This is a genomic window from Gimesia sp. (assembly GCF_040219335.1).
GTDB lineage: Bacteria > Planctomycetota > Planctomycetia > Planctomycetales > Planctomycetaceae > Gimesia.
Window position 1 is genome coordinate 1 of sequence record NZ_JAVJSQ010000019.1, and the last position, 57,671, is coordinate 57,671.

Annotated in this window: 46 protein-coding genes and 1 tRNA gene (1 of these 47 running past the window's edge); 26 read left to right on the top strand and 21 right to left on the bottom strand. The window is 53.3% G+C overall.

Annotated features, from left to right (window positions below; translation table 11 throughout):
• Positions 1-262: 262 nt before the first annotated feature.
• Positions 263-865 carry a hypothetical protein gene (locus RID21_RS15100; RefSeq protein ID WP_145040511.1) on the top strand — a complete coding sequence of 201 codons (603 nt, stop codon included), beginning with the start codon at positions 263-265 and terminating at the stop codon, positions 863-865.
• 599 nt (positions 866-1,464) lie between these two features.
• Here the strand turns inward: RID21_RS15100 and RID21_RS15105 are convergent.
• Positions 1,465-2,697, bottom strand: a complete 1,233-nt coding sequence (locus RID21_RS15105) for a M16 family metallopeptidase (RefSeq protein WP_145184444.1) — start codon at positions 2,695-2,697, stop codon at positions 1,465-1,467.
• Positions 2,684-3,934: a M16 family metallopeptidase gene (locus tag RID21_RS15110; protein WP_350190202.1), complete on the bottom strand. Its 1,251-nt coding sequence runs from the start codon at positions 3,932-3,934 to the stop codon at positions 2,684-2,686. Before RID21_RS15110 ends, RID21_RS15105 begins: the two co-directional genes overlap by 14 nt.
• A gap of 720 nt (positions 3,935-4,654) precedes the next feature.
• Here RID21_RS15110 and RID21_RS15115 point away from each other — a divergent pair.
• Positions 4,655-5,977, top strand: a complete 1,323-nt coding sequence (locus RID21_RS15115; RefSeq protein WP_350190204.1) for a mandelate racemase/muconate lactonizing enzyme family protein — start codon at positions 4,655-4,657, stop codon at positions 5,975-5,977.
• A 61-nt stretch (positions 5,978-6,038) separates the two neighbouring features.
• On the opposite strand, the gene RID21_RS15120 is transcribed toward RID21_RS15115, so the two are convergent.
• Positions 6,039-6,614: a GNAT family N-acetyltransferase gene (locus tag RID21_RS15120; RefSeq protein WP_350190206.1), complete on the bottom strand. Its 576-nt coding sequence runs from the start codon at positions 6,612-6,614 to the stop codon at positions 6,039-6,041.
• A 428-nt stretch (positions 6,615-7,042) separates the two neighbouring features.
• On the opposite strand from RID21_RS15120, the gene RID21_RS15125 reads away from it, so the two are divergent.
• On the top strand, positions 7,043-8,146 hold the full coding sequence (locus RID21_RS15125) for a hypothetical protein (RefSeq protein ID WP_350190208.1): 1,104 nt from the start codon (positions 7,043-7,045) through the stop codon (positions 8,144-8,146).
• 151 nt (positions 8,147-8,297) lie between these two features.
• The gene (locus RID21_RS15130) at positions 8,298-9,734 is read left to right on the top strand and encodes an aldehyde dehydrogenase family protein (protein ID WP_350190210.1); all 1,437 of its coding nucleotides are present in this window, start codon (positions 8,298-8,300) and stop codon (positions 9,732-9,734) included.
• Positions 9,735-9,785: 51 nt separating this feature from the next.
• Here RID21_RS15130 and RID21_RS15135 read toward each other — a convergent pair whose 3' ends face one another.
• The 3 genes from RID21_RS15135 to RID21_RS15145 form a co-directional block, all read right to left on the bottom strand.
• On the bottom strand, positions 9,786-10,841 hold the full coding sequence (locus RID21_RS15135) for a YheT family hydrolase (RefSeq protein WP_350190212.1): 1,056 nt from the start codon (positions 10,839-10,841) through the stop codon (positions 9,786-9,788).
• Positions 10,842-10,880: 39 nt separating this feature from the next.
• The gene (locus tag RID21_RS15140; RefSeq protein WP_145440247.1) at positions 10,881-11,609 is read right to left on the bottom strand and encodes an SDR family oxidoreductase; all 729 of its coding nucleotides are present in this window, start codon (positions 11,607-11,609) and stop codon (positions 10,881-10,883) included.
• A 130-nt stretch (positions 11,610-11,739) separates the two neighbouring features.
• Positions 11,740-12,174 (bottom strand): DUF2784 domain-containing protein, encoded by a 435-nt coding sequence (locus tag RID21_RS15145; RefSeq protein WP_350190214.1) that lies wholly within the window; start codon positions 12,172-12,174, stop codon positions 11,740-11,742.
• Positions 12,175-12,450: 276 nt separating this feature from the next.
• Here RID21_RS15145 and RID21_RS15150 point away from each other — a divergent pair, with 276 nt between their 5' ends.
• From RID21_RS15150 to RID21_RS15160, 3 genes are all read left to right on the top strand, one after another.
• A complete protein-coding gene (locus tag RID21_RS15150) occupies positions 12,451-13,527 on the top strand; it encodes a sensor histidine kinase (protein ID WP_350190216.1) in 1,077 nt (358 codons plus the stop codon).
• Positions 13,524-14,258: a response regulator transcription factor gene (locus RID21_RS15155; RefSeq protein ID WP_350190218.1), complete on the top strand. Its 735-nt coding sequence runs from the start codon at positions 13,524-13,526 to the stop codon at positions 14,256-14,258. Before RID21_RS15150 ends, RID21_RS15155 begins: the two co-directional genes overlap by 4 nt.
• A gap of 217 nt (positions 14,259-14,475) precedes the next feature.
• On the top strand, positions 14,476-15,483 hold the full coding sequence (locus RID21_RS15160) for an acyl-CoA desaturase (protein WP_350190220.1): 1,008 nt from the start codon (positions 14,476-14,478) through the stop codon (positions 15,481-15,483).
• 89 nt (positions 15,484-15,572) lie between these two features.
• On the opposite strand, the gene RID21_RS15165 is transcribed toward RID21_RS15160, so the two are convergent.
• Complete coding sequence (locus tag RID21_RS15165; protein ID WP_350190222.1) at positions 15,573-16,904, bottom strand: amidase; 1,332 nt, start codon at positions 16,902-16,904, stop codon at positions 15,573-15,575.
• Positions 16,905-17,325: 421 nt separating this feature from the next.
• On the opposite strand from RID21_RS15165, the gene dnaX reads away from it, so the two are divergent.
• The 4 genes from dnaX (at position 17,326) to rpoN (ending at position 21,726) form a co-directional block, all read left to right on the top strand.
• The gene (gene dnaX, locus RID21_RS15170) at positions 17,326-19,113 is read left to right on the top strand and encodes a DNA polymerase III subunit gamma/tau (protein WP_350190224.1); all 1,788 of its coding nucleotides are present in this window, start codon (positions 17,326-17,328) and stop codon (positions 19,111-19,113) included.
• Between the two features lie 2 nt (positions 19,114-19,115).
• A complete protein-coding gene (locus RID21_RS15175; protein ID WP_350190226.1) occupies positions 19,116-19,469 on the top strand; it encodes a YbaB/EbfC family nucleoid-associated protein in 354 nt (117 codons plus the stop codon).
• Positions 19,470-19,551: 82 nt separating this feature from the next.
• Positions 19,552-20,178: a recombination mediator RecR gene (recR, locus tag RID21_RS15180; protein ID WP_350190228.1), complete on the top strand. Its 627-nt coding sequence runs from the start codon at positions 19,552-19,554 to the stop codon at positions 20,176-20,178.
• A 57-nt stretch (positions 20,179-20,235) separates the two neighbouring features.
• A complete protein-coding gene (gene rpoN / locus RID21_RS15185) occupies positions 20,236-21,726 on the top strand; it encodes an RNA polymerase factor sigma-54 (RefSeq protein ID WP_350190230.1) in 1,491 nt (496 codons plus the stop codon).
• Positions 21,727-21,738: 12 nt separating this feature from the next.
• On the opposite strand, the gene thiL is transcribed toward rpoN, so the two are convergent.
• The 3 genes from thiL to RID21_RS15200 form a co-directional block, all read right to left on the bottom strand.
• Complete coding sequence (gene thiL, locus RID21_RS15190; RefSeq protein WP_350190232.1) at positions 21,739-22,665, bottom strand: thiamine-phosphate kinase; 927 nt, start codon at positions 22,663-22,665, stop codon at positions 21,739-21,741.
• Between the two features lie 239 nt (positions 22,666-22,904).
• Complete coding sequence (locus RID21_RS15195) at positions 22,905-24,164, bottom strand: trypsin-like peptidase domain-containing protein (RefSeq protein ID WP_350190234.1); 1,260 nt, start codon at positions 24,162-24,164, stop codon at positions 22,905-22,907.
• Positions 24,165-24,621: 457 nt separating this feature from the next.
• Positions 24,622-25,746 (bottom strand): tetratricopeptide repeat protein, encoded by a 1,125-nt coding sequence (locus RID21_RS15200; RefSeq protein WP_350190236.1) that lies wholly within the window; start codon positions 25,744-25,746, stop codon positions 24,622-24,624.
• Positions 25,747-25,966: 220 nt separating this feature from the next.
• Here RID21_RS15200 and RID21_RS15205 point away from each other — a divergent pair, with 220 nt between their 5' ends.
• Positions 25,967-27,274, top strand: a complete 1,308-nt coding sequence (locus RID21_RS15205) for a hypothetical protein (RefSeq protein WP_350190238.1) — start codon at positions 25,967-25,969, stop codon at positions 27,272-27,274.
• Between the two features lie 130 nt (positions 27,275-27,404).
• Positions 27,405-28,505, top strand: a complete 1,101-nt coding sequence (locus RID21_RS15210) for an acyl-CoA dehydrogenase family protein (protein WP_350190240.1) — start codon at positions 27,405-27,407, stop codon at positions 28,503-28,505.
• A gap of 6 nt (positions 28,506-28,511) precedes the next feature.
• Here RID21_RS15210 and RID21_RS15215 read toward each other — a convergent pair whose 3' ends face one another.
• Positions 28,512-30,167 (bottom strand): Na/Pi cotransporter family protein, encoded by a 1,656-nt coding sequence (locus RID21_RS15215; protein ID WP_145443649.1) that lies wholly within the window; start codon positions 30,165-30,167, stop codon positions 28,512-28,514.
• Positions 30,168-30,479: 312 nt separating this feature from the next.
• Here RID21_RS15215 and RID21_RS15220 point away from each other — a divergent pair.
• Positions 30,480-30,553, top strand: a tRNA-Arg gene (locus RID21_RS15220).
• A 116-nt stretch (positions 30,554-30,669) separates the two neighbouring features.
• Here RID21_RS15220 and RID21_RS15225 read toward each other — a convergent pair.
• The 6 genes from RID21_RS15225 to RID21_RS15250 form a co-directional block, all read right to left on the bottom strand.
• Positions 30,670-31,068 carry a hypothetical protein gene (locus tag RID21_RS15225; protein ID WP_350190242.1) on the bottom strand — a complete coding sequence of 133 codons (399 nt, stop codon included), beginning with the start codon at positions 31,066-31,068 and terminating at the stop codon, positions 30,670-30,672.
• Positions 31,069-31,109: 41 nt separating this feature from the next.
• Entirely contained in the window at positions 31,110-31,910 is an 801-nt protein-coding gene (locus RID21_RS15230; RefSeq protein ID WP_350190244.1) for a DODA-type extradiol aromatic ring-opening family dioxygenase, read from the bottom strand.
• A gap of 58 nt (positions 31,911-31,968) precedes the next feature.
• A complete protein-coding gene (locus RID21_RS15235; protein ID WP_145040567.1) occupies positions 31,969-32,214 on the bottom strand; it encodes a LexA family protein in 246 nt (81 codons plus the stop codon).
• A 140-nt stretch (positions 32,215-32,354) separates the two neighbouring features.
• Positions 32,355-33,755 carry a DUF1501 domain-containing protein gene (locus RID21_RS15240; protein ID WP_350190246.1) on the bottom strand — a complete coding sequence of 467 codons (1,401 nt, stop codon included), beginning with the start codon at positions 33,753-33,755 and terminating at the stop codon, positions 32,355-32,357.
• Positions 33,756-34,116: 361 nt separating this feature from the next.
• The gene (gene csrA, locus RID21_RS15245) at positions 34,117-34,350 is read right to left on the bottom strand and encodes a carbon storage regulator CsrA (protein ID WP_350190248.1); all 234 of its coding nucleotides are present in this window, start codon (positions 34,348-34,350) and stop codon (positions 34,117-34,119) included.
• Between the two features lie 364 nt (positions 34,351-34,714).
• On the bottom strand, positions 34,715-36,157 hold the full coding sequence (locus RID21_RS15250) for a sulfatase family protein (protein WP_350190250.1): 1,443 nt from the start codon (positions 36,155-36,157) through the stop codon (positions 34,715-34,717).
• A 204-nt stretch (positions 36,158-36,361) separates the two neighbouring features.
• Between RID21_RS15250 and RID21_RS15255 the strand changes: the two genes are divergently transcribed.
• The 5 genes from RID21_RS15255 (at position 36,362) to RID21_RS15275 (ending at position 45,654) form a co-directional block, all read left to right on the top strand.
• A complete protein-coding gene (locus RID21_RS15255) occupies positions 36,362-38,662 on the top strand; it encodes a transglutaminase family protein (RefSeq protein ID WP_350190252.1) in 2,301 nt (766 codons plus the stop codon).
• Between the two features lie 31 nt (positions 38,663-38,693).
• Positions 38,694-39,674, top strand: a complete 981-nt coding sequence (locus RID21_RS15260) for a hypothetical protein (RefSeq protein ID WP_350190254.1) — start codon at positions 38,694-38,696, stop codon at positions 39,672-39,674.
• 121 nt (positions 39,675-39,795) lie between these two features.
• Positions 39,796-40,737 (top strand): rhomboid family intramembrane serine protease, encoded by a 942-nt coding sequence (locus RID21_RS15265; protein WP_350190256.1) that lies wholly within the window; start codon positions 39,796-39,798, stop codon positions 40,735-40,737.
• Positions 40,738-40,910: 173 nt separating this feature from the next.
• On the top strand, positions 40,911-43,601 hold the full coding sequence (locus RID21_RS15270; RefSeq protein ID WP_350190258.1) for a M16 family metallopeptidase: 2,691 nt from the start codon (positions 40,911-40,913) through the stop codon (positions 43,599-43,601).
• 319 nt (positions 43,602-43,920) lie between these two features.
• Positions 43,921-45,654, top strand: a complete 1,734-nt coding sequence (locus RID21_RS15275) for a divalent metal cation transporter (RefSeq protein ID WP_350190260.1) — start codon at positions 43,921-43,923, stop codon at positions 45,652-45,654.
• A gap of 44 nt (positions 45,655-45,698) precedes the next feature.
• On the opposite strand, the gene RID21_RS15280 is transcribed toward RID21_RS15275, so the two are convergent.
• A complete protein-coding gene (locus RID21_RS15280; RefSeq protein ID WP_502892619.1) occupies positions 45,699-46,691 on the bottom strand; it encodes a glycosyltransferase family 2 protein in 993 nt (330 codons plus the stop codon).
• Positions 46,692-46,983: 292 nt separating this feature from the next.
• Here RID21_RS15280 and RID21_RS15285 point away from each other — a divergent pair, with 292 nt between their 5' ends.
• The 6 genes from RID21_RS15285 (at position 46,984) to RID21_RS15310 (ending at position 54,901) form a co-directional block, all read left to right on the top strand.
• The gene (locus RID21_RS15285) at positions 46,984-48,429 is read left to right on the top strand and encodes a hypothetical protein (RefSeq protein ID WP_350190262.1); all 1,446 of its coding nucleotides are present in this window, start codon (positions 46,984-46,986) and stop codon (positions 48,427-48,429) included.
• Positions 48,430-48,965: 536 nt separating this feature from the next.
• Entirely contained in the window at positions 48,966-49,139 is a 174-nt protein-coding gene (locus RID21_RS15290; protein WP_144985973.1) for a Flp family type IVb pilin, read from the top strand.
• A gap of 636 nt (positions 49,140-49,775) precedes the next feature.
• A complete protein-coding gene (locus RID21_RS15295; protein ID WP_145440228.1) occupies positions 49,776-50,327 on the top strand; it encodes an A24 family peptidase in 552 nt (183 codons plus the stop codon).
• A gap of 291 nt (positions 50,328-50,618) precedes the next feature.
• Positions 50,619-51,665 carry a Flp pilus assembly protein CpaB gene (cpaB, locus tag RID21_RS15300; protein ID WP_350190264.1) on the top strand — a complete coding sequence of 349 codons (1,047 nt, stop codon included), beginning with the start codon at positions 50,619-50,621 and terminating at the stop codon, positions 51,663-51,665.
• Between the two features lie 151 nt (positions 51,666-51,816).
• Positions 51,817-53,601 carry a type II and III secretion system protein family protein gene (locus tag RID21_RS15305; RefSeq protein WP_350190266.1) on the top strand — a complete coding sequence of 595 codons (1,785 nt, stop codon included), beginning with the start codon at positions 51,817-51,819 and terminating at the stop codon, positions 53,599-53,601.
• 85 nt (positions 53,602-53,686) lie between these two features.
• Positions 53,687-54,901, top strand: coding sequence for a CpaE/TadZ family protein (locus RID21_RS15310; RefSeq protein ID WP_350190268.1), 1,215 nt, complete (start codon positions 53,687-53,689; stop codon positions 54,899-54,901).
• A gap of 14 nt (positions 54,902-54,915) precedes the next feature.
• On the opposite strand, the gene RID21_RS15315 is transcribed toward RID21_RS15310, so the two are convergent.
• A complete protein-coding gene (locus RID21_RS15315) occupies positions 54,916-55,248 on the bottom strand; it encodes a hypothetical protein (protein ID WP_350190270.1) in 333 nt (110 codons plus the stop codon).
• 161 nt (positions 55,249-55,409) lie between these two features.
• Positions 55,410-55,898, bottom strand: a complete 489-nt coding sequence (locus RID21_RS15320; RefSeq protein WP_350190272.1) for a DinB family protein — start codon at positions 55,896-55,898, stop codon at positions 55,410-55,412.
• Positions 55,899-56,098: 200 nt separating this feature from the next.
• On the opposite strand from RID21_RS15320, the gene RID21_RS15325 reads away from it, so the two are divergent.
• Complete coding sequence (locus tag RID21_RS15325; RefSeq protein ID WP_350190274.1) at positions 56,099-57,517, top strand: bifunctional folylpolyglutamate synthase/dihydrofolate synthase; 1,419 nt, start codon at positions 56,099-56,101, stop codon at positions 57,515-57,517.
• Positions 57,518-57,620: 103 nt separating this feature from the next.
• On the opposite strand, the gene RID21_RS15330 is transcribed toward RID21_RS15325, so the two are convergent.
• Positions 57,621-57,671, bottom strand: the 3' portion of a protein-coding gene (locus RID21_RS15330; protein ID WP_350190277.1) for a hypothetical protein. It continues 2,157 nt past the right edge of the window; 51 of the gene's 2,208 nt are visible here — the last part of the coding sequence; its start codon lies off the right edge, out of view; its stop codon occupies positions 57,621-57,623.

Below are 57,671 nucleotides of genomic sequence, written 5' to 3' on the forward strand. Positions count from 1 at the left end.
CCACCGCACACAGAAACAACAGCAGATCGAACGCCCCCGCACCTGGAGAGAACTCAGGAAAACCAGGAAGCAATGGCAACAATTTGCTCTGGTGGGAAACTATTTGTAATCGGAGTTACTAGCGCCTTGCCGCTCAGGAGGTTTGCGGGGGCTTTGGTTTGAGTTTCCTGTTGTTAATCGGAGAGAGGGCTTGTGTAATAGACGAGTGTTTTTTGAAGTGAATTCTCAAATAGAGTGCTCGGTAATTTCAGGATAGAGACTTATGTCAGAACCAGCGGAGATCATTGAAGATTTGAACCTGGGCGAGTTGGAAGCGCAGTTCCGGCCCAGTCGTTTGCATCAAGCGGCGGGCTATATCATGGTGGTGCTGATCTTCGGGTGTGGAAGCTATTTTCTGATTTATTGTGCGACAAAATTAATCAGGCAGCACGATCGTCTTCCCGGTATCGGTGGGAAAGGAGAGACACTGTTTTCGTTAGGCTTTGGTTGCGTTTTTGGAATCGGAATGATGGTTGCCAGTATTTTCTTATTGCGCTGGCTACGGTCGGTTGCTTCCTTGAGCGTATTCCTGGGGGAAAACGGTTTTTGTGTCATTCGTGATCAGCGAGTTGAAGTTTATACCTGGGATCAGATTCGCTGGGTGCTGGAAACTGTAAGTATTGAAAGCCCCCCTCTGCTGGTCCCGCCGCTGAATCGTATTCTGCCCAAGACTACGAGTCGCAGTTTTATTATTTATCGGTATGACGGTACTGAATTTGGATTCGATAGAAGTTATCTCAAGGATCACTATGTCTTCGCGGATCTGGTGAAACAGAAAACAGATCAGCTTGGGATTTTCTGGAAGATCGTTGAAGTTCGCGATTAGTGATGCGATCTCCTGGTACTGATGGACGAGCTATTTAGACCGGACACATGGCACCCGGTGCGTCGGAAGGGATTGGGGAGATGGATGTGGATTGTTTGGTTGGTCTGAGACCTCTTGTTGCCTGCGGCAATCCCGGATTTTATCCGGGACCACCCGGTGGTTGTGAGGGGAATGGGTTCTGTTGCTGGTTGGTGGGTTGGTTGTTTGATCGATTACCGGCGGCTAGCGCCTAGCCGCTCAGGAGGTTTGGTAGATGTGGGGTTTGTTGGTGTGGGGATGTGCGATCCCCTGGCACTGTTGGACGTACCAACAGATGGCAGTCGGTGGGGGTTCATCTGGTGCTGTTGGGGAGTGTTATGTGGTTGTTTGTTGCGCGGCGGGCGGACACGTGGGTCCGCACCCTACGGTTGGGGTTGGGGAGATGAGTGTGGATTGTGTGGTTGAGCTGGGACCTCTTGTTGCCTGCGGCAATCCCGGATTTCATCCGGGACCACCCAGGGGTTGTGAGGGGAATGGGTTTTGTTGCTGGTTGGTGGATTGGTTGTTTGATCGATTACCGGCGGCTAGCGCCTTGCCGCTCAGGGGCTTGGGTTTCCTGGTTAATCGACTACGGTTGTCATGGGGCCTACGGCGGCGGTGGTGCTGTGGCCGAGGGGGTATTTTTTCAGGAGTTCCTGGATGTCGTCCAGTGAGATGTTGTTTAAGAGTTCGAGATCGTCGGCGACGGAGTAGTACTTCTGGCGGTAGACCCAGTTGCCTCCCAGGGAGGAGAGGCGGCCCATGGGGCGTTCGCTGCGGAGGACCAGTCGCGAGGCGAGTTTGTTTTTGGCGCGGTCCAGTTCTTCCTGGGTGATGCCATTCTGGTTCACGTCGTCGAAGATCTGCTGGATCAACTGGAGGTTACTTTCAATCAGATCAGGTTCGGAACAGAGATAGGTCAGCCAGGTGCCGCTGCCGTCGTATTCGTTGAAGCCGATCTCGGCGGATTCGGCCAGGCCGGGGTCGACCAGCTTCCAGTACAGGCGGCTGTTGGAGTCGTCGCCGATGACGACCGCGAGGATTTCTGCGGGGAGTCGCAGGATGTCGCGGGCGGAAGGAGCCGGAGCGAGCTGCATGATGTGCTGCTGCTGGGTCTTCTTCTCGGTGATGATCTGCGTGCCGGTTTTGGGCTGGGCTTCGTCGGTGGGACGGTCTGTCTGTCCGCCGGGCCAGTGGTCGCAGAATTTGTGTGCGAGCTCGAGGACCTTGTGCCAGTCGGCGTTGCCGGCGACCGCGAGGGTGAGGTTACCGGCGAGGTAATGTTTCGCGTGGTAATCGCGCATCTGCTCTGCGGTGAGGTCGGTGATGGACTGTACGGAACCGAGGATGCTCTGTCCCAGCGGGTGGCCCTGGAAGTGGGCCTGCATCACTTTTTCGTAGGCGGTGAAGCTGTGCAGGTCGTCGTACATGCCGATCTCTTCGAGGATGACCTTCTTCTCCATGTCGAAGTCGTCCTGGCGGAGACTGGGGTGGATCAGCGTGGAGAGCAGCTCCATCGCGGTGTCGATGTACTCGGGGAGAAACGAACCGTAATAGAGGGTGATCTCTTCGCTGGTCGAGGCGTTATAGTTCGCACCGATCTCGTCGAAGATGCGGTTGACATCGTCGGCCGTGTATTTTTCGTTCCCCTTGAAGGCCATGTGCTCGAGGAAGTGACTGACGCCGGAGACGTCGGCGGTTTCATCGCGCGAGCCGGTGCGGACGAAGTAGCCGATGGCGAGGCTGTGTGCGTTGGGATTGAGTTCGGCGATGATCTGCAGGCCGTTGTCCAGTTTGGTTTCATGAAAGATCACGGGGCACCTCCAGCGGTTTGGGGCCGATCGTTAAGACGGTGAAATTGGCGGCGGGATGAGCGTGGACATAACCAAGAATTCGGTCGGTCGTGAGCTGCTGAATTTCGTCGTGAATCTGATCGAGGGTCGTAATATGTTTGAGATAGAACCAGTCGCGGGCGATCGAAGCAGCGCGGGAAGATGTCGATTCCTGCGACATGATCAGCGAGCTTTTGGCGCGGGCCTTACAGCGTTCGAGTTCGGAGATGTCGATGCCTTCGCCGAGTCGCTGGAGTTCGTGGAGCGTGACGTCGAGTGTTTCCTGGGCCCGTTCGGAGGTGGTGCCTGCGTAACAGAGGACACGCCCGATGCCCGGCATGCCGACGAGCGAGGCGGAGACGGTGTAGCAGAGCCCCCGCTTTTCGCGGACTTCGGTAAACAGGCGGGCGCTCATGCCGCCACTGAGGATGCCGACGGCGGCCCAGGCGGTGTAATAGTCGGGATGGCCGTAGGGGACGGCGTCATAAGCGACGCCGAGGTGTGTCTGGGTGGTTTCCTGTTCGGTGAAGAAGGTTTTCTCGGTCGGGAAATCCAGAGCGGGTTCTTCGCGGCCGGCACTGGGTTCCCAGTCGCCGAAGAGGCTTTCGATGAGATCGCGGACTTCGTCGAAGTCGATGTTGCCGGCGATTCCGATGATAGTGTCGTCGGGATGGAAGCCTGCATTGTAATGGGTGCGGACATCATCGATGGTGATGCCTGCCAGGTGCGCGAGTTCGCCGTCACTGGGAAGTCCCCAGGGAGCGGGAAAGGCGCGGCGTTTGAGTTCGACGAGTGCTTTCTGCCGGGCATCGTCTTCGACCGACAAGAGGGCCTGAGCGACGCCGGCGCGGGAGGCATCGAACTGGTCCTCGGGCAGATGTGGCTCACGAATGATATGGGCATAGATTTTGAGGGTTTCGCCGATCTTGTCCGCGAGGGTTGCCCCGGTGAAGGTGATGTGGGCGTTGGAGACGCCTTCGTGTCGCTGAACGCCGAGGTTGTCGAGGGCACTGGAGAGCTGCTGGCTGTCGTACTCCCCTGCTCCGCGGGAGATCAGATCGGCGAGGATGCTGGCGGTGCCGTGTTTGTCGGGGGGATCGTAAATGCTGCCGCCGGGGACCATGATCGTGAATGCGGCCGACTGGACGTCGGGCATCGACTCGGTCACCAGTGTCAGCCCGTTTGGAAAACGATGCGTTTGAATCAGTTGTTTGCCCATACGGGTTGCAACCTTCCTGACTGGAGAGACGGTATAAACTGTGAGCAGAACGGGCGTCGCGGTGGGTCTCGGCTGAAGGGAGACAGCGTTTGTCGTTCTGCAGTTGGATGTTATCGGAAATACTGGGGCGATCTTAGCGACTCGGCTGGTGAATTGGTAGTGTCATTTCGGGCTGGGATGGGAGTGTTGCTGCAAATGGTTGAGATGAATTGGGGGAGGCTGAGATCGGGTTTTATCGATTGGGGAGGTTTCTGTTTTTTCACTGTTGGACAAGCCAACAGATGGCGCCCTACGGAAGGGGTTGGGGAGTTGAATATGGATTGTATCGTTGAGCTGGGACCTCCTGTTGCCTGCGGCAATCTCGGATTGCATCCGAGACCACCCGGTGTGGAGGTGCTGAGGGAAGCTTTCGCAATGTTTTACTGTCAGTTTCCTGCTCGCTGTGCTCGCCCCGAATTACATTCGGGGCTATCCATGTGGGGTTCAGTGGTGTTGATAAAAGTGAGAAAAAATTGTCAGGCGCTGGACATATTGGGGGTTGTTGATGTTAAGATGGGATGAGAGATGATTCCGGCAGCGTTCCCGTTTCAACTTGAGTCCCTCCCGAAGAATCCCCCCAGACAAAGGAATCCCCTGGTGCGAGCACATAACAAGTCGACAGCAATGAACCGAATTTCCAGAAGACGATTCCTGCGCCGGAGTCTGGCTGGAGTGGCAGGTATGGGAATAATGAAGATGATCTCCGACTCAATTCAGGCTGCAGAGAAAAAGGCATCACCCCAGCATTTACGCGTCGAAAAGATCGAGCGAACGACGGTGAAAGTTCCCTATCGTGAAGTGCCTGCCCGGAACATGGCACGCGAATTACCGCATTGGCAGTATACCGAAATTGTGGAAGTGCATTTGAAATCGGGGCACGTTGGCTTCGGTGAGACGCTGCTCTATTACACCTGGAACGCCACTTCAGATGAAGCCGTAGAGCGGGCGCAGGGTAAGAATGCGGCCGAGCTGATGTGGGATGACGATCTGGGAGCTGGGTTGCAGATGGCGCTGTTTGATGCGGTCGCGAAAGCAGCAGAAGTTCCCGTGCATGCGTTGCTGGGGAGGAAGGTTCACGACAAGACTCCCCTTTCATGGTGGAATATTGATACTTCGGTTGAGGATATGGCGCTGGAATGTGCCGAGGCTTACAAGCAGGGTTACATGTCCTACAAGACGAAAGGACGTCCGTGGTACGACGTGTGGGCCCAGGTTGAAGAGGCCAGCAAAGTGGTGCCGAAGGAGTTCAAGATCGACATGGACTTCAACGACACGCTGCTGGACGCAGAGCGTGCCCTGCCGATCCTGGCAGATCTGGCGCAGTATCCGCAGGTCGATATTTTTGAATCTCCGATTTTCCAGGATGACGTGGCGGGAAACAAAATTCTGATGGCGGCGACCGATGTAAATATCGCCATGCATTATGGAACGCCCGACCCGCTGATTGCGATTCGCGAAAACATCTGCGATGGCTTCGTGATCGGGCATGGTGCGCGCGAGCTGATGGCATCGGGAGCCGTGGCTGCGATGGCGGATAAACCGTTCTGGTTACAGCTGGTGGGTACGGGGATTACGGCTGCTTTCTCGCTGCATTTCGGTGCGGTGCTGAGTCATGCCACCTGGCCTGCTGTGAATTGTCACCAGTTGTACAAGTACAATCTGTTGACGGAGCCGATTGTGGTCAAAGAAGGGTTTGCTCAAGTCCCTGACAAGCCGGGCCTGGGATATGAACTGAATCGGGACATGCTTGAGAAGTTACGCGTCGAAAAACCGGAGTCTCGTCCTGAACCGCCGCGTTTGATTGAAACGACGTGGAAAGACGGACGGAAGATGTACTTCGGCAACACGGGTGAAGTCAACTTTGTCCTGAACCCGGCCCGCGATGGTAATGTGCCTTACTTTGAGCGGGGCGTCGACACGCGACTGGTTCCGAACGATGGTTCAAAGGAATGGAAAGAACTGTATCAGAAGTCGAACACCAAGCCGTTATTAATCAAAGGATAGGCGACGGCAGCCAGCAGCATGTTCGAAGAGAACTGATTAAGAACCGGAGCGTGAACCCTGCTTAGAGCGAGGGAGCTTCGACGTAGTGGCTGGGTTTGTAGAGGGTCCGTGTGAGGCGGAAGCCGATCGACCGGTAGAGGTTGATGGCGGGTTCATTCTCGGCGGTGACTTCGAGGTAAGCCCGTTTGACACCGGCTTCGCGGAAACCGATAAGGCATTTGGTGACCAGTGCCCTGCCGAGTCCGAGTCCGCGGTGTTTGGGGGTGATGCCGACGTTCTGAATCGCCCCCATGATGCGGCTGGGGACGATGGCCTGAATCGTGCCACAGTCGACGGGTTCTTCATTGCCCATGCCGTCCCAGGTAATGAGCCAGGTACCGCCGGGCAGGAAGTTGCGTTGTGTCGAGATATCACGCATCAGTTTGCGACAGCCGTCGATGTCTCCCAGGCAGGGAAAGACGCGGGCGTCGAGTTCGGAGCGGAAGCTGTGGTACTTGGTGATGGCGTGACGGTCGAGCGTGGTCAGTTCCCAGGGACACCAGCGGTAGCCTTCGGGCAGTGGGTCGTCTACCAGGCGCGCGTTGAGCAGGTCGATTTCCATGCGGAATCTACGAAAGTATGTTTCGGTGAAGTCCATGAGAAGCTCGCTGCTGCACGAGGAGTCGGATCGAAAACGGACCGGATAATTAGAATACTTAATTTTACCATTCTCTATACTAGTGTCAATCTGGGGAGTTCGATTCGGCAGGAAAGCGCTGATTTTCCTGTAGCGGGTGCCTGTCGTGGCTGATGTACCCGATGGTAGCAGTTCGCGTGATTTACTTAAAATGCGGGCTGGAACTGTCCAATGAAGAAAAACAGGAGATGCGAATTCAAATTTCGAGGTTTTCACTCAAGTTCCGGGAGTGGTGCTGCGGGATTGTCGGATCTGAAATTGTGGCTGTTTCCCTTAGTTGAAAAAACGGGTGAAACTTCTAGAATGAACTAACCGTTAGAGTTCATGTTTCCTGGTGAACATGATGACTCCCCGCCTCTGTTCCTACCCTGTTTGGAGTGATTCTCACAGTGACCGACAACAGTAACCTTGACGAATTGGTAAAACAGCATCAGGACATACTCGATGCTCACACGCGCGAGCACGTGCAGTGGCACTTCAATCCGGAAACGGGATCTCCCTACTGGCTGGAAAAAGCGAAGTCGTTCGACTTCGATCCGCTGACCGATGTGAACTGCTTCGAGGACTTGAACAAGTTTCCGCTGTTCGAAGATGATGAACTGCGGGGCGGGCCGGTTGATCGCTGGATTCCCAAGGCACTGCAGGGGAAGCCGACCTACGTCTTCGAGACTGGCGGTACGACAGGGATTCCCAAGTCACGCGTGGTAATCGACGACTTCCGTATCGACTATGAAAACTTCAGCGATACCCTGCCCGATGAGTATTTCCCCAAAGGCGCCAACTGGCTGATGCTGGGCCCGTCGGGGCCGCGTCGTCTGCGTCTGGCTGTTGAGCACATGGCTCAGCATCGGGGCGGGATCTCCTTCTGCGTCGACCTCGACCCCCGCTGGGTGGTCAAGCTGATCAAGAAAGGCAAGATCGACGAAGTTAAAGAATACAGTAATCACGTGATCGATCAGGCAATGACGATCCTGAGTGCGGGGCATGACATCAAGTGTATGTTTACCACTCCCAAACTGCTGGAAGCCCTGGCCATGCGTCTGATGGACGAAGGTTCGAGCATCGAAGAAGCCGGCATTAAAGGGATCTTCTGTGGTGGAACCGAATTCACACAACAGTGGTACCGTTTTGCCCGAGAAGAGCTGCTGGGTGAGAACGTCTTCATCACCCCGACCTACGGCAACACGCTGATGGGGCTGGCCTGCGGTAAGCCATTCGATCCGGCTGACAACTACAAAATCACTTATTATGCACCGCAGCCCCGTGCTGCGATTCGCGTGGTTGATTTCGACGATCACACCAAGGTGGTGGGTTACGGTGAAACCGGCCGCGTGAAGCTGTTTACCATGACTAAAGAACTGTTCATTCCCGGTTTCCTGGAACGCGATGAAGGGGAACGCGAAGAGCCACACGTCAAGTATCCCTGGGATGGCGTGAGTGGTGTGCGTCCCTTCCACAAAATTGCTTCGTCGACCACGGTGGGCGTTTACTAAGACGCAAGTGCTCGAGCAGTCAGAGATCGGCGACCGTCATTCAGGCGGTCGCTGTTGTTCCGACTGTCTGTACCGGATTGAACTTCTGAACTATTTTGCCTGGATGCAAATTGCTGCCTGATTTGCATTGAATTCACAAAGGATAGCCGCCGTGCTGGAAATACCTGTACTTCGCTGGGGTACCCCTTACGAAAGTTTCGACCAACAGGAAGTCGTTCATTTTGAAACAGGCGAGCCTCTCGCCAAAGTGCATCAGGCCAACGCCGGTCTGGTGAAAATGGACATGCGGAAAGCACAGCGGGCACGCGACCTGCTGCGAGAGATTCCGATTCCCAAGCTGCTGGAAATCTGCAAGAAAGCAGCCGAACTCTACATGACGGCGGAACTTCCGCTGGGCAACGGAACACAGACTCCCGAAGAGTTCTGCCGGATTCAGTCTGCCAGTACCGGGATGCCCGAGTGGATGTGTGCCAGCAACATGAAGAAGGTTTCCTTCGTGCTGGAACACATGGACGAGATTCTCGACGCCCTGACCCGCGGTCTGCCACTGGATATTCTGACAAAGGGGTATGGTAAAGAAGAGCGTGGCGTGATGCTGAGCTATCAGGCCAATTCGCCGGTACTGGGACTCGTGCTACCTTCTAACTCACCAGGCGTGCACACACTCTGGATGCCGATCCTGCCGATGCAGATCGGCCTGGTACTGAAGCCGGGATCATCTGAGCCCTGGACCCCTTATCGGATGACCGAAGCCTTCTGCCAGGCGGGGATTCCGCGGGAATGTATCTCCGTCTATCCGGGACCTCACGATGTGGGTTCCACGGTGACCGAGCTCTGTAAGCGGGTGATGGTCTTCGGCGGTCAGCAGACCATCGATAAGTACAAGGCGAACCCGAACGTGCAGGCGCACGGTCCCGGATTTAGTAAGATTCTGATTGGCGACGATGTTGTGGACCAGTGGGAAGATTACCTCGACCTGATCGTGGACAGTATCTACCTGAACGGTGGTCGCAGTTGCGTCAACGCATCCGGCGTCTGGGCATCGCGGCATACTGAAGAGATTGCAGACGCGATCGCCAAACGGCTGGGACCGGTTGGACCAACCTCGATGACCGATCCCGAAGCTCCATTGGCTGCGTTCACCATGACCGGTGCCGCCAAGGCGATGAATGGTCAGATTGAAGAAGGACTCAAAGAGTCCGGCGTGACCGAAGTGACTGAAAAGTATCGCGACGGTGATCGATTGATCGAGATGGAACGCTGCGATTATCTGCGTCCGACCATCGTGCACTGTGACAATCCCGACGCGACGCTGGCGAACACCGAGTACATGTTCCCCATGGCATCGGTCGTGAAATGCGAACAGAAAGACATGCTGAAAAAGATCGGCATGACGCTGGTCTGCTCTGTATTTACTGAAGATCAGGACTGGACGCAGCAGCTGCTGGATGCAACACAGATCGACCGGTTGAATATCGGTCCGGTGAAGACGAATGCTCTGAACTGGTTGCAGCCGCACGAAGGGAATATTGTCGAATTCCTGTTCCGGGCGCGTGCCTTCCAGAACGAACCTCCGGCCGCTCACTGAGCCGGCCAGGTTACATGTTTCGAATTCTCACTGCAGACCGTCTGGTGAAAATCAGGCGGTCTGAATCAGTGAGGAGTGAGTCTGCTCCCGGATCTGGCTGGCCAGTGCTTCAGGAGAATCTGACATCAACCATTGCACGATTCGCCAGTCGGACCACCGCGGATCGGGATCGCTGGAAGGACCTGCGATGAAGCCGAGGTGTCCCCCCTGCTCTGTGAGATACAGGGTGACCTTGTCGTGGTTCGCGAGTTTTTCAATCGCGGGCTGGTAGGATTCAAACGGGATCAGCGGGTCGTCCTTGGCGGAGATAATCAGCGTCGGAACCGAGATTTCCGGCAGGACATCACAGGGGCTGCAGCGGTTGTAATAATCTTCGGCAGACTCAAAACCGGCCAGCGGTGCAGTGAACTGATCGTCGAATTCAAGTAGCGTGCGTGGATAGTTCGCTCCGGTGATTTTGTGAGTGTGTTCCTGGTACTGATGCGACTTGCGGATCTGTTTGATGAGGTTCGTTACAAAGTGCCGCTGGTAGCGACCGAATAGAGGTTTGCCAAATACATGGACACTTTCTGCGAGGCGGAGCGGCGGATTGAGGACCAGCGCCCGATCGACGAGTTCCGAACCCGGTTTGTGACGGGCAAGGTAATTCAGTGTGATTGTGCCGCCGAGGGAAAAACCCACGACGCCGATCGGCGAACGCGGGCACATGAACTCGATCTGTTCGAGGGCGACCTGCAGGTCGTGAAAGCTGCCGGCGTGGTACGGAGATTTAGCAAGTCCCGTCCCTGCCCCACAGCCGCGGAGATCCATGCGAAACACACGAACTCCCCGCGCATTCAGCTTATGTGCCAGGCGGATCATGTAAGAACTCTGGTGACATCCCGACAAGCCGTGCAGCAGGATTACTACGCGGTCCCCCGGTTTCCAGGGGCCCGGGCAGTCATCGTGCAGAATCAACAGGTCGCTGTCAGGCAGGCGGCACGAATGCTGCTCTGCCTGATAGGGCGTTTTCACACGCGAGTGAAACTGCCCTACGATCGTCTGCAGATGAGGGTTTTTATAGAGACGATGCGGCACAAACGGTGGAAATACCAGATCACTCTTCATTCAGCTTGATTCCTGCGGAACACACTTGAAATTAGCGAATCAGACGAAGGCCGCGGTGGTCGGCTTGATGGTCAGATCCTGAACGTGAGCACGAGGCGGTAACTGGCTGATCATCAAAACGGCAGCAGCAACGTCCTCGGGCTGCAGAATTTTGGCGCGATGTTCTTTGCTGACGGGCACAGGCCGTTCGTCCAGAATCGGAGTTTCAACTTCACCCGGGTATATGGTGGAAACTCGAATCCCACGGTCTTTTTCCTCCTGGGCGACGGTGGTTCCCAGCGCAGTCATCGCAAACTTGGATGCATTATAGGCGACGCCGCCGAGCAGAGCAGCCCGCAAACCGGAAATCGAACAGATATTAATGATCAGTCCGTCCTGGCGTTCCCGCATCTGGGGCAAAACCGCCTGCATGCAGTTGAAAGCTCCGGTCGCGTTAACAGTCATCAGGCGATCCCAGTCCTCCGGGGAGACAACTTCCATGGAGCGGTCTCGGCAGTTGATGCCGGCACAATGGACGAGGATGTCAATCTGGCCCAGTTTCTCGTTGGCTGCTTTGAAGAAAGCCGCAACGCTGTCACGATCGGCGACATCGATCACATGGTAGTCAACTTTGCCTTCGGCCTTGGCAGCAACTTTCTCCAGTGGTTCCTGACGACGGCCACCCACGACGACATCCGCACCGGCCTGGGCTAATATGAGGGCACAGGCCTCTCCGATTCCAGTCCCTCCCCCGGTAACAACAACTTTCTTATTTTCTAATCCTGGCATGTTTCTGTTTCTCAATCTGGTGATATAGACAGGTGGGTCAATTCAAGGCGGGTCCTCAGTTGGAACCTGTCCCAATCTTACGAAAAATCAGATTGAAAAGAAATGATGTGCAGAGGGAAACCGGGATAATTCAGGCTTCCGCAGGCGTCTGTACAGAGGGTTTTCGACGCGGGGGCGCGAAGAGAAATGTGAGCAGAACCAGCAGCCCGAACAGCGTATAGCAGACCGTAAAGACCCAGGGAGCCGCATCGAAAAAGAGCGCATCATGGACCCAACTGGCAATAAAATCACCCTCATAAGAGGTTTCTCCCGCCTGGTCACGCAACCATTTTTCCAGCGTGGTCAGCGGACAGACGATACCCAGCAGGGATTCGGCTACGACGAACAGAATCGAACCCAGGTGGATCAGCCGGAATTTGAAATTGCGAATCCAGTTCCATCCGGCCAGGGCGCCGAGCATGATCAGCAACTGTCCGATCAGAACGAACAGCACAAAGGTGAAGTGAATCACCACAATGGTATCCGCGGCCAGCTTGCTCAGAAATTGGGTATCGTGAAAATTCATCTCCACTTCTTCACTTCTTCCAGCGAGACAGGAAACTGTAGACGGGAATAACTTTTAATCCAGAGGCTCTCTCTTAGGAGACGCCGGGTTGATTGAATATTCCTGAAAATGAGAGAGAATTCTCAAATTGTACCGAACTGGACTCTGAGTGGCGATTTGTGAAAATGAAGTTATGATGATTGGCAGCACGACTTATATTCAGTTCAAGGAGACTTCGCTATAATGGCGTTGAGTTCCGAATGACCGTCGATATCATGCTCAATCGATGAGTCAGCCATGAAGATGGATATAGGTGTGTTGATGACGGGACGTCGAATTTTGGGAACACGCATCGGAAAAGAAACTGTGAAGTCATCCGCAGAACAGCAACAGAATGAGGGACGCTCTGCCTCGGCGAAGTCTTCAGTCGCAGCAGACGCGCGTTCTACTAATCGCGGGACGGAAACGCTGATGAGAAAAGTGCGGCGGGGACGATTACGGTTACCGATCACCTTAAGTGTCGTACTGATGATCCTGAACGTCGCACTCATGGTGTTCTGGATCATTCTGGCGGCGCAAATCTACTGGTGGACGGCCCTGGCGATCGGTACGGTCGTCTTCGTGTTGATTCTGGTGGGACTCTCGCTGTATCTCGTGCTGACCATCAAGGAAGTTCGCCTGAATCAACGTCAGTCTGATTTTATCGACAGTGTGACGCACGAACTGAAAACACCACTCGCTTCGCTGAGACTTTACCTGGAAACACTACAGCTTCGTCAGCTTTCTGATGAGCAGCGAGGCGAATTTTATGTCACGATGAAGACTGAGCTGGAACGACTGGATCATCTGATTTCGCAGCTCCTGGAGGTGAAACGTCTGGATGCGCTGGGGATGCAGTCCGATCCGGAAGACATTCTGCTGGAACCTTTGATTCGCCACTGTGCCAAGCTGGAATGTAATCGTCGTCAACTGGATATCGACCAGGTATGCGAGTTCGATTTTGAGGCCGCCACGGTACATACACGCAGAATTCTACTGGAAATGATCTTTCGCAACGTGATCGACAATGCCATCAAGTATGGCGGTGATGTGCCGAAGGTTCAGATTCAAGTTCGCGTGAGCAGTGGTGGCCGGGTGATTTCCCGAGTGATGGATAATGGCGAAGGGGTCGATCCGGAAATCCGCAAAGAGATCTTTAAAATCTTCTATCGAGGCGAAAGTGAGCTGGAGCGGCGCAAAACAGGAACGGGACTGGGCCTGTATATTGTACGGACACTGGTACATCTGCTGGGCGGCAAAGTCACCGTACATGATCGACTGGACCAGGCCGGGAGCGTATTTGCCATCGATTTGCCAGGGAAAGCGGAAGCATGAAGTTACTTGTTGTTGAAGACGAAAAAGCACTCGCACAGGGTTTAAAGTTCAACTTCGAACAGGAAGGTTATACGGTACTGACTGCCGAGGACGGTCCCACTGCGATCCGTCATTTCGAAGAATGCTATGAGTCGGACGGGGAGAGTATTGACCTGGTCGTACTGGACCTGATGCTGCCGGGAATGAGCGGATATGAAATTGCCAAGGAGATCCGCCGGATCGACGAAGTCGTGCCAATCCTGGTCCTCAGTGCCCGCGAGCTGAGTGAAGACAAGGCCTACGCCTTCGATTGCGGGACCGATCAGTATATGACGAAGCCGTTCGCCCTGCCCGAACTGTTGAGCCGCGTCAAGAACCTGCTCAAGCGGAAAAGCCTGGTCCAGAAAGCACCAGTCACGACGCGGAAGATGCCCAATGAATACCAGTTCGGTAATGTGACGGTGGACTTTGAAGCATTTGAAATCGAAGTCGATGGCGAGAGGAAAAGCCTGACCAACCTGGAGTTGCGGCTGCTCCAGTATTTCATCGAGCATGAGGGAATGGTGCTGACGCGAGCCCAGATTCTGGACGACGTCTGGGGCGAGCAATCTGCCTTTGTGACCACCCGTACCATCGATAATTTCGTGCTGCGGCTGCGAAAACTGGTCGAGAGCAATCCTGCCGAACCAGTGCACATTGTTTCCGTACGTGGGGCCGGATATCGCTTCATGCCGGAAGAAATGTCGGAGTGATCGAGTGGACAAGTGTGCGATTTCTTGAGGGTTTTCGGCTCTAAGCCCTGAAATTGCAGACTTTTTTTAACTTTGACATAACTTTGACAATTATATGACCCTTCCCAGACACCTCGTGACGAACTCATTGTTAGAATTCCGCCCAAGTGAGAGATCAGCGGAAGTCTGGTTTCTGCAAATAAACCATCAAGACATCTAACGAAACGATGAGGATATTATGGCGAGTGTCATCTTAGAGCAACCTCCTGAGAATCAATCCACGGTTACAGCTCAGCCGAAGAAATCCAAAAAACGCGAAGAGCGCGAGCAGATCATTTCCAGGTTCCACAAAGAGAACCTGAAATGGAGTAATGTGGACTGGGTCATTCTGTTGTGGATGGCAGGCATTCACATCGGTGCTGTCGCGGCGTTTTTCTTCATCTCCTGGCAGGCCGTCGTGACCTGTCTGGTACTGCACTGGGCCACCGCCAGTATTGGCATCTGCCTGGGCTACCACCGTTACCTCTCACATAAATCCATGAAGCTGCGTGCTCCTGCTGAGTTCTTCGTGTTGCTCTGTGGCGTGCTGTCGGGCGAAGGTTCACCGCTGACCTGGGCCGCGACTCATCGCCTGCATCACCAGAAATCTGACAAGCACGGTGATCCGCACTCTCCGTTTGAGGGAACCTTCTGGTCTCACCTGCTCTGGCTGTTCGTTTATCGCAGCAAGGAAGTCAACCAGAAGTTCTTCGAGCACTATGTGCCCGACATGAAAGATCGTAAGATGCTGCAGTTCTTCGAAAAGACCTACGGACTCTGGGTGGTTGGTTCCGGCTTCGTCCTGTTCGGCATTGGATACGCAATGGGCGGAATGTACATGGCCTGGTCAATGCTGCTCTGGGGCCTGTGTGCCCGGATGGCATTTGTTTACAACTCAACCTGGTTTGTGAACTCCGCGACACACCTGTGGGGTTACCGCAACTATGAAACGACCGATCAGTCCAAGAACCTGTGGTGGGTCGCAATCGTCGCTTACGGCGAAGGCTGGCATAACAATCACCACGCCCATCCTTCCGTGGCACCCGCCGGTCACCGCAAATGGGAATTCGACATTACCTGGTGGTCCATCAAAGCACTGCGGGCTATCGGGCAGGCATACGATGTTAACGATCGGATTCCTCAGAAGAATGCCGAGCCGGAAATTGATCCGGAGCCTGGTAAGAACGGTATCGTAGTCGCGAAGTAAACACGTTCATTGAATAAATATTGAAAAAGCCCTGACTGGCGAAAACCGGTCAGGGCTTTTTTTATGCATGAATGAGATTAAAGAGGATGTCAGCCTTGTTTAATCTGTTCCAGATACCCCGGTCTTAAGACGTTTTCGCACCACTGAGCGGCTTTGAGCAGATCGTCAAATTTATCGGGATGTCCAGTGATCTGGATTCCCAGCGGCAGGCCGGTCTCACTGACAGCGACCGGAATGGTGATCGTCGGGAAACCGGTCAGGCTCCAGGGGGCATTCATACCAGGATTCCCGGTCGTTGTCGTGTCGGGAGCTGCTCCAAAGGTGGCGGGAGAGATCAGGATTTCGGAACGGGCGAAACAGCGTCGCATGATCTGGCTGATTGTATTCTGGTAGTCCAGGCAGGCCTGATAGCGTTCCTGGGAAACTCCCCTGCCCGCTTCGAGGACGTCGCTGATCGCAGGACCATAATGTTCCCGGTTCTGTTCGTAATCCTCGCCTAACTGGTGCAACATTTCGTACTGCATCAGGCTCAAGTGCTCTTCCAGGATCGAATCAAATTCGGATGGCAGTGGACATTCTCGAATCGGAGCACCAGCGGCGTTCAGTTCATCGGAAGCCATTGTGAGCGCCTGTTGCATTTCGGGTTCCGCACGCGCTGAGAAAAAACCGGAAAGCCAGCCGATCCGCGGTGGTTCGATCACCGGCTCCACGAGTAATGGCAGATATGTCGCCTGGTCGGTCATACAGTCCAGCATGATAACCAGGTCAACCACGGTTTGGGCAATCGGTCCGACATGATCCAGATGATCCGAGAGCAGGATGACGCCATTTCGGTCAACCATTCCAAATGTGGGCTTCAGCCCGGCAACTCCGCAATACGCAGCCGGGCGAATGATGGAGCCTCCGGTCTGGGTGCCCACTGCAGCCAGGCACATGCCTGCAGCGACAGCGGCGGCAGAACCACTTGACGAACCACCAGGCGTGTGTGCCTTGTTCCAGGGGTTACGCGTAGGGGGCGGATCAAAACTGGCAAGTTGCGTCGTCACTGTTTTGCCGGGAAAGACAGCACCTTCCAGCCGCAAATTAGCGACCAGTCTCGCGTCCTGGGAGGCAGGGGTCTCGTCGCGCGATTCCAGCCCGGCCCGGGTGGGCATACCTTTGACATCGATGATGTCCTTGATGCCGACGGGGATGCCATGCAGCGGACCCCGCCAGACGCCTCGTTGAATTTCCGCGTCCAGTTCATCAGCCTGTTGGAAGGCGGACTCGCGATCAAGGTAAGCCCAGGCGTGGATGACATCTTCTTCCGCATCGATTTTTCGGAAGCACTGTTCCAGAAGTTCGCGGCACGAGAGCGTGCCTGCCTTGAGGGCCTGTTGTGTGTCTGCGATGGTTTGAGGTGGTGTCTGGAACAGATTCATAATCGGTTTCTGATATATGGGTGCGGATTATCACAGGTTTTTTTGATTTTCAATGATTCCGGGTCGGAAATCAAATGGCAGTGGGTTGACGATTGGAAAATTAGCTCCATAATGCATGGTTCACGCGTTGATACGCTATCAATTCAGGGGCGGAATGCTGTCCCCGAGTATGGTGGGGTAGTCGTTGACCGGGTCAGATCTTAACCGAAGCAGCCCACAGCGGTTTATTCCAGGTGTACGAGGGGGCAGTATTTCGCCCCTGTTTTTATTTCCCGTGTCGATTCGCGATGCAGATCTCAATCAGGGCTACTCTCTCACTGGATAAACAGCCCGGAGTCTCCTATTGTAGATGTTTGAGCAGTCAGACGATTGCCGTTTGCCAAACAATGCCTCTATTTGATTTCGATCTCTGAAGTTACGCATGTCCAAACAATCACTACAGTACACCGTGCTGGCCCGTCGTTTTCGCCCGCAAAACTTCTCGGAAGTGGTGGGACAGGAAATGGTCGCCCGGGCGCTGCAGAACGCCATCCGGGGAGACCGGGTTGCCCACGCCTACCTGTTTACCGGTGCCCGCGGAGTCGGTAAAACGTCGATGGCCCGAATTTTAGCCAAGGCGCTGAACTGTCCCAACACGCAGGATGGAATTCCCTGCGGCGAGTGCGAAATCTGTCAGAACATCGCGACAGGCAGCGATGTCGACGTACTGGAAATCGATGGTGCCTCGAACCGCGGGATTGATGATATCCGATCTCTGCGGGCCAATGTCAATGTGCGTTCGATGCGATCGAAATACAAGATCTACATCATCGACGAAGTGCACATGCTGACGAAAGAGGCCTTCAACGCGCTGCTGAAAACGCTGGAAGAGCCGCCTCCGAACGTTAAATTCATCTTCTGTACAACCGAGCCGAACAAGTTACCCGATACGATTCTGTCCCGTTGTCAGCGGTTCGATTTCGGATATATCGAAGAGACAAGTATCTGTGAGCGACTCAGGCAGATTGCGGAAGCAGAAGGGGTCACGGTTGCCGATGATGCCATCCAACTGGTTGCCCGGCGGGCCGGCGGTTCAATGCGTGACAGCCAGTCCATTTTTGACCAGCTGCTTTCGTTTGGTGAAGATAAACTGACTGCAGAAGGCGTGCACCGTATTCTGGGGACTGCCAGTGATGAGCGTTTGATTGAACTGCTGGATGCGTTGATGCAGCAAAAGCGGGATGTGGCGCTCTCACTGTTTGATGCGGCCCTGACCTCAGGCGTGCAGCTCAATGAGCTGGTTGATCAGCTCCTGAATTACCTGCGCGATCTGTCGGTCGTGGCGAGTGGCGCCAATGATGTTACGCTGCTGGCCATCTCGGAAAATAATCGGGAGAGCCTGCAACGACAGGCAGAGGTCTGGGGGATTCATACCTGTCTGGCCGCGTTTCAGGTATTGAATGAATCGCGGAATAAAATGTTCCGCGCCAGCCATGGTCGTGCCCTGGTCGAGCTGGCGTTGATCCGGATGTCTCTGCTGGAAGACCTCGACCAGTTGTGTGCGTTTGTGAAATCAGGAGGGGCTGTGCCAGCGATGGCAGCCGCTCCCCCTCCCGCGGTCTCCGCAGCCCCGGTTTCGGCTCCCGCTCCCCCTCCCCGGGAAGCCCCTTCCCGTCCGGAACCAGCTCCTCAACCGGCTGTCGATCAAAAAAAAATTGAAAAAAAAAATGAAAATCAATCGGTTGTAGCGTCAAATTCAATTGAAAGCACTCCTCCTGCCCGGGATTTGATTCCACTACGGGCTGGGATGGAAAGTTTACTGTTGTCGCAACTTATTGAAAATACAGGGGATCTGTTGAAAGACTCCCTGAAGGGAGTGGCGTCAATAGCAATTTCTGGGCCGAAACAGCTGGATTTACAATTCTCCAAGAGCTATAATTTCGCAAAACAATACTGCGAACGACCTGAGATGTTGGTCAAACTCGAAGCAGCATTGGAAAAACTGACAGGAGAGCGGGCCAAGATCCGCCTGATTGTTCAGGAGCCAGCAGAGGCTGAAGAGGCCGCAGATGAAAATAACACACTGGCACAAAAAAAACGGGTAGAAAAACGAGATCTGGCACCTGCTGGAGATGAATTTCTGCAAGAGGCTCTGACTGTGTTTAATGCCCAGAGCGTGCGAGTGGATGTCTTAAAAGTCAAAACGGAAGAGAAAAAAGAGGAATCATAGCCATGTTTAAAGGACTGGGAAATCTGGCCGGCATGATGAAGCAGTTTTCGGAAATGCAGGGACGGATGCAGGAAATGCAGGACAAACTGGCCAAGCTGAAGTTCGAAGGCGCCGCAGGTGGTGGCATGGTGACTGTAGAAGCAAACGGCCAGCAGAAAATTCTGGGTGTCACCATTGATCAGACACTGATGGAGAGCGGTGATAAGGAAATGCTGGAAGATCTGGTTACCGCAGCAACCAATGCCGCTCTCGATAAAGCCCGCGAAGGCGCAGCGGAAGAAATGGCTCAAATCACAGGAGGTCTGAATATCCCCGGTCTCGATGAGGCATTGTCCAAGTTCAATCCCAATTCATAGGCTGAGGGGCTCCTCCCCCTGATTTCCAGCCAGGCTCGCTGGTTCTCGTTCATCGATTTCTCATTTTAAAGAGTTCACTTTTATGTCGTTTCGTGGAAGAGAGAATCAGTCTCATCCTTACGGTTCCAGCGTGGGGCAATTGATTGACCAGTTTGCTACGCTGCCCGGAATCGGTCGCAAGTCGGCGGAACGTCTGGCACACTATGTCCTCTCGATTCCTGAGGCCGAGGCGCGTCAACTGGCAGATGCCATCATTGCCGTAAAACAGGCGATTCATCCCTGCAAGATCTGCTTCAACCTGACCGAACACGAAGTCTGCAGTATCTGTGCGGATCCGCGACGGGATAAAAAACTGGTCTGCGTTGTCGAGCAGCCCCGGGATGTGGTTTCTCTGGAAGCCACCAGTTCATTTCAAGGTGTGTATCATGTGCTGCAGGGGCGAATTTCTCCCCTGGAAGGAGTCGGTCCCGATGATTTGACGATCAATGCCCTGGTGCGACGTGTGAAGCAGGATGGTGTTCAGGAAATTATTATGGCTACCAATCCGACCCTGGAAGGGGACGGGACTGCGCTCTACATTTCGAATCTGCTCGAACACGAAAATGTGGAAATTACCAGGCTGGCGCGCGGAATTGCTTCCGGGAGCGTCCTGGAATTTGCGAATAAAGAGATGTTGGCGGATGCCTTGCAGGGACGACAAAGGTTCTAGGTTTTCATTTTCATTTGTTTCTTTAACAACCATGATGAGTTTGAATTCGGATAATATATGCATCTGAATATTTCACAACAAATGAAACTGGGCCAGCAGATGAAGCTGGCTCCCCGGATGATCCAGTCCATGGAAATTCTGCAGCTCCCGTTACAGGCGCTGGAGGAACGCATTGACCAGGAGCTGGCAGAGAACGTCTGCCTGGAACGCGTCAGCGATACTGAAGGGACAACCGATACCGAAACGGAACTGATGCGGAGTCAGGCTGACGACGATGCCAACAGTTACAAGCTCGACGAAAAAGAGATGGTCGCCGGCAACGAAACCAACAACGAGTCCGATTTCGAACGGCTGCTCGAGATGGCAGAACAGTGGCCGGAAGACAATGTGACTTCCGCGACCAAGCCTTCGTCGAACCGGATCAGCGAAGACATCGAACGCAACAACGATGCGGTCGCCAATATTTCAGAACGCCAGCAGACCATTAATGAATACCTGTTGGAACAGTTTCATTACTTTTCCTGCTCTCACGAGATCAAGGACTTCGGCGAATATCTGATTCAGAACCTCGACCATAATGGTCGGCTGCAAAGTTCCCTGCCCGAGATCGTGCAGGTCTATGGAAAATCAATCTCGCAGGAAGAGGCCGAGACCGCCCTGCACCTCATTCAGAAATGCGATCCTCCTGGCGTGGGGGCGCGGGATCTGAAAGAGTGTCTGCTCCTGCAACTCAAACCGGATGCACCCTATCGCGACGTGCTGGTCACCCTGATCACGTCACACCTGGAAGATCTGGGGCAGAACCGGTTACCCGTCATCCAGCGTAAGACCGGCTATTCGATCGATACCATCAAAAATGCGATGTCCTATCTGCGTTACCTGGATCCATTCCCGGGACGTGGATTTGAATCGGAGCCGGTGTTGAAAGTGACGCCGGATGTCTTTGTCAAAAAAGACGAAAACGGCAAGTATGTGGTCGAACTTGAGAATGAGTACACGCCACCACTGCGGATCAGCCGACATTACGCGCAACTGCTCCGCAATAAAAATGACGATCAGACCAAAGACTACATCAAGAAAAAGATCGATGCCGCCAAATGGTTGATTGAAGCCATCGAACAGCGGCACAGCACTTTGAAACGCGTGGCGCAGGCGATTGTCGATTTCCAGACCGACTTCCTTGATAACGGTCCGGAATACATCGTCCCCCTTAAAATGCAGCAGATTGCAGATGTGGTGGGCGTACACGTCACGACGGTCTCGCGTGCCGTCGATGATAAATGGATCCAGACGCCGCGTGGCTTGTATCCTCTCAAGCGTTTCTTTGGCGGCGGTACCAAGACCTCCGACGGGGAAGACGTGGCCTGGGGCATTATCCGTCTCAAGATGAAAGAGATCATCGATGGAGAAGACAAAAGCAAACCGCTCAGTGATGATGCTTTAGTCGATGCCCTGGCGAAGGAAGGTTACAACCTCGCGCGACGAACTGTGACCAAATATCGCAAAGCGATGAATATCCCCTCATCTCGACAGCGGCGTGAGTATTAAGCGGTCACCACTTCAGAGTTGATGCTGCCAGCCACTTCGTTCCAGCGAAACGCGGGAACCGTCGGGCTGTTGCAGAAACGCTCCCTGCCCTGAGTTGATTTCACCCAGGTGCGTTAGTGGGATTGAGAGCGGGTTTTGTTCGAGCAGCTGTTGTCCGTCTTCAGGTGAGACGGTAAAGAGCAATTCGAAGTCTTCACCGTCGGAAAGTGCCTTCTGCAGACGCTCTGCTTCAGTCAGTACGCCAGAAAGACAGGCGTTGATGGGAATCTGCTCTGAGTGGATAATGGCTCCCACGCCTGATTCAGTCGTAATATGCTGCAGATCGGAAGCCAGACCATCGCTGACGTCGATCATCGCGTGCAGGGACACCGTTTCCCTGAGGAGCAAAGCTTCCCTGATGCGTGGCGTAAAGGTCAGGTGATGTGACGCCAGGCTGCCTCCCAGAGCGCCGGTAACGAAGATCCAGTCCCCGTCACGGGCGTTGGAACGTGTTATCGACTGCTGAGTCGGAGCCATTCCCATGACCGCGACGTTGATCACCAGTGGACCGTCCCAGGTGTTCGTGTCGCCGCCGATGACCACAACGTGAAATTCTCTGGCCAGATCAATCAGTCCCTGCATGACAGACTTGGCAAATTCAGCACCCCGCGAACGGGGTAACGCCAGACTGACGAGAGCGGAATGCGGTTCTCCCGCCATCGCGGCGATGTCACTGAGATTCACTGCCAGCGATTTGCGGCCGGCCAGTTCAGGAGTCGCAGGAGGAAACGTGAAATGCGTCCCTTCCATTAACATGTCGGTTGCCAGCAGCAGTTCCCAGCCCGCCTGCGGTTGCACAATGGCTGTATCATCGCCGATGCTCTGCAGATCATGCGGAGGAGTCGGACAACGTGTCTGGATCCATTTGATCAGATCAAATTCGTGGAAAGCGGCAGCCATAGGTGATTCTAAAAGCGGGGCTGGTTGGACTGTAAATCGAGTCTATGTGAGTTCGACAACGAAGCTCATCATATCAGACAAGAGCCCTGCCTGGCGAGTCGGTGAGGTACAGATTCTGTTTGCAGCCTGTTGCTCGAAGTCTGCGACTGTAAAACAAAGAACCCGGCACGCTTATACAAAAAGCGTGTCGGGCTGATGGATCCAGTTGATGAACTGAATGATGGATCTGTTAACTGAGCTTAAGGATTTCCAGCCAGATTCAGTGGCAGGTGTCCGTAGAGCGTTTCGTTCTGTCGCAGGATGTAGAACTTCAGCGGATTGAAGCTGGAAAGTTTGGAATTGCTCAGAACGTAGGACACGTTGCTGAGGTTCACGGTTTCCCAGATGTGCAGCCCGACGAGGATGTCACCCCGACGCATACCGTTCATGGCGGCAGGGCTGTGAGGACGTACGTCTTCGATCAGCATGCCTCCCTCATAACGAGGGCTCAGCAGGTGCTTCTGAGAGTCAGGGATCTTTGCCAGTTTAATTCCCAGGACTTCCCAGGTCTTCTCGGCAGTCGGGTCCATGGCAATTTCGTTGTTCTGGGCACGTACTACGGGAGCACTGACTGGAGTCGTCCGGGCAACTGTGCCGGCATCAGCCAGTGTGATCTGCACCGTCTGGGTTTTATCCTGACGACGAATCAGCAGGTCAATTGTATCGCCCGGTTTGTGTCCCATGAAAGCACGCTCAAGGTCAGCCCGGTCGACGATGTTGACCGAACCGGCTTTCATGATGATGTCGTCCTTCAGAAGTCCTGATTTTTCAGCGGGGCTATCTTTTGCTGGTACTTTCAGAACCAGCATCTGTTTGTCACCCTGCTTGATGTCTTTCGCATGGATTCCATGGTAGGTGTGATCGATCAACTCGCTGCTGATCAGGTCGGCGATGATCTGACGGGCATCGTCGATGGGAATCGCAAACCCGATACGCTGAGCACCAGCACGAATGGCGACGTTAATGCCGACAACTTCTCCGTCCAGGTTGAGCAGTGGCCCGCCGCTGTTTCCCGGATTGATGCTGGCATCGGTCTGGATCAGGTTCTTGTAAGACTGTTTTTCGTTAACTTCCACGTCCCGTGAGAGGGAGCTGATAATACCGGAAGTCACAGTATGTTCGTATCCGAAGGCATTACCGACGGCAATCACGGTTTCACCCAGCATCAGGTCCGAGGACGTACCGGGAGGCATGACGGTCAGTTTTTTGTTCGGGTTGATTTTGATAATCGCCAGGTCTTCGCTCTGGTTGGAAGAGACGATCCGGGCATTGTAGGTGCTGCCGTCAATCATGGTCACACGCAGCGCGTCGACGCCGTCGATGACATGATGATTGGTGACAATGTATCCACGGGGATCGACAACAATGCCGGTCCCCATACCGTTTACTTTGCGGCTCTTGCCGGAACCAAACAGTGAATCGTCGGTACGTGCTGTCTTTTCGCTGTGGATGTTGACCACAGACGTCTTAGCACGCTCAATGGCGCGGACAAGAGGCGTTTTCCGTACATCGGAAGCTATACTCTGCTCACATAGGGCACCCGCTCCTGTTGCAAGAATCAGAGTGCACAGTGTGAGTCTATAAAAGCACTTAATCATTCGGTGGCTCAGTTCATCGAGGTGGCGGTGCGATTACTCGCGTGTCCTAGTTCCATCTACCGACCGGAGGCGATCCATCAATGCTCCGTAGAACTGGGTATCGGAATGAATTCTTTGGTGTCTTAATTATGAACAGTCTCTCTGGAATAGTTTACCTAGTTGACAGGGCGTAAATTTAGGTAAGGCGTGCGGATTGTCGCGTTGTCGCTTTTCGGTTTCTATTTGGGGATTCCGAAAAAGGCTCATGCCGGCCAGATTGGATAGCTGCGGAGACCACCTTCAGACACTAAAATTAGACTGTGAACGGTGTTCAGGTTGCTTAATCCTGTTGATCTTGAGCGAGATCCTGCATTTTTCTGTAATTTGACAGCTTCTCCTGCATTTCAGATTTACCTTCGGGAGCAGCTTTCTGGATGGCGGATTCCAGTGTGTTTATGGCCAGATCGAGCTGGTCATTGGCCTGATAGGCAGTCGCTAATGTGTCAAGCAGATTGGCATCCTCTGACTCTGTCAGTTCACAGGCCTGTTTCGCATGCAGCACCGCTGCTTTGGGGTTTCGGAATTCCGGGGCCTGGCAGGTTGCGTAAAGCCAGGCCAGATCATTGTGTATGATCGGTGAGAGTGGATTGAGTTCAATCGCCCGCTGATAATCTTTTATCGCCGCTGCATATTGTTGTTTCTCTTCCCAGACGCCGGCTCGATTTCCAAATACTTGCGATACGAAGTTGTTGAGCTTGATTGCTTCGTCGAAGTCTTTCAGTGCCAGATCGGGTTTCCCCTGTTCCAGATAGGCGATGCCGCGGGCATTGAGTGAGTCCACTGTTTTGGGATTCCGTTTTAAAGCCCGATTGAAATCATCGATCGCGAATTTTGGCTGATGGTCTTCCAGGTAAAGCATGCCCCGCAGCTGATAGGCGTGTGCGCTGTGCGGGGCCAGTTTGATCGCGTGATTCAGATCGTCCAGGGCCGCCCGACTCTGCTGTTGTAAACGTCGAATACCGGCCCGGTTAATATACAGATGAGCGTTGTCTGGTTTAAGTTTGATTGCTGCTTCAATGTCAGCTATTGCCGACTCGTATTGTTTCAGCTCCTGGCGGGCAATAGCTCGGAGCTGGTATCGCTCCACGGTTGGCTTCTCTTGAATTGCCTTGTCCAGATATGAAATAAGATCGCCCGGGATTCTGACATCACTCTCCCGCACCCAGCCTCCCAACAGAGGCACCCAGAGCCACTCCTGGTTCTTTTCCGTGATGAGAACCACTTCTCCGGGGTTGAGTTTCTGTTTGATGCCTTCAGCGGTTTTCAGATCGGCTTCCCGGGATGTCACAATCCGAGTGTGCGGAGCGAGTTTCTGATTTTCCGCACTGGCAGCAGGCAGGCAGCATAAAAGCAGGTATCCCAGCAGGAGGCCTGGTCGGGGGCTAAACTTTAAAGAGGTGGACATATGGTTGCTCGTGGGGTGGGCTGGTCGTAAGTTCTTTGTGATTGTTAGTTTTTCGTTATAATTGATATTTTCTGTAGAATTCCTATGTTAACATGGTATGCTAGATGCGCGTATAACCGTTTTCAAATTTCAGGGAAATCCAACCCAGTGCGATCTGATTTTACGGGTACGTTGTCTTCCGGAACTATGATGTTAGAACAATGATCGAAAGGGGAGAATCGTGAAATCGATACTCAAATTAGTGAGTGTGGCTGCAGCCATCATGATGATGACCACTGCAGTTCAGGCAGGTAAGTGTCGATCGCAGTTGTGTTGTGTGAGCTCTGCACCTTGTGTTAGCGGATGTGATCCCTGTGCGACGATCACCTGCAAACCCGCCTGCAAGACAGTCGAACAGACTGTGATGGTGCCCGAGATGGTAACTGAAACCCGCAAGGTTCACTGTACCGCTTACCGGACAGAGACGCGGCAGCGGGATGTCACCGTCTACGATAATGTGCCTGAGGTGAAAGAGATCACTCAGACTTACACGGCGTATGTTCCGGAAGTCCGCATACGGACTGAGAAGTATGTCGTCTGTAAACCGATCTGGAAGACCTCTCAGAAATCCTACACCGTCAACGTGCCCTACTACGAAACCCGTACTGCGACCCGCATGGTCGAAAAGCGGTCCTGGCGAGATGAGCAGCAGGAATACACGGTCAACGTTCCCTACACCGAACAGCGGACCGCGACCCGGATGGTTCAGAAAGTCGTTACCAAAGACGTCCAGCAGACCTACACGGTCAACGTGCCTTACACCGAAAAACGGACCGGCATGCGGACCGTCATGAAATGCGTGCCCGTCAAACGCTATCGAACCGTCTGTGAAGATCAGGGACACTGGGAAGATCGTCCTATCGAGACCGCCTGCCCTGCCCCTGCCTGCGGTGATTGCGGGACCTGTGGCGACTGTTGTCAGCCCGCCTGTACTCCCGTCTGCACACAGCGGGTCTGGGTGCCGAAGATTGTACAGAAAAAGGTCGAATACACGTCATACCAGCAGCAGTGCGAACAGGTGCCATTCACCTATGAAGTTCAGTGCTGTAAGCCAGAGCAACGGACTTGCACCGTGCAGGTTTGTGAGACCGTCTGTGTACCCGAGAAATATACTTACAACGTTCAGCTCTGCCGACCTGAAACCCGGACACGCACTGTCAAAGTCTGCGACGTGAAATGTGTGCCTCAGCAGTATAACTATCAGGTGCAACTCTGCCGTCAGGAAACTCGGACCTGCGATGTCAAAGTCTGTTCCTTCGTCAAAGAGGAAAAAACTCGCCAGGTAAACTACACCGTCTGCGTTCCCGAGCAGCGTACCTGCACCCGTAAGGTAACCGTCTGTAAGCGGGTGCCCCGTGTCGTGCAGCAGTCTTACACAGTCTGTGTGCCCTACACTGTCGAAAAAGAGGTTCCGGTTCAGGTCTGCCGTAGAGTACCCAAAAAGGTACTGGTTCAGGTCTGTGAGCCAGCCTGTTCGACCTGTAACTAATTGCACTGCAGGATCTCTCCCTGCAGACTGCGATCGTCTAAATCAGCCTCATACTTTCGAGTATGAGGTTTTTTTTATAAACTGAGTATTACGAAACGACTTTTTTATTCTTTCAAGTACGAGTGATCTGATGTCTGCAGATTTAGCGAACGGAAACCCTCCCTCACGGTTTACCGAGGAATTTGAGCAACTGACCGCCACCCTGGCCCAACTGGCCACTGGTGCGGAGGCAGAGTTGAACTGGCCTGCAGAAGCCTGGAATGCACTGAAAGAGGCTGGTGTCCTGGGCTGGAATGTCCCTGTGGAGTTTGGAGGAGCAGATTTTGACTCCCTTGAAATGACCTATGGTTATATTCGCCTGGCAGAAGCCTGTCTCACGACAACATTCGTACTGACCCAGTTCAATGCGGCCTGTCAGCGGATCAACTGGTCCGCGGATACTGATTTCAAAACCACCGTATTTCAGGAACTGGTCAACGGAACGAAGTTCGCCACCGTCGGTATTTCGCATTTGACTACTTCTCGTCAGCATTTAAAGAAGCCGACCGTGAGTGCGCGTTCGGATGATAACGGCTGGATTCTCGATGGGTTCGTTCCCTGGGTCACCGGGGCCGTCCACGCCGACTACATTGTGACCGGTGGTGTCTGTGAAGATGGAACCCAGATTCTGGCACTCGTCGATACGAAGGCGAACGGCGTAGACCCGCAGTCGCCGATCGAGATGCTCTCGATGACCGGATCCCACACAGGGGCGGTCAAACTGAGCCAGGTACAGATTCCCTCAGAACATCTGATCGCAGGTCCTGTGGAACAGGTGATGAAACGCCCCGATGGCCAGGGCGGCGCCGGTTCACTGACGACCTCTGCTCTCGCATTGGGAGTGGCACGACGGGCGATCGCCCGGTTGCAGGAAGAAGCTGAAAAACGTGCAGATTTGCTGGAGATCTATGAGCCCCTGCATGCAGAATGCGCGGGAATTTACCGCGAGATGTTCGAGACTCTGGAAGCAGGAACCTTGAACGGTACTTTTTCTGAGAAAATCCGCGAGCGATCGAATTCGCTGGTGCTGCGGTCTTCACAGGCGCTGCTGGCCGCTGTGAAAGGAGCGGGTTTTGTCAAAGGGCACCCTGCCGAACGGGCCATTCGCGAGGCGATGTTCTTCCTGGTCTGGTCCTGCCCGCAACCGGTCGTACATGCCAATATGCGGGAGTTTGCCTGCGTGCTCGACTGAAGCTGATTACTTTTCTCCGGCCATGGCTTCGGCCAGGTTGATGATGTGATCCCGCACACGCCGCATGGCATTCAGTGTGGATGTGTAAGAGACGTTGATATAGGGATCGACCTTCTCTTCGGAAAGGTAGTCCAGGTGCTCCCTGGAGAGCGACTTGACCTTGTTTTTGATCTCATTGCCGGAGTGCACGGTCGAATCCACAATGTCCCGGTTTTCGTGCTGATAAGCCTCAGTCACCTGATGCAACTGGTGTTCGACCATCGTCAGCACTTCAAGCAGGGAATCGTTATGCGATTCGTCGAAGCTTCGGCCCTGCTTTTTCAATTTAAGCCGGAATTTGGCAATCCGCTGCAGATAGTCGCTGATCGATTCGTATTCATCCGCCATTCTCAACTGGCAACGACCCTGGGCAATGACTTCCTGAGAGAGATCCATCGCCAGCAGATGCGTGATGTAACTGGTGATTTCATCCTGCATCCGGTCCAGCTCTTCCTCGTGCTGAAAGAGGACTTCTACTTCCAGTGGGTCAGGCGTGTCCTGGGAAAGGATCCGTTTCAGCATCTGTACCATTTCATCACAGAGCCGGCCCATTTTGAGTACTTCGCCCCGTGACTGTTCGATTGCCAGCACCGGAGTTTCCAGAATGCGGATATCCAGGCTGGTCAGATGGGAAATTTCCTGAGGTTTGTCCCTGACGATCTTGGTGAGCAGCGTGGCAATATTGCCGGCAAATGGCAGGAATACAAGTGTATTCAGAATGTTGAACACCGAATGGGTGGCCGCGATAGCTTTGACGGTTTCCGGAAAGGTCACTTCGCCGTTAACCACGACCTCTTTAGTCACATCGACGTCAATCAACCAGGGAATGAATTTGACATACCAGAAGAAGATTGCGGAAATCCAGAGCACACCGCCGATATTGAACAGGAAATGGAAGTAAGCGGCACGACGGGCATTCGTTGTGGTACCGATTGAAGCCAGCAAAGCAGTAACCGTAGTCCCAATGTTTTCTCCCAGAACGAGCGCTGCTGCCGTTTCGAAGGGAATCAGACCACTGGATGCCAGGGAGATGGTAATTCCCAGGGTTGCAGAAGAGGACTGCACAAGCACAGTCAGAATGCAGCCCACCAGCATACACTGGAAGACTCCCAGAAACGTATTGGCCTGGAAATGCAGAAACCACTGGCGGAACTCCGGCATCTCATGAATGAACTTACAAGACTCTTTCATGAGCTGTAAGCCAAAGAAGACCATACCGACCCCCATGATCGCCAGGGCCACGTATCGCAGTCGTTCATTCTTGGAAAACAGATAGACAAACGCCGCGATTCCCAGCATGGGGAGACCGTACTTACCGATCTTCAGCACCAGAATCCAGCCGGTAACGGTCGTGCCGACGTTGGCGCCCATGATCACGCCAATTGCCTGTGTCAGTGACATCAGGCCGCCATTGACGAACCCGACAGTCATCACGGTTGTCACAGAACTGGACTGAACGAGAACCGTGACCAGGAAGCCCACAACTGTTGCCAGCAGCCGGTTGTTAGTGACGGCACCAATCAGCCGTCTCAAACTGGCTCCTGCAATAGATTGAAGACCCTGGGACATGTACTTCATTCCCAGGAGGAAAATTCCCAGACCGCCAATGAGGGTGGTCGTCATTTCAAACATGTTGTTTCTGGACCCTGTGGTTGATGTCTCACTCCCCTGATTTCTGCAAAACGGGAGCGTTTAATCGTGTTCGTATGTCTTGATGTGTGTGAAACTATCGTTAAGATTTCGCATAGTTATTATGTAGATCAGGTGAGAATACAAGGGAGTAGGCGGCCTGTCTTGGCAGAGACTCCCAAAATTTTGCCCCTGATCCTTGTAGGATTGCTTCAGGCGCGGTAAATCAGTTCTAAGGCGGTTTTAGAACAATTTCCGCACTTTTTTCGCTGACATACGTGTTTAAACGTTTACTTGGCGCAACAAGCCCCCGTAGCTCAATTGGATAGAGTGCTGGCTTCCGAAGCCAGAGGTTGCTGGTTCGAGCCCAGCCGGGGGTATTCTGCTTTGGCCCGCTGCTTACGGGGCTGATTGAGGTGAGGCCTGAACTGCCCTGCACCTTCTCTCCCGACATCCCCTTCTGAATCTTCCCGAGCGATTAACGTCCATCGTTGTGTTACGTGGCATCTTCAACGCTGGTGTGCTCATCATCTGATGTTGTCGATGTGATCTCAACGGCAACTCCCACCACCAGCCCTGCGATTACGCCGCTCCAGAGAAACGATACCGTCTGCCTCATTTGGGCATCAATCGGGCCACTTTTGATCGGGGGATCGATAAATATTCCAAAGAGTGTGCCATAAACAGTACATGGAATGAGCCACCCTGAGCGAAAGATAAACGCTGTCATGCTGCCTGCGAACAGGCCGGCATAGAGTCTCCAGTAGGGACCGATGTCGTTCAACCACGCGAGTAAAGTAAATACACCAGTGAGGGTGGTCAGCAGAATCTGAACAGTCAGCAGTGTCCGGCTGCGGGGAGGCTTGTCGCTGGAGGGCCTGGGTAATCTGTTCATGAAATGCGTCCCAATCACGTTTATGACGAAGACAGACTGACTCACCACAGAAACATGCTGGCCTTCTTGTTTAAGATCTGAATCTCATAAACAGTGCTGCACGGGGCCTGGGCGACTCCGTAGCAGACGTGGAGCGGCAGCAGATGTTCTTCCCGGGGATGGCAGAACCGGGCTCCATAAACGTCAGCCCATGCGGTCAGTCGCTGCATTCTCTCTGGTTCCGAATAGTCCGTGCTGCAACACGTTTCCACGAGCCACTCTTCAAATGACTGATTCATTTTCTGCGACTCCGGAGTCTCGGCTGAGAAGAAGGCATCCAGATTATGGAAGGAAAATCCCGAGCCGATCACCAGCACGTTTTGCTGGTGAAGTGACTGCAGTGCCTGACCCATTTGGATGTGTTGCTGTGGCTCCAGCGAATTCACAATTGACAGCTGGACACAGGGAATATCGGCTTCCGGATACATGATTTTGAGAGGCACAAACATGCCATGATCAAATCCGCGTATCTCATCCAGTCGGGCTTCGATATTGCTTTGTTGCAAGAGTTCAGCGACTTCGTGCGCCAGTACAGGCTTGCCCGGGCAGGGATACTGAATTTGATAGGACTCTTCCGGAAACCCGTGGTAGTCATAGATCAAAGGTGGCTGTTCCCCGGCCGTGATGGTGGGCAGCGACTCTTCCCAGTGGGCACTCACGATCACTATCGCAGCGGGTCTGGGGATTTGGGAGGCAATCTGTTTCAGGCAGGAAACCATTTCACGATGGCCGGGATCCCCCAGCAGCGGCAGTGGGCCGCCCCCATGTGAGAGGAACAGTGCTTTCGGGGACTGTTTCGTCATGACCTGCTTCTCTCAATGCTGCTGGCTGCCGAAAGAGGAGGATGTGATTCCGATTTGCTCAGGAAACGGTCCCTGAAAATCGCATACGCAGGTTTTCGATGACTTCGATGCCGCGGGGCATGGTGCCGATGCGTTTGAGGCGGCCTTTGTGTTCCAGGGCTTTGAGGTGGTCGACAACGCCGTTGGTGGATCTGATGCCGAAGGCGGCGCCGATTTCCCGTACGGTGGGGGCGGCCCCTGCTCTGGCTCGGTAAACGCGGATGAAACTGAGGATCGCCTGCTGTTTTACTGTGAGTCGTTTCATGCTCTTAACCTGATCGATGGAGAAATCAGTCAGACCCTCAACGGGATCACAGGGCCTGTTGGAATTTTGACAGACAGCCTGTGGAAATTCCAGAGCAGATTTATCTTCTGGCGTCGGAAAATGCAACTGAACGTGCCAGCTTAGATCAGTTCTTTGATCGGCGAACCATGAGGCAGAATGGGCATGGGGCGGCCGCTGCGGTCCAGGAATTCGTGATTCTGGTCAATGCCCATGAAGTGGTAGACAGTGGCCAGCAGATCGTTAGGATCCAGCTTGTTGTCCTTGGCGTATTCTCCCTTGGCGGTTGTTGAGCCGATGACCTGTCCCATGGGAGCACCACCCCCGGAGACCAGCACCGACATCGCCCCCGGCCAGTGATCGCGGCCCGGTTGCATGACCTTGCTTTTGGTGCCGGGTTTCACATCAATCCGGGGTGTGCGGCCGAATTCTCCTGAGACGACCAGCAGGACTCTCTTATCCAGACCGCGTGCATAAATGTCTTCAATCAGTGCCGAAACGGCCCGGTCAAACGGCGGCATCCGCACACTCAGGTCGTAATACAGGTCACCGTTAATCGCGTGGATGTCCCAGTTGGAATGGATGCGGTTTTTCTGGGTACCGGGAATGTCGGGGTTGTTCATGTACATCGTGACGAAGCTGGTGCCCGCTTCGACCAGTCGCCGTGCCAGCAATGCCCGCTGACCCCATTTATGTCTACCGTAACGGTCGCGGGTGGCGTCGCTCTCTTGTGACAGATCAAATGCCTGACGGGCCTTATCACTGGTCAGCATGCCCAGGGCCTGTTCATTGATGTTATCCAGGGCCTGCATGGAGCCGTGCAGGTCGACGTCTCTGCGGAAGTTGTCAAACGACTGCAGCAGTCCCAGCCGGTCATCGAGGCGATCTTTGACACTGTTGGAAACCGAGAGGTTGGGCACTGAGTAACCCGGCGCACCCGGATTCCCACCCACGACAAAAGGCATCGCAGATTCACCCAGGTAGGCACTGCCACCCCCGTAAGCCCGTGGAGAACTGGCGACATAATTGGGAACGCCGACGCGACGGTGCTCGCGCATCTTCGCGACGATGGGGCCAACGGTAGGAAACTCGGAGACCGGGTTAACGCTCTGCGTTTTACGACCGCTCAGAAAACGGACTGAACCACGGGCATGTTGTGAGTCTTCATGCGAGATGGAGCGGATGATCGAAAATTTGTCGGCGACTTTCGCGTGTAGTGGAAGCAGCTCGCAGATCTCCATACCGGGCGTCCGTGTGGCGATGGGATTGAGCTGTCCGCGATAGTCACTGGGGGCGTTGGGTTTCATGTCATACGTTTCCATATGACTGGGGCCACCCAGCAGCCAGATGAAAATCACTGCGGTGTCTTCCCGGTTTCCTGCCTGGGGATTGAGTGAGTTAGCCAGTACGCGCTGACGAAGCAGGTCGGCCAGCCCCAGACCTCCCAGTGCCATGTAACCGGCCTGAAGAAAACTGCGGCGTGACATTGGGCCGGGACAGTAAACAGAACGGTCAGCACTCATGAAGTTACCTCTGGCTTGTGGATACAGGCGGGAACGTCAATTACTTCGGGGGGCACTTTGTGATGTCGGGATGCAGGAATTTCGCAGGGTTGTTTAGATTCTAACCGTGAGCATGGATACACACAAGTGGAAATTGATGCGTTTGTCTGTTTCTCCAGACTTAATGCCTGGTCCCGTCCCACTGTCGGCGCGTACGTTGAGCCCGACAGGGGACCTGGAAAATTCAAAAGGATTCAGAGAGACCGGCGGGCGGATTCAGTCGTGGTGGGAGGTCGGCAGGCTGTGGTGGCAGGGTTTCGCCCGGACAGGGGCAGGAAGGCGCGGGTGCGCTTCCTCCGGCTGTCCGATCTGCGAAACCGGTTCAGGAAATCGTGCCACAAAAGGAGAGGGAAAACTGAGAATTCTCACGGTTTCCTTCCTGTGTGGTGGTTTCCTGAGTCACAGTCTGTTTGACCTGCTCAGGACGGGAAATCTGAATTTCCCGGGGGGCGTTAATTCCCAGACGCACGGTCCCCTTGCGGGTTTCGATAATCGTAATCTGGATGTTGTCGCCAATCTGAATGGATTCGTTGATTTTGCGGGATAAGACCAACATTGAAAGACTCCTTCTTGTAATGCGGAACAGAACGTGTTTCAAACAACTCGAACACTGCCTGGGTGGGATGCGGATGCAACTCGATCTGTCTGTAGATCGACAGTACTCCGCTCTGTGCACCGACAAACTCTGATACGTGTCGGCGATAGAATCAGGCAACCAAAAGGACTATTGAGTCAGTCGTTCGACTCAATTCAGCAACTATTTTGCTGTCATGTGTCTCTTATATAGGAAGGGCTCGCTCCTCCAGCGGCGAGCATGCGGCCGGCTCCTGCCGGGCAAGTAGTTGATTGCTGGCGCGAACTGTATATCGGTTTGAATTTTCTTGCAAGACCAGTTTTGACTTTTTTACAAAAATGTCGTTTCAGGAGCCCTGCCCGACCTGCTGCAGCACTGGGTCGTCGATCGACTTCATGTTCGAAAGGATCTTCTGGTGCAGTTCATCGCGGATTTTCTGGACCTTCGGATCCTGGGACTGGATGAGATTAGTGGCTTCCTGCGGATCAGTAGTTAGATGGTAAAGCTCATCTCTTTCAGGGTTTAGAAAGTCGCGGATCAGTTTCCATTCCGGCGTACGGTACATTCGCATGTGGGTGTGTGACTGATGCCTGGTGCTGTACTCCGCGTAAAAGTCGTTGTCCCAGGCTTGCTCGTTTTCTTTTTTCAGCAGGGGCACAAAACTCGTGCCACGAATTGTCAGATTCGCAGGAATCGGGACCTGGGCCATCTCCAGGAGCGTCGGAAACCAGTCCAGATTCGAAACGGTTCCTTGAACGACCTGCCCGGATTGTGTGACTCCGGGCCAGAGCACGGCTGTAGGAACGCGGATGGAGTTGTCGTACATGTTAGGCCGCTGCCCCTTGGGAATGTTCTTCGTAGCAGGGGGATTGTGATTGAGTACCCAGTGCCCGTTGCCTTTGTGCCAGATGCCGTTGTGTCCCATGTTGTAGCCATGGTCGCTGGAGAAAATCACGATTGTATTTTCAGACAGATTCAGTTGTTTCAGTGTCTCCAGCAGGCGTCCGACATTCCGGTCCACACTGGCCACGCTCGCCAGGTATTCGCGGGTCATCTGCTTAACCCGCTTCGTGTTCAGATCCGGATAGTCCGGGTTCGGAATCTGTGGATCAAGGTCTTTAAAGGGCGCCCAGTCTTCATTGGCGACCGGCAGCCAGCGTGTGTGCGGCGCGCGGAAGTGCAGAGACAACAGGAACGGTTTGTCTGATTCCTGGCTGATGAAACGAATGGCATCATCGACGAGGATGTCGGGAAGCAGGCCTTCGAGCTTCTGATCTTTGCCATTTACTTCGAGCGTGGGATCTTTAGGCACGTTGCCTCCGCTGCGAAAACCCATGAAGTAATCGTATCCGAAGCGGGTCGGATGCTGTTGATCGAGCAGTCCCAGGTGCCATTTTCCGATCAGGCCGGTTCGGTAGCCCGCGTCGTTAAGCAGCTTGACCCAGGTGACGGTATCGCTTTTCAAACCGAGTTCCGGTTCCGTGCGGGGATGCAGCCAGTCTGTGATGCCCAGTTCACTGCCGTAGCGGCTGGTGACCAGACTGGCCCGTGAAGGACTGCAGACCGGCGTGGTTGTGAAGGAATTGACCAGGTAAGCTCCGTTCTGAAAGATCTGGTCAATGTGGGGTGTCCTGGCGTGCGGATGCCCCGATTTTCCGAGTGCCCAGGGGGCCTGGTCGTCGGTAAACAGGAAGAGAATATTAGGCTGTGTAGCGGCCTGAGTTGCCTGTTGTGCGGGGCTGATGAGGCAGCTGAGAACAATCAGAAATGAAAACAGAACGGAGCGCATGGGATCTGCCTTAAATGAACAGTTGGGGACAATTCACCGAACCATGATTCCAGCTTGTCATCTCAGGCCAGCAACGTCAAGCGTGTTGTAAACTCCTGTCTGGAAACGGGAAAAGTACGATCTTTTTTGCATTCTGCCAGCCGGTCACATACAATCAGAGTGATTAAGTAGCTCACCCCCTTCCCCTTACGAGGATGCCTGCCCATGTTCAGACGAGTTTGCCGGGCTGAACGCGTTTCATTCCCAGCCCTGTCCGTTTTCAGTTTGACCTGTCTGCTGCTCATGCCCCTGGCGTTACGAGCGGCCGAGGAACAACCCCTGGTGGCCCCACGTCCAGAAGCGCAGGCATCAGCGTCAGATGCGGGGGTATCAGCAGAGGATCTGGCGGTAAGGGCCAAAGAATCGGTGGTGTCTGTTTCCTTCGCGGGGCGTGACGGACAAGAAGCCGGCATGGGAACCGGATTCGTGATTGACGCCAATGGCTTGATCGCGACCAACCTGCATGTGATCGGAGAGGCACGGCCGATTACCGTGCAACTCTTAGATGGGACCAGTTATGAAGTTCAGGAAGTCTACGCCACCGATCGGCAGATGGATCTGGCGGTCTTAAAAATCGCCGTCGATAATCTCAAACCACTCAAGCTGGCTGAACCTGATACGCTCAAGCAGGGAGCGGAAGTGGTTGTGCTGGGGAATCCCCAGGGACTGCGTTACAGCGTGGTTAAGGGAGTCAACTCGGGTACCCGCGAAGTTGATGGTAAGCCGATGCTCCAACTGGCGATTCCCATCGAACCCGGTAACAGTGGCGGTCCGGTCCTGGATTCTCAGGGACGCGTGCAGGGAATTGTGACACTCAAGTCAGCGGTCACCCGCAACCTGGGATATGCTGTGAATGTCAGTGCTTTAAAAGGACTGCTGGAAAAGCCGAACCCGGTGCCCATCGATCGCTGGCTGACTATCGGCACTCTGGATGAGCATCTGTGGAAGCCCCTGTTCGGTTCCCGCTGGCGACAGCGTGCCGGCCGGATCCAGGTGGATGGCTTCGGCTCCGGTCTGGGCAGCCGTTCGTTGTGTGTCTCCCAGGAAGCATTGCCCGAACTCCCTTACGAAGTGGCTGTGGAGGTCAAACTTGATGATGAGTCGGGAGCCGCGGGGCTGATTTTCTATTCTGATGAAAATACAAAACACTACGGGTTCTATCCCAGCAACAAGAGTCTGCGGATCAGCCGTTTTGACGGGCCGGATGTCTTTTTGTGGCGGGTGCTGGATGAGAAAAAGAGCAACGCTTATCGCGAAGAGGAGTGGAATCATCTGAAAGTGCGCCTGGAGAAGGATCGCATCCTCTGCTTTGTAAACGATGAAAAGGTTTTCGAGGTCAAAGACCAGCGCTATACCGAGGGGAAAGTTGGACTGGCTAAGTTTCGCAATACGGTGGCTTCGTTCCGTGGATTCCAGATTGCTTCCGAGATCCCCCCCTACCGCCCTTCCAAAGAGACCGCACAAAAGATTCTGGATCTGACGGAAGACCTGCGCGTGGATCGTCCACCCCAGGCAGATCTGATCGAGGCGGTAGTGAAGGAAACTGACGAGCGACGGGCGCAGCAGGCTCTGCAGGAACGGGCACGACTGCTGCAGAAACAAGCCGAGCGTCTGAAGCAGTTGGCGCAGTCAATCCACGAACGTGCCGTACGCGATGAGCTCAAGGCAATTTTCGCCAGCGATAAAAAAGAAGCGGATATCGACCTCATGGAAGCCGCTTTATTGATCGCGCGTCTGGACAATAATGAAGTGGACCCCAAGGTCTATCTGGGCCAGATGAAGAGCATGGCCAATGAGATCAATAAGACGTTGCCCGAAGATGCCAGTGCGAAAGCGAAGCTCAAAGCATTAAATCAGTATCTGTTTCATGAAACGGGCTTCCATGGCAGCCGTACGAACTATTACAGCCGATCCAACAGCTATATTAACGAAACGATTGAGGATCGTGAGGGGCTGCCGATCACACTTTCCGTATTGTATATGGAACTGGGACGACGCCTGGGCCTCGACATTGATGGCGTGGGGCTGCCAGGACATTTTGTGGTCCGCGTGAATTCCATTTCGGAAAAGGGAGAACTGGTGGACGTCTTCGAGGGGGGCGAACCCCTGAGTGATGAAGCCGCGAAGGTGATGATTCTCACAGCGAATGGAGGCCGCTTCGATGCCGAGTTTCTCAAAGCGCAACCCAAACGAGAAATCATCCAGCGGATGTTGCGCAACCTGTTGAATCTCGCCCGGGACGACGAGGATGTGCAGGCCATGCTCCGTTACGTAGAGACGATGATTGCCATCGATGAGGAACTCTTGCAGGAACGCTGGCTGCGGGCCGTTTTGCGTTATCAGACGGGACGAATCGCCGAGGCGATCGCCGATACCGATTATCTGCTGGAGAAATCACCGGAAGGCTTTGATCTCCGACGGATTCACGAATTTCGTAACTACCTGGACACAATGCAGCAGGACTGAAGTCAAGCACCTGCCTGAGGGGAGAGCTGATATGAACTGGATCCGGTGCGCTCTGGCTGGTCTGGTGTTATGTTGTTTTATGGTGAGTCCGTTATCAGCCAGGCATCCCCTGGCAGCCCCGGGAGTCACCAGTCTGACTAACTCTCAGGTCAGGTATCGTACAACCGATGACCACTTTTTCGTATTAAAACGAGGTAAAGTGACAGCGGTGATTGTCGATAATGCGGCCGTCGATACCGAACAGCTGCCGGGGCACCGCGCCGGCTATAATGGTCTGGCTTCACTCAAGTATGCAGGGCAGAAAGAGAATCTGTTTGTTCCCGCGCTGGCGGGACTCAACTTTGAGCACATTCACGATGGGACGACCCGGCTGCCGGAAAAGTTTGAACCGCGCAAGTTTCCTATGGAACTACGGCTGATCTCTGCTGATACGGTTGAACTCTACCAGGCACCGACGCCGAACTGGAAACTGGAAAGCTGCGGTCGTTACCAGATTCTGGACGACGGAACGATCGAATACACGTTTGAGTGTATCCCGCATGCGGATCTGTTCAAAAATGGCTATATCGGCTTGTTCTGGGCCAGTTACATTCAAGCCCCCCAGGATCGTCGGATTCATTTTTACGGGAAGCGGAAAGAAGCAACGGATCAGGGCGAACATTTTTTACATGCCCGCACACCCGCACATGGAGTCGACAGTACACATCCCCCTGCAGGAGTCCGGTTCTTGCCGCGCGTTACTGAAGATTTCCCTCTGACTCTGGTTAACCACCCCTCTGCTTATGTGTATTCGCGTCCGTGGTACTATGGTATTCGTGACAATTATGCTTATACTCAGCTATTCCGATCACAGGATCAGATCTGGTTTGCCCAGTCCCCGACCGGAGGGGGAAAGCAGAATCCCGCCTGGGATTTTCAATGGTTTATTCCGGACTATCAGCCGGGCGAAGCCTATGGTTTTATCATGCGGGCCCATTATACTCCGTGGTCTGATCGCACAACTTTAGAATAACAAATTCAAACTCACTTATCTGCCCTGAAGCAGGACTGATTTCTCCCGTTTTACCTGCGGGTCCGTTGATGCCTGACATGGAAGTCAATGTTGTTAAGCAGGGGCATGGATTGTAAACACGATGCGAAAAATTGGGACGCTGCCCTCAGAGCAGCAGGCGAAACTGTTCGAAGACTTTCTGCTCACAGAGGAGATCGGCGCAAACATCGATACGTCCGGTGACGAGTGGAACATCTGGATCCTGGATGAAGATCAGGTCGAACAGGCTAAGCAGGAACTGGCCGCATTCACAGAGGATCCTGGCGCTGAGAAGTACCAGGCAGCCACCCGTCAGGCGGAAGCCATTCGGGACGAACGAATCGCCCAGGCCCGGGCGGCCGTCAAACGTCAGGTGAAAGTGCGTGATACCTGGAATCAGCCTTTTACCAGTCGCTGTCCGGTAACATCCCTGCTGATCGGTGTCAGTGTGGTCGTGTTTCTGCTGATGAAGTACAGTGAGTGGAATATTCCAATTCGTCAGGCACTCAGTATCTGCTCGTTTCAGGTTTCGGGGGATATGATTCGTTATGACACTCGTTTACTGGATATCAGGCAGGGAGAGATCTGGCGGCTGATTACCCCCATCTTCATGCATTTTAATTTTCTACATATTCTGTTCGATTGTTTCATGACCTACCAGTTAGGAGGGGCAATTGAAATCAATCGGGGTAGTACCAAGCTGGCTTTGATGGTGGTCTTGTTGGCAATCCCTTCTAACCTGGCGCAGTTTTACTGGGGAGGCGCGCATTTTTCCTACGGAGGTCCCGGGTTTGGTGGGCTCTCCGGCGTGGTCTATGGACTGTTTGGCTATATGTGGATGAAAAGCCAATATGATCCACAATCGTCGTTTTATGTGCCTCCCAATATGGTGATCATCCTCATGGCCTGGTTCTTTATCTGTATGACAGGTGCGGTAGGAAATATCGCCAATATGGCTCATGCATTCGGATTGATTACCGGTATCGTCATCGGGCTGGCATCCACGTGGTGGCGCGAGGCTGGCAAATCAAATCGAACTGGCTGAAATCTGCTGTCAGTGATTGTTGCCCTCCCGCCAATCGCCTATAATTTCGTTAGAGTTTGCCGACACTACTGAGTCAAGAACAACAACTAATATTGCTGAACCTCTCAAGTGGAGCGAGATATCGGATGATGAATCGACAAAAATGGAGTTTAACCGCAGGGGTACTGTTTGTAATGAGTTTTGTTTCCCAATCGTTTGTGACTGCTGCAGACAACCCTGCTCCTCCTCAGAAAATTCGTACCGTGGAAGGGATCACGGAGTATGAGCTGGGTAACGGGATGCGTGTGCTGCTCTTCCCTGATGCATCCAGCCCCAAGGTGACCGTCAACCTGACACTGCTGGTCGGGTCACGGCATGAAGGCTATGGAGAGACCGGCATGGCACACCTGCTGGAGCACATGTTGTTTAAAGGGACACCTACGCATCAGAATATCCCTAAAGAACTGCAGGCCCGTGGTGCCCAGTTCAACGGAACCACCTGGTACGACCGGACGAATTACTACGAAACACTGCCCGCCAGCGAAGACAATCTGGAATTCGCCCTGAAGATGGAAGCCGACCGCATGCTGAACAGTTATGTGAAGGCAGAAGACCTGGCTTCAGAAATGACGGTTGTGCGGAACGAATTCGAACGAGGTGAAAACAGCCCGTCCCGCATGCTGATGCAAAAAGTGATGGCGTCCGCATTCGAATGGCACAACTACGGAAAATCGACAATCGGTAACCGGGCCGACATTGAGCGTGTGCCAATCGATCGTCTGAAAGCCTTCTACAAAAAATATTACCAGCCCGATAATGCCGTGCTGATTGTGGCCGGGAAGTTCGAGACGGATCAGGCTCTGCAACTGATCAACAAATATTTCGGCACCATTCCCCGTCCCGAGCGCAAGCTGGATAAAACTTACACCGAAGAGCCTCCCCAGGAAGGCGAGCGGATCGTGACACTGAAACGCATTGGGGAAGTCCCCGTTGTCGGCGTCGCATATCACATCCCCGCAGCCGCCCACAAAGATATGGCGGCTCTGGATGTACTGGAATCAACGCTTACAGATGATCCTTCCGGCGTTCTGTACCAGACCCTGGTGAAAACGAAAAAAGCATCCAGCGTATCGGGTTCGATTTTTGCGTTACACGATCCGGGCGTACTGCGGTTGATGGTGGAAGTCATCAAAGGTAATGACCCGCAGGTGGTGCTGGGCATTATGTTCGATACCCTGCAGGAGGTCCGTGATAAAGGAATCTCTCCCGAAAACGTGGCCCGCGCCAAACAGAAACTGTTGAAACAGTACGAACAGGCCGAAAACAACAGTTCCCGTCTCGCCGTTGAGCTCTCTGAATGGGTGGCGATGGGCGACTGGCGTCTGCGGTTCCTGTATCGAGATGCTCTGGAGAAAGTGACTCCCGAAGATGTCAAACGGGTCGCCGATGAATATCTGAAAGAGAACAACCGGACGGTTGGGATCTTTGTCCCCGTAGAGGAAAGCCAGAAAGTTGCCATTCCTCAGGTGGCTGACATTGAAAAGATGATCGGCGATTACAAAGGCCGCGAAGCAGTCGCGACGGGTGAAAACTTCGACGTTTCTCCTGAGAATATCAATAAACGGACCACAATTAAAACACTGCCCGGTGGTGTGAAAGTGGCGTTACTGTCCAAGAAGACTCGTGGCGAAGAGGTCAACCTGAGAATGACCCTGCGTTACGGGAACCTGGAAAATCTGCAAGGCAAGCGGACTGCTTGTGAGTTTCTGCCTGCGATCATGAAGCGGGGCACGAAAAACCTGACGCGTCAACAGATCGAAGATGAACTCAACAAGCTGCGGGCACAACTTTCGCTCTCTGGTTCTCCGGGTGAAGTGAATGTAGGAATCAAAACCCGCCGCGACAGCCTGGGCAAAGTGCTCGATATTCTGCGTCAGATTCTGCGTGAGCCAACCCTGCCCGCCAGCGAGCTGGAACTGCTGAAAACACAGCAACTGGCGATGCTGGATAAGCAGAAAACCGATCCTCAGTCGCGGGCCATTCTCTCGGTACGGCGTCAACTGCGGCCCTATGCTCCCGAAGATCCCCGTTATGTCCCGGATATCGATGAAGAGACAGCCCGCGTCAAAGCGTTGACGCAGAGTGATCTGCAGTCTCTGTATGAGAATTATCTGGGCGCCTCCGTGGGTGAAATCGCCGTTGTCGGTGATTTCGCAGAAGAGGAAATCTTCGAGCAGCTGGGAACCGTGCTGAACGACTGGAAATCTCCTGCCGACTATGCTCATATCCCATCCGAGCCACATAAGATTCCCGGCAAACTGACGGAAATCATCATTCCCGACAAAGCGAATGCATTCTATTTCGCCGGTCTGACATTTCCGATGAACAGCATGTCTCCCGAGTACCCGGATCTGATTGTCGCCGGTTCGGTTCTGGGGTCCAGCGGTCTTTCCTCACGACTGGGTGACCGGGTACGTCAGAAGGAAGGTCTGGCTTATGGCGTGGGAGCGTTCATTCACGCAGACAATGTCGATCCCCGCGGATCGATATCAATCTACGCCAGCTGCAACCCGGACAATATGGAAAAGGTCGAAGTTGCGATCAAAGAAGAGCTGGAACTGCTGATTGCCAAAGGCATCACAGGTGAAGAACTGGCGAATGCCCAGAAAGGCTACCTGGAACAACAGGAAGTTTCGCGGACCAGCGATGCTTCACTGGCCGGGATTTTGACGACGAACCTGTTCGCTGAGCGTGACATGACTTATTACATTGATCTGGAAAAGAAGATCAATGCGGTCACAGCCGAAGCGGCTCAGAAAGCGTTTGCTAAATTCATCAATCCCAAAGACCTGATTATCACGGTCTCCGGGAGTTTGAAGAAGTAGTCTTTTTGATCTGTGGATCGTTAATCTAATCTGATTCGGGCGGCTCAAACGGAATGGTTTGAGCCGCTCTTTTTGATTAATGGTCCGCAACTCTTATTTAACTTCCTTTACTATCTCCCTGTTTCAGGCTGAGCTGTTTTAACGTGGTGTAGTTGCTTTCAACTGTGATCGATCGACGGTTGATTGTTAGCTGAAAGTCGGCTGCCTTCAATCAACGATGCTTGATTCTCGCTCTGGAACTGGTTACCTTGGGCTTCTTGTCTCATAAACAAAGTCGATTTCCCTCGCCCGATAAATACAGATATAGTAAGAGTTTGCAATGACAGACGAAGCAGACAATTCCCGGATTGAACAAGATCGCCAGTTAATTCTGGATGCCAAACAGCGTGGTACGGGAGCCAAGTTACTGGCATACACAAAACTTTCCGGTCCCGGCTGGTTGCAGAGTGCAATCACACTGGGGGGCGGGTCCCTGGCCGGTGGTCTCTACCTGGGGATTCTCTCCGGTTATCACCTGATGTGGCTGCAGCCACTGGCGATGATCATGGGTGTGATCATGTTGAGTGCCATTGGTTACGTTGCACTCTCCACCAAAGAACGTCCCTTCACGGCGATCAATACACACATTAACCCGGTTCTCGGTTGGGGCTGGGCGATTGCGACTCTGATGGCTAACCTGGTCTGGTGTATGCCTCAGTATGCACTGGGAACCGCGGCGCTCCAGCAGAACCTGGCCCCCGAACTGTTTACCAATGATGACAGCGGGAAAATCTTAGCGGTCGCGATGATGTTCGTTCTTTCCGGGATTGTGATCTGGTTCTACGATTCGGGCGGATGGGGCATCAAGCTGTTTGAAGGGATTTTGAAGATCCTGGTCGGGATCGTGGTGATCTGCTTCTTTGGTGTGGTCATCAAGATGAGCCTTTCCACAAACGATCTGGACTGGGCCAGGATTCTGGCAGGCTATATTCCTAATTTCAGTCTGTTTAATAATCCCTCTCCTGAGTTTGCGGGTGTTTTATCCGAAGCGGGACAATATGCCGATTACTGGAAAAATCTGATTGTCGGCAATCAGCAGAAGGTGATGATCACCGCAGCAGCGACAGCCGTCGGTATCAATATGACCTTCCTGTTACCCTACTCCATGCGGGCCAAAGGCTGGGACAAGGACTTCCGTGGTCTGGCAATGTTCGACCTCTCGACCGGACTGTTTGTGCCATTCGTTTTGGCGACCAGTTGTGTTGTGATCGCAGCTGCTTCCCAGTTCCACGCGAAACCGGCGGCGGGCCTGCTGGGGGAAAAAGACGAACAGGGACAGGTTGTTCAGGCCGATCCGGGCTTGTTGGGACAGTACCATAAGCTGCTGGACAGCCGGATTCAGGCGGAAGTTTCCACCGCAGAGTGGAAGGAACTGTCGAGCGATCAACAGGCACTGGAGCAGAAACGGGATGCAATTCCCCTGCCGGAACGTAAGCTGGCTGCGATGTTGGTCAACCGAGATGCCTTCCAGCTGGCTTCTGCACTGAAGCCGCTGGCGGGAGCCACTGTCTCACAGTTGGTCTTCGGGATTGGTGTGTTATCGATGGCCGTTTCCACCATCATCATTCTGATGTTGATCAACGGTTTCGTATTCTGCGAAATGCTGGGGGTAGAACCCAAAGGGATGTATCACCGGATTGGCTGTTTCATGCCGGCGATTACGGGGTCAGTCGGCTCCTTCTTCTGGAAAGGGGATGCCAAGGCCTGGCTGGCGGTTCCGACTTCAATGTTCGGGATGGTGCTGCTGCCGATCGCTTACCTGACGTTCTTCTTTATGATGAACTCAAAGCAGATTCTGGGCGAGCGGATTCCCACCGGCGGCAAACGGCTCGCCTGGAATATCGCCATGGGGATCGCCACCCTGCTGGCGACCTTCGGTTCGCTGTTCAGTATCAAATCCAGCAGCTTTGCCGGATACGGGTTTACTGCACTGGGGATCTTTATCGGACTGGCAATCGTGGTACACTTCGTACGCAAGCCCGCACCGATTGAACAGCCCCCCGCGGTCGAATAACGAAACCGCGTTAAAAGCTTCTTCAAGGCAGGCATTCGCTGGAATTAATTTTCCGGCGTGCCTGCCTTTTTTTGTGAAGCCTGCTGGAGTTGCTCGCGATTCTCAGTATCTGAATCGGTCCGCTTACTGAAGAAGATTTTTGAAGGACGAATTCGCAGTCGTTGTGCCCAGAACCTCGCCAGCACAGCCAGAGTGCAGATGCCATATTTTACACAACGTCGGAAATTGATACTCGAAGCTTCCGGAAAATAGCGGACCGGAACCGGGATGTCACCCACGCGGAACTGAAAGTGAACAGCCTGTGCCAGGAACTGGCTGTCGAAGACGAAGTCATTGGAATTCCGTTCGAATGGAATTGTTTCCAGAACTTCCCTGCGATAGGCGCGGAAACCGCTATGAAAATCTCCCAGGTTTTGACCCAGGGCAATGTTTTCAGTAATGGTCAGCAACCGATTCGCAAGATATTTCCAGGCCGGCATGCCTCCCGCGAGCGCTTCCTTGCGTGTGCGGATCCGCGAACCCATCACGACGTCACAGATATCCAGCTTGAGTAGCTCTACGGCGAGACCGACTACGCGACTGTCGTACTGATAGTCGGGGTGCAGCATGACAATGTATTCAGCGCCATGTTCCAGGGCATACTGGTAACAGGTCTTCTGATTCCCACCATAACCCCGGTTTTCTTTGTGTCTGATGACCGTGAGCCCTTCCCGTAGAGCGAGATCCACGGTGGCGTCCGTGCTGCCGTCATCAACCAGGATGATTTCGTCGACAGCATCATGTGGCAGATCAGCGAGTGTTTTCAGTAATGTCGATGCGGCATTATAAGCCGGCATGACGACGACGGTCTTGCCCGTAGTGGGAACTGGTTCCGCCGGAGCCGGGGGCGTATCAGTCTGTGGAGTGTAGGCCTGTTCGATTTCGGCCAGCAGCGGTTCCAGGTTTTGAAACTGGGCCATCATCTCGGCGCTGTCAGGAGCAAAGACGGGGACGGCGACACTCTGGTTGCTTTCAGTACTGGTGGATGAATCGAGCACGTTACTCTCCGAGATGAAGTGAAGTGGATCACTGCCGGGCAGCTTAAATCATGTTGTATCTAAGCTTAGTTCACGTTTTTGGCACTTCGCGCCTGTGATAGAGGGCGCTGTCCTGCGGATTTTGAAATGCTTCCGATTCTATCGATTTTACCGGCTCTCGTGCCCGTCCACGCTAAGGATGTTGTCTTCAGGCAACATTTTTTTCAAAGCGTCTGCAGCTTACGGATTTCAAACTATGTTTTGGGTACGTGATACTCCGTCCGCGGATCCAGATAGAAATGGTGTTAATCTCATGAATGGTCAAAAGCGAATCGAACTGCCCTGGCAACTCTGGCAGGCCATTAAGCGTCAGCAACTGCCGCTGATCTCGCTGGCGCTGGTTGTGCTGGTCAGCTATGGTGCGGCTGTGACCTTTGATTTTGTCAACTGGGATGACCCCTGGTACGTGATTCATAATCCGCTGATCAAGAGCTGGCAGCCCGAAAACCTGCAGCTGGTCGCTACAAAAGTGGTGACGCGAAACTATGCGCCCCTGACCGTCTTTTCGTTTCTGGTTGATCATACACTCTATGGTTTGTGGGCCGGCGGATATCATCTGACGAACATTCTGCTGCACCTGGTCAATGTGGTACTGGCTTATCTGCTGGTCACCCGGCTCAGTGGTAATCGAATGGTGGGCTGGGCGACGGCGGCGGTCTTCGCGATTCATCCAGTGCAGGTTGAAACCGTGGTCTGGATCTCTTCACGAAAAGGGCTGCTGTCCGGAGCGTTCATCCTGGCTGCACTCTGGTACTGGCTGAGAAACGAGCGGACACTCGAACAGAATACCTGGGGATTTGTCTGTTTCATCGGAGCGCTGCTTTCCAAGGCACTGGCAGTCGTCGTGCCGGCGATTGTCTTCTGTTACGACTATTGGGTGGCAAAAGTTCCCTTCCGGGAAGCGGTCAAGCGACAGATCTTCCCGAGCTGCTGTGCCCTGCTCCTACTGGTGATTACCATGCTGGCACAGACGAGTGAACTGGGAGGCGTGCGCGACCACTTCGGTATGAGCAAGCTCGAAATTCTCTCTGTTGACAGCGTAATTATGTCCAAATATGTGCAGATGCTGATCTGGCCTCAGAGCCGTTCGGTGCTGTACGACCCGCCTGTTTCAGGCATTGGTCAGTTAGTACTGTTGTCGGTCGTCTGCTGGCTGAGCGCAGCGGCGCTGTTTGTGCGGATGGGCAGACGAAATCCATTGATTCTGTTCGCGGGCGCCACGTTTTTGCTCCTGCTGTTACCGGTGCTGAACCTGTTCCCGATCACGACATTGATGAATGACCGCTATCTGTATCTGCCCTGCATTCCGTTTTTTGCATTGCTGTTCAGCGGCGTTTATCAGATTCTGGAGCAACTTAAAATTCGTGTGCTCACAGGATATTTTGGCAGACAATGCGTGTCAGGCTATCTGGTGCCGGCTGTGTTTGGTGTTCTGGTGCTGACGCTCTTCACTCGTTTCAGTCTGCAGACCTCTCACTACCTGAGTGTCTGGAAAAATGGCATGAACCTGTGGCAATATACCGCGCAGCAGGTGCCCCAGTTACCGGTCGTGCAGATTCAACTGGCGAACAGTTATCATCAGCGCGGAGATTCCGTTCAGGCGGTTGAGATCCTCAAGCGGGCTTTGCGCGACACGCATCCGGACCGACTGGATCAGGAACGGATTGAGCAGAAGCTCCAGGACTGGCAGGCAGAATAACGCCCCTGCGAAGATGCTCCGTTACCCTGCGAGGACAGGCTTGCTTTCTTCAGGTGAATTCCCGTCTTGCGACACGAAAATAAATTCGAGTTGTCGATTCTCAACAGGCAAATAACAGATGCTGTCCCGACAGTGGTTTCCGCGGACTTGAGTGTTTCTTTTATGAAACCGGCAAATATTATCCAAAAATCTTTTCTTTCTCTGCTTGACTGTTTTAACCCGTGACCTAGGTTTAGGTAGCAGAAGTTTGATCCTGAAAGTGAAAACGGATCAGCGCTGCAAAACAAGTTTGACATCATATCGGAAAGAAATTTCCGTTTTCATATGAGTCCAATCTACACCAATATTTTCTGTGAACATTCTTCGTTTACAGAATGAAGCTCTTCTAAGAGGGGGGCATATTGGACGCTTCCTGCGAGGACGTCACTCAGGGAGGCAATGTTTCGGGTGAGCTGTGGTTCATTACCATGGCTTGGTTGTTTTGTCGATGCATGTGGTTCATGACTCGACTCCAATTGGAAAGAAAGAGAGCAACAATGAAGAATCTGACAAAGAGCATCAAGAATTTCCTGGTATCAGAAGATGGTCCTACAGCTGTTGAATACGCTGTCATGCTGGCTCTGATCGTCATCGTTTGTCTGACTGCCATCCAGGCTGTTGGTACAAACGCCAATGCGAAATTCGAACAGGTTCGTGATGCGTTGACCTAATCGAAGCGATCTGTATCGCAACGAATCTACGAGAAAACCGCTCAGTCGAACCATTCGGCTGAGCGTTTTCTTGCGTAACGGGACACTGAAATTCAGGGCCTCAGCCTGCCCCGGCAATGGAATCCCCACGTGTTTCAATCACTGTTAAAAATCAAGGAGAGTGCAGTATGTTTCCGTACTATTTTGATGCCCACGCAGGAGCAGTTCTGGAATTTATGATGATGATTATGATGGTCATTGTCTGGTTCACTTCACTGCTGACCGGCAGCCGCATCTAAAGCCCGATCAAAAAATGGCACACTGTCAGACCAGTCTCGCAGACTGGCCGGTGATTCTGCCGTCGATTGTCTCAATAATCCGGCGTTTCAACAGACAGTGTGGCCTTCTCATGCAGGCCCTTCAGTGGCGTGGAAAAACAGTTGTTTTTTCAAGATATTCCCTGCCCTGCCCGGTCTGTGACCTAGACTGAATAATAAGCATACAACTGATCGCAGCTCAGCTCCTCTGCTTCGAACGGCGGTGGAACTCACCGAAAGTGAGACTTACCTGGGTTGTAAAATTTACTGACAAGAATTATCCCTCAGGAAATGTGTTCAATCACATTTCACTCAGATTGAAATAAGAAAGGCCAGATTGATGGATTGGCATCAGTTACTTCTCGAGAATTGGCATGTTAAGTTTGTTTCCATCGTCTTGATTTACGCTGCTTACATTGATGGTAAAGAACTGCGGGTTCCGAACTGGATTACCTATCCGATGGTTCTTTCCGGTCTGGTCTACATGACCTGGACCGGTGGTCTGGCTGGCCTGGGCTGGGGCCTGCTGGGAATGGCTGTCGGACTGGCTACTCTGCTCCCGCTGTATAGCGTCGGTGGCATGGGCGCGGGTGACGTCAAACTGATGGCCGGCATTGGTGCCTGGCTGGGAGTGAAAATCACCTTCTATGCGTTCTGTGTGACAACCGTTGTGGGAGCCGTGATGGCTGTCGGCATGGTGCTCTACCGCAAGAGCTTTTACAAGCACCTGGGGCAGGCGATCGTGATCCTGGACGAATGGCGTTCCGTCAAGAACCCACGGGAACTCTCCCGGATTGCCAAAGAACGAAAGCCTACCATGTACCTGCTGCCTTACGGGATTCCGATCTGCATCGGATCAATCGCCTACTTCTTCTATGCCGGCCTGCTGTAAAACTGGCTGATTTGCAGTCTGTGAAAATAGGTGAAATAAGAGTAGTGGCCTCTTTGGTTGAAATGCCGAAGAGGTCGCCCCAATCGGAATGATTATTTTAAACGATAAAATCGTTATAAATTGAAGCGAACGCTCTCTGAGTGCCGATGTTGACCATGATGACGGAAGTTCTTTCTGTTGTACTGTGAAAGCAGTTGCCCATCGGGTCAGTCACTTCGATTCACAGTGCTCCTGTGAGCCTGTGAGAAACATGAGTGTCGCTGATGTGTTTCTCTTTTACGGGTGACAGAAATGAAACTGAAGTCATTGATGATGTTGGTAGTCGCAGTCGGCTGTGGTTTAGTTGCGATGTTGGGCGTCCGACAGGTCCTGAATCGGGATAATCAGAAGGAAGAAGTCAAACGAGCGAACGTGCTGGTGACCATTTCCGAGATTGCTCCCGGGACTCCCCTGACGGAATCCAACGTGAAGTTTAAATCATGGCCCATTGATCAAATACCAGAAGGCTCAGTTACAAAGCTGGAAGAATATAAAGAGCGCTCTATTAAAACCCGGGCCGTTCCTGGCGAAATCGTGATGAAAGCGAAGCTCAGTGAACAAGGTGTAAGGGGCGCATCAGTTGAAATTCCAGATGGAAAACGGGTCTTTACGACATCGGTCGATATGACCAAAACACACAGTGGTTTGATACTCCCGGGTGACTTTGTTGATGTGTATGTGACATTCACGGCGCGAAAGCAACAGGGGGGATTGTCGACCATCACTAAAGTAATTCTGGAACGCGTCAAGATCTTTGCCACGGATCATCTCACTGACGTTGGTGGAACCGAAAGCAATCAGGTCAAGTCCAAGAACATATCGTTACTGCTCTCTCCCCGTGAAGGAGCAATTCTGAAACTGGCTGAGAAAAAAGGAGAAGTTCACCTCGCCCTGCGGTCGCAATCAGATGATTCCGACACCGAGGACGTGCAGTTTGACGATCAGGAACTGGCAGAGGTCTTTTCAATTGATGGCAGTGAATATCTGCAGGATGATGAAGAAGCACAGGGCGATGTAAAAGAAGACAAACAGCCTGTTGTTAAGCAGTCACAGGAAAATACGAAGTCGGCCAAAGAGTTTCTCGATCAACAGCAGGAGCCTCAGATGATGACCTCTGCTGAAGTCGAAGTCGAGCCGATGGAAGAAGAAAAGAAAATGTGGCAGATTGAAATTTATTCAGGCGAAGAAAAAATTGTTCAGGAAGTGGAACTGCTGGAAGAGGAACTGAGTGACCAGCAGGCAGCTCTGAAAAATCTGTGGGATTCGTTTACGAAAAGACAGAAACAGAAAATCAATTGAAGTGTGACCCCTGCTCTGTTTCACCAGGCAGGGGATCGCCCAGACAGGCAGGATGGCCTGGCAGGCACAAACTGATAACCGATTCTGAGTAATACCAGGGCTCTCTTCAGGGGGCTCTGGTTAACTCAATTGTTAAAAGCAAGGGGCACGGATGCTGGCCTTCAACAAAATCTTCAAAGTTCATGGACTCTCACTCTGTCTGGCGCTGGTCTTCAGTCTGATCAGCACCACGGCGTACTCACAGAACGAACCACCCGTTCCGCCTGGAGCCAGTGAGCCGGTTGTCCAGGTTTCATCCGAGCAGATGAAACTGGAAGTGACCGAAAAGTTCTCCAAGATTCTGAAGTTTCCCGGCAAAATCAAGCGTGTCGACGGATTTGATCCCACGGTTTTGAATGTCACCGCACTGACTCCCAACGAGATTCGAGTGCAGGCTCTGGTGCCAGGAGTGACCACTCTGGTCATTACTGATGAAAACGGAAAGATCTATTCGGTAGAAACCTTCGTCAGTGGGGATGCCCGTCACCTGCAGGCCTATCTTAAAGAGCTCTTTCCCCGCTCATCTGTTACCGCGATCAAGGTACAGGATTCGGTTGTACTGCGAGGCTGGGTGACTGAGCCCGAAGCGATTACCGAAATGGTCGAAATCGCAGAACAGTTCTTTCCCAACGGCGTTTTGAATCAGATGAAGCTGGCTGGTGTGCAGCAGGTTTTGCTTAAAGTCAAAATCATGGAAGTGCAACGTTCCAAGATTCGGCAGCTGGGCGTGAACTGGCTGTTCCTGAACCAGAGCGGATATGTTTACAGTAACCCGGGGTCACTGGTGCCGCTAACGGGGATTTCTGTTCCCTTCGGTGGTCCACCGGCTTTGACTGCTTCTCAGCAGCTGTTGGGAAATGCCACAATGGGCTTTGGTCTCGTTGGCGATAACAGCATCTTCCAGTCCTTCATCGAAGCGTTAAAACAGGAAGCTTTACTGAAAATTCTGGCAGAACCGGAACTGGTTACCACCAGTGGCCGCCCTGCTAACCTGCTGTCTGGTGGTGAATTTCCGATTCTCGTACCTCAGAGCCTGGGAACAGTGACCATCGAATGGCGTGAGTTTGGTGTTCGCATGGAAGCGGTTCCCATCGTGCTGGGGAATGGGCGTCTGCGACTTGAGGTACAACCTGAAGTCAGTGAACGTGACTTCTCCAACGCGGTTCAGGTTTCCGGAACTACGGTTCCCGGTCTGACCGTACGGCGGGCTAATACGGCAGTGGAAATGAACTTTGGTGAGACTATGGTTATTGCCGGTCTGATCTCCAGCCGTAAAACTGCTGAGACATCCAAGACTCCCTTCCTGGGCGAACTGCCTGTCGTGGGAGCTGCATTCCGCCGGGTACGTTATACGGAAGGCGAAACGGAGCTCGTGATCATGGTGACTCCGGAACTGGTCTCACCACTGAAAGCGGGACAGATTCCTCCGGGAGGACCGGGGCGGTTTACCGCGACACCGACCGATCGTGAATTATACGGAGATGGAGTGCTGGAAGTTCCCAGCTATGGAGACAAATGTCCTGACTGCCGCTATTCAGTGCCTGGACCAATCAGTCCTGAGTCTATGATGCAGATGGAAGATAATGTACTGCCACCCGCTTCCCGGTCGCAGATGCCACCTCCCCCTGCACCGCCGACGATCCAGTCTGAGGTGATTCATAAGCCCGCGATGTCTCCTGAGGAACTGAAAGCCCTGCAGGAACAGCAGAAGATGCAACAGGCTCCCGCGAAACCGGTTGCCGGTGCTCAGGGGATGAAAGTTCCCGACCTGACCGAGGGGAAGCAGGGACAGTGGAAAGCGAAACAGAAAACGGGAAATCCCGCACCGGCTCCTAAACCGGGGACTTTAAGTACACCACCCAAAGGACAGCCTGGTTTAATTGGACCGGGGGGCTAGAAAAAATTTAAAACCCGCCCCGCGCTGATTCGATAATAGAGTAATCAGAGGGAAGAATTAAAACCTTAAGCAAAAGTGATCACTTATGAGTGGAGTAGTTCGACTATCAATTATTGATCCGAATGAGGCGACGCGCAATGAGCTGAAAAACATGCTGATTGGTGTCGATATGGTCTGGCTCGAGGCTGAGTGCAGTCGATATGAATTCTTCACCGAGGTGGTCTCACAGACCAAGCCGGACATCGCTCTGATTTCTCTGGATGCAAATCCTGAACTGGCGCTGAACCTGATTGCCCAGGTGACCCGTGACCTGCCCAGCTGCAGTGTCATCGTGGTCAGCAGCTCGCAGGAAGGCAGCCTGATCCTGCGTGCCATGCGAAACGGGGCCAAAGAATTTCTGGGTTTCCCACTGGTACTGGAAGACTTCCTGTCTGCGCTGAATCGTATCCAGATCGCTTCGGGCAAAACAGAAGGTGGCGAGCACAAAGCGCCTCGTTCCAGCCAGGTCATTACCGTGGCTGGTGTGAGTGGCGGCGTGGGCTGTACTTCACTGGCCATCAACCTGGCCTGCTGTCTGGCGAGTAACGAACAGAACAGCGTTGCGGTGATTGACCTGGATCTCGCACTGGGAGATACGGATGTCTGGCTGGACATCATTCCCGATTACACGATTCAGGACGTGGCAGAGAATATTTCCCGTCTGGATTATTCACTGCTGAAACGATCATTGACCAAACATAACTGTGGTGCGTTTCTGCTGCCGCGACCAGTGCAGATGGATATGTCTACGCAAATCAATACGGACGTACTCAGGCGAATTATTGCCCTGTTGCGGGCTACATTCACCCATCTGGTGATCGACGTCAGCAAGAGCTATAACAGTCTCGATCTGGCTGCGATGGAGCTTTCCGATACCGTTCTATTGACAGCACAACTGGATCTGCCCTGCTTACGAAATGTGGTACGCCTTTCCCAGTTCTTTGACAACCATGACCAGATCGCTGACAAAGTGAAGGTGGTCATGAATCGTCTGGGGCTGGAAGATACGCAGATCAGTATAAACAAAGCTCTGGAGACAATCGGCCGCGAGATTTTCGCGCAGATTCCCAACGATTATGCCACAATGGTTGAGTCCCGTAATAACGGGGTCCCACTGGTTATGCAGGCCCCCAAGGCCAAGCTCACCCGCAGTATTATGCAGCTGGCTGCACACGTTGGTGGAGACAGCCTGACCCATGATGAAGACTCAGCCGCCAAGAAGAAAAAGAGTCTCTTTGGGTTCCTGAATCATTCCAAGTAGGTCGCCGAACACCCTCAGGCATCCAGGTCGAGGTGTGTTCCGAGTGTGCCGTCCGCGTCGGGAGTCCGGCGGGGATGTTCCTCTTCGCTCTGCTGGTCCTTGCCAGGTGGGTGTTCCTGACCGTCGCCTTCTTCATAACCCAGAGGCATGCGTCCGTCGGCATCGCGGTCTCCGGATTTGTCAGCGTCACCAACATCATGCAGTTGGTGATCGGTAATCTCTTTCTGGGTGATCTCACCACTGCGTTGCGCCGAATCAGCCTTCTGTTTTTCGGCTGAGGCATCACTACGCTGGGCCCCCGCGAATGAGCTGTTAATATTGACGGCCCCGGGATTGATCGAACTCATGATCACTGATCCTTCAACTGAAAGAGGTGCAAAGGCTCACTTCAGGTGGAATCTCTTCAGCAAAAATGTCCTGGTATCCAGTCCGTACTGTCGGTGGATACCAGGATATTGTCAATAGCGATTCAGCAGCGTCCTGCTCTGTCGGAGGACAGTCCTGAAAATTACTGTTGCGCTTTCCAGGAGTTCAAAGTTAAATGCGCCTGCCCCTGATGGTGTGGCTCATGCCAGCAGAGAATCTGTAATGCCATCTGATTGGTCCAGCCACGTTCACTCAAACCCGCGGGAACCGTTTCCAGATCAGCTGCGGTGATCTGAGAGATCGCATCGAGGACATTTTCCCGGGATTCACTCAGCACCGAACGAATGGTGTCGATAGAGGGGATTTCGTCACTGGCGTTACTCCCCTTCTGGTAGGAGTCGAACCATTGAGTAAGAGACGAATCTGTTGAGCGCAGACGCTGCGAGGCGAAAAGCTCCTCAGTGATGCCCAGATGCATAATCTGCCAGGCGATATGTGCCCGTCCGGGGCCGGGACGGAAGGTCAGCGCGCTGGTCGGATCGGAGAACTCACTGATTTCATCCAATATTTTTAAAGTCATGGCCCGGTTAAACTTGAGCAGTTCGGAGACCGTGGCGATATCGATACTCATTTTCTGTTCACCCTGTTGTTCTGACGGTGTGGCGGTTGTGAAATTCTTTGCTGGATTGTATACCTCACGGTCTACATCGGAAAAGGGGCTGACTATAATAACAGCCAGAAGTACACAAGAATCGGGATTGTGGTTGAACTGACTGGAATCCCGAGGGTGAACAGATCAATTTTCAGCGTTAGATAAGGAAACTGCCTGACATGGGAGTCTTGGCAGAAAGATACCAGCAGAGCCTGGACTTTCTATTTGGTCGTCTCAATTATGAACGGATGGGGAGTAGCAAGTATTCCACCCAGGATTTCAAATTGAGCCGAATGGAGGAGTTATTGAATCGTCTGGGGAATCCTCAGAATAGGGTCCCCACGATTCATGTCGCCGGAACCAAAGGAAAAGGTTCTACTTCGGTAATGATGGCAGAAATGCTTTCAGCAGCCGGCTATCGCGTGGGACTGTTTACTTCTCCACATGTGACTCGTTACGAAGAACGGATTCTGGTCAATGGTCAGCAGATGGAGCCAGAAGAACTGGTAGAGCTGGTGGGAGAGCTTTCCCAGGTCGTTGTGCAAATGGACCAGGCAGAGAATGGTCTGAGCCCGACTTTTTTTGAGCTGACGACAGCTCTGGCCTGGATGCAGTTTGCCCGTCAGGCGGTTGACTTCGCAGTCATGGAAGTCGGTCTGGGAGGCCGCCTGGATTCAACGAATGTCTGTTCGCCTCTGGTGACAGCCATTACGAATATCAGCTACGATCACACCGCCCTGCTGGGAAATACAATCGAACAGATTACCCGCGAAAAGGCGGGGATTATCAAAGCGGGGATTCCAGTCTTTAGTGGCGTCACACAGTCCGAGGCGATTGCCGTGCTGGAGGAAATCAGCCAGGAGAAACAGTCTCCGCTCTTTTTAATGCAGAGGGACTTTTCCGGAACTTCAGTGGAAGCAGTTGAAGTGCCGGTACTGTCTGCGGCAACCGGGCTTCCCTGTCAGCAGGTTGAAGTTCAAACCCCCTGGTCCAGACTGGAACAGATTCCAGTGAGCCTGTTGGGGGCGCATCAGGCGATCAATGCGACTCTGGCGGTAACCGTTCTGGACTATCTGCGTCAACAGGGAGTCGAGATCCCGTTAGATCTGTTACGAAAAGGGATGGCAGACCTGAAATGGCCAGCCCGCATTGAACTGGTGCAGAAGCAGCCTCCCGTTGTTCTGGACACAGCACATAATGGTGCTTCGATTCAGGCTTTGGTTGATACACTGTCAGCCTGTTTTTCTGAACCGGACCGGGTGCTGATTTTTGCGGTCACGCGGGACAAGGATGTGCAGGAGATGTTGAGAACACTGCTGCCTCATTTCCAGACAGTGATCCTGACACAATATCTTTCCAATCCGCGGCGGATTCCCGTAGAAGAACTGCTTGAGATCACTCGATTGATTCAAGAGGAGATCGGGAATGCGTCTGAACTGGTCGTGACTGCAAGTCCCGAAGCCGCCTGGTCGCGGGCCAGATCAGAAGCAACAGATAAAACTTTGATCTGTGTGACGGGGTCGTTTTTTATCGCAGCAGAGATGCGGGAACTGCTCCTCGGTAAAACCGATGAAATGCTGCTGTCCGGGACCTGTTAAGCTTCCGTTATCTACTGAAGCATCGCTCACTGGCCTACGCGCAGAAAAAAAGGGAAGCGGCACTAAGTCCACTTCCCTTTCCGATCATCTCAAATACTTCAGGTTACGGCCCGACGCGAATCGGATTCCGTTTCCGTTTGCTTTTCCGGCCTTG

Bases quoted from the DNA above. Each gene is read 5' to 3' on its own strand.
- RID21_RS15100 (WP_145040511.1), top strand. From the start codon at position 263: ATGTCAGAACCAGCGGAGATCATTGAAGATTTGAACCTGGGCGAGTTG.
- RID21_RS15110 (WP_350190202.1), bottom strand. From the start codon at position 3,934: ATGGGCAAACAACTGATTCAAACGCATCGTTTTCCAAACGGGCTGACA.
- RID21_RS15115 (WP_350190204.1), top strand. From the start codon at position 4,655: ATGGGAATAATGAAGATGATCTCCGACTCAATTCAGGCTGCAGAGAAA.
- RID21_RS15120 (WP_350190206.1), bottom strand. From the start codon at position 6,614: ATGGACTTCACCGAAACATACTTTCGTAGATTCCGCATGGAAATCGAC.
- RID21_RS15135 (WP_350190212.1), bottom strand. From the start codon at position 10,841: ATGAAGAGTGATCTGGTATTTCCACCGTTTGTGCCGCATCGTCTCTAT.
- RID21_RS15140 (WP_145440247.1), bottom strand. From the start codon at position 11,609: ATGCCAGGATTAGAAAATAAGAAAGTTGTTGTTACCGGGGGAGGGACT.
- RID21_RS15145 (WP_350190214.1), bottom strand. From the start codon at position 12,174: ATGAATTTTCACGATACCCAATTTCTGAGCAAGCTGGCCGCGGATACC.
- RID21_RS15150 (WP_350190216.1), top strand. From the start codon at position 12,451: ATGAAGATGGATATAGGTGTGTTGATGACGGGACGTCGAATTTTGGGA.
- RID21_RS15155 (WP_350190218.1), top strand. From the start codon at position 13,524: ATGAAGTTACTTGTTGTTGAAGACGAAAAAGCACTCGCACAGGGTTTA.
- RID21_RS15160 (WP_350190220.1), top strand. From the start codon at position 14,476: ATGGCGAGTGTCATCTTAGAGCAACCTCCTGAGAATCAATCCACGGTT.
- RID21_RS15165 (WP_350190222.1), bottom strand. From the start codon at position 16,904: ATGAATCTGTTCCAGACACCACCTCAAACCATCGCAGACACACAACAG.
- dnaX (WP_350190224.1), top strand. From the start codon at position 17,326: ATGTCCAAACAATCACTACAGTACACCGTGCTGGCCCGTCGTTTTCGC.
- RID21_RS15175 (WP_350190226.1), top strand. From the start codon at position 19,116: ATGTTTAAAGGACTGGGAAATCTGGCCGGCATGATGAAGCAGTTTTCG.
- recR (WP_350190228.1), top strand. From the start codon at position 19,552: ATGTCGTTTCGTGGAAGAGAGAATCAGTCTCATCCTTACGGTTCCAGC.
- rpoN (WP_350190230.1), top strand. From the start codon at position 20,236: ATGCATCTGAATATTTCACAACAAATGAAACTGGGCCAGCAGATGAAG.
- thiL (WP_350190232.1), bottom strand. From the start codon at position 22,665: ATGGCTGCCGCTTTCCACGAATTTGATCTGATCAAATGGATCCAGACA.
- RID21_RS15200 (WP_350190236.1), bottom strand. From the start codon at position 25,746: ATGTCCACCTCTTTAAAGTTTAGCCCCCGACCAGGCCTCCTGCTGGGA.
- RID21_RS15210 (WP_350190240.1), top strand. From the start codon at position 27,405: ATGTCTGCAGATTTAGCGAACGGAAACCCTCCCTCACGGTTTACCGAG.
- RID21_RS15215 (WP_145443649.1), bottom strand. From the start codon at position 30,167: ATGACGACCACCCTCATTGGCGGTCTGGGAATTTTCCTCCTGGGAATG.
- RID21_RS15225 (WP_350190242.1), bottom strand. From the start codon at position 31,068: ATGAACAGATTACCCAGGCCCTCCAGCGACAAGCCTCCCCGCAGCCGG.
- RID21_RS15230 (WP_350190244.1), bottom strand. From the start codon at position 31,910: ATGACGAAACAGTCCCCGAAAGCACTGTTCCTCTCACATGGGGGCGGC.
- RID21_RS15235 (WP_145040567.1), bottom strand. From the start codon at position 32,214: ATGAAACGACTCACAGTAAAACAGCAGGCGATCCTCAGTTTCATCCGC.
- RID21_RS15240 (WP_350190246.1), bottom strand. From the start codon at position 33,755: ATGAGTGCTGACCGTTCTGTTTACTGTCCCGGCCCAATGTCACGCCGC.
- csrA (WP_350190248.1), bottom strand. From the start codon at position 34,350: ATGTTGGTCTTATCCCGCAAAATCAACGAATCCATTCAGATTGGCGAC.
- RID21_RS15250 (WP_350190250.1), bottom strand. From the start codon at position 36,157: ATGCGCTCCGTTCTGTTTTCATTTCTGATTGTTCTCAGCTGCCTCATC.
- RID21_RS15255 (WP_350190252.1), top strand. From the start codon at position 36,362: ATGTTCAGACGAGTTTGCCGGGCTGAACGCGTTTCATTCCCAGCCCTG.
- RID21_RS15260 (WP_350190254.1), top strand. From the start codon at position 38,694: ATGAACTGGATCCGGTGCGCTCTGGCTGGTCTGGTGTTATGTTGTTTT.
- RID21_RS15265 (WP_350190256.1), top strand. From the start codon at position 39,796: ATGCGAAAAATTGGGACGCTGCCCTCAGAGCAGCAGGCGAAACTGTTC.
- RID21_RS15270 (WP_350190258.1), top strand. From the start codon at position 40,911: ATGAGTTTTGTTTCCCAATCGTTTGTGACTGCTGCAGACAACCCTGCT.
- RID21_RS15275 (WP_350190260.1), top strand. From the start codon at position 43,921: ATGACAGACGAAGCAGACAATTCCCGGATTGAACAAGATCGCCAGTTA.
- RID21_RS15285 (WP_350190262.1), top strand. From the start codon at position 46,984: ATGAATGGTCAAAAGCGAATCGAACTGCCCTGGCAACTCTGGCAGGCC.
- RID21_RS15290 (WP_144985973.1), top strand. From the start codon at position 48,966: ATGAAGAATCTGACAAAGAGCATCAAGAATTTCCTGGTATCAGAAGAT.
- RID21_RS15295 (WP_145440228.1), top strand. From the start codon at position 49,776: ATGGATTGGCATCAGTTACTTCTCGAGAATTGGCATGTTAAGTTTGTT.
- cpaB (WP_350190264.1), top strand. From the start codon at position 50,619: ATGAAACTGAAGTCATTGATGATGTTGGTAGTCGCAGTCGGCTGTGGT.
- RID21_RS15305 (WP_350190266.1), top strand. From the start codon at position 51,817: ATGCTGGCCTTCAACAAAATCTTCAAAGTTCATGGACTCTCACTCTGT.
- RID21_RS15310 (WP_350190268.1), top strand. From the start codon at position 53,687: ATGAGTGGAGTAGTTCGACTATCAATTATTGATCCGAATGAGGCGACG.
- RID21_RS15315 (WP_350190270.1), bottom strand. From the start codon at position 55,248: ATGAGTTCGATCAATCCCGGGGCCGTCAATATTAACAGCTCATTCGCG.
- RID21_RS15320 (WP_350190272.1), bottom strand. From the start codon at position 55,898: ATGAGTATCGATATCGCCACGGTCTCCGAACTGCTCAAGTTTAACCGG.
- RID21_RS15325 (WP_350190274.1), top strand. From the start codon at position 56,099: ATGGGAGTCTTGGCAGAAAGATACCAGCAGAGCCTGGACTTTCTATTT.